Source organism: Halorussus rarus, assembly GCF_003369835.1.
Taxonomy (GTDB): Archaea; Halobacteriota; Halobacteria; order Halobacteriales; family Haladaptataceae; genus Halorussus; species Halorussus rarus.
Genome location: NZ_QPMJ01000001.1, coordinates 1396251 through 1452492, shown reverse-complemented (window position 1 = coordinate 1452492; position 56242 = coordinate 1396251). Strand labels below are relative to the sequence as shown.

General features: G+C 69.7%; 53 protein-coding genes (2 of these 53 only partly in view). 33 read left to right on the top strand and 20 right to left on the bottom strand.

What is annotated here, in order from left to right; all coding sequences use genetic code 11:
* Together DVR07_RS06965 and DVR07_RS06960 are read left to right on the top strand one after the other, a co-directional pair.
* Positions 1–171 carry the 3' portion of an RAD55 family ATPase gene (locus tag DVR07_RS06965; RefSeq protein ID WP_115796011.1) on the top strand. It extends 456 nt beyond the left edge of the window, so only the last 171 of its 627 coding nucleotides appear in the window; its start codon lies off the left edge, out of view; it ends in the stop codon at positions 169–171.
* A gap of 349 nt (positions 172–520) precedes the next feature.
* Entirely contained in the window at positions 521–1261 is a 741-nt protein-coding gene (locus DVR07_RS06960) for an HFX_2341 family transcriptional regulator domain-containing protein (protein ID WP_115796010.1), read from the top strand.
* A 532-nt stretch (positions 1262–1793) separates the two neighbouring features.
* On the opposite strand, the gene DVR07_RS06955 is transcribed toward DVR07_RS06960, so the two are convergent.
* Entirely contained in the window at positions 1794–2747 is a 954-nt protein-coding gene (locus DVR07_RS06955) for an FKBP-type peptidyl-prolyl cis-trans isomerase (RefSeq protein WP_115796009.1), read from the bottom strand.
* A 200-nt stretch (positions 2748–2947) separates the two neighbouring features.
* Between DVR07_RS06955 and DVR07_RS06950 the strand changes: the two genes are divergently transcribed.
* From DVR07_RS06950 to DVR07_RS06940, 3 genes are all read left to right on the top strand, one after another.
* Positions 2948–3127, top strand: a complete 180-nt coding sequence (locus DVR07_RS06950) for an HVO_2753 family zinc finger protein (RefSeq protein ID WP_115796008.1) — start codon at positions 2948–2950, stop codon at positions 3125–3127.
* 2 nt (positions 3128–3129) lie between these two features.
* Positions 3130–3396 carry an elongation factor 1-beta gene (locus tag DVR07_RS06945; protein ID WP_115796007.1) on the top strand — a complete coding sequence of 89 codons (267 nt, stop codon included), beginning with the start codon at positions 3130–3132 and terminating at the stop codon, positions 3394–3396.
* 274 nt (positions 3397–3670) lie between these two features.
* Positions 3671–4303, top strand: coding sequence for a hypothetical protein (locus tag DVR07_RS06940; RefSeq protein WP_115796006.1), 633 nt, complete (start codon positions 3671–3673; stop codon positions 4301–4303).
* A gap of 40 nt (positions 4304–4343) precedes the next feature.
* Here the strand turns inward: DVR07_RS06940 and DVR07_RS06935 are convergent, their stop codons facing one another.
* From DVR07_RS06935 to DVR07_RS06925, 3 genes are all read right to left on the bottom strand, one after another.
* Positions 4344–4970, bottom strand: a complete 627-nt coding sequence (locus DVR07_RS06935) for a VOC family protein (RefSeq protein WP_115796324.1) — start codon at positions 4968–4970, stop codon at positions 4344–4346.
* A 104-nt stretch (positions 4971–5074) separates the two neighbouring features.
* Positions 5075–6241 carry a cystathionine gamma-synthase gene (locus tag DVR07_RS06930; RefSeq protein WP_115796005.1) on the bottom strand — a complete coding sequence of 389 codons (1167 nt, stop codon included), beginning with the start codon at positions 6239–6241 and terminating at the stop codon, positions 5075–5077.
* Between the two features lie 96 nt (positions 6242–6337).
* The gene (locus DVR07_RS06925) at positions 6338–6901 is read right to left on the bottom strand and encodes a metal-dependent hydrolase (protein WP_115796004.1); all 564 of its coding nucleotides are present in this window, start codon (positions 6899–6901) and stop codon (positions 6338–6340) included.
* Between the two features lie 211 nt (positions 6902–7112).
* Between DVR07_RS06925 and DVR07_RS06920 the strand changes: the two genes are divergently transcribed.
* From DVR07_RS06920 to DVR07_RS06895, 6 genes are all read left to right on the top strand, one after another.
* Positions 7113–7403, top strand: a complete 291-nt coding sequence (locus DVR07_RS06920) for a 50S ribosomal protein L21e (protein WP_115796003.1) — start codon at positions 7113–7115, stop codon at positions 7401–7403.
* A gap of 1 nt (position 7404) precedes the next feature.
* Positions 7405–7761 carry an RNA polymerase Rpb4 family protein gene (locus DVR07_RS06915; protein ID WP_115796002.1) on the top strand — a complete coding sequence of 119 codons (357 nt, stop codon included), beginning with the start codon at positions 7405–7407 and terminating at the stop codon, positions 7759–7761.
* Positions 7762–7805: 44 nt separating this feature from the next.
* Complete coding sequence (locus DVR07_RS06910; RefSeq protein ID WP_115796001.1) at positions 7806–8387, top strand: DUF655 domain-containing protein; 582 nt, start codon at positions 7806–7808, stop codon at positions 8385–8387.
* 108 nt (positions 8388–8495) lie between these two features.
* Positions 8496–9389 carry a 16S ribosomal RNA methyltransferase A gene (locus DVR07_RS06905; protein ID WP_115796000.1) on the top strand — a complete coding sequence of 298 codons (894 nt, stop codon included), beginning with the start codon at positions 8496–8498 and terminating at the stop codon, positions 9387–9389.
* On the top strand, positions 9386–10573 hold the full coding sequence (locus tag DVR07_RS06900) for a mechanosensitive ion channel family protein (protein ID WP_240318858.1): 1188 nt from the start codon (positions 9386–9388) through the stop codon (positions 10571–10573). The genes DVR07_RS06905 and DVR07_RS06900 overlap by 4 nt, the downstream gene beginning before the upstream one ends.
* Positions 10570–11151: a HemK2/MTQ2 family protein methyltransferase gene (locus DVR07_RS06895; protein WP_115795999.1), complete on the top strand. Its 582-nt coding sequence runs from the start codon at positions 10570–10572 to the stop codon at positions 11149–11151. Before DVR07_RS06900 ends, DVR07_RS06895 begins: the two co-directional genes overlap by 4 nt.
* Here the strand turns inward: DVR07_RS06895 and DVR07_RS06890 are convergent.
* A complete protein-coding gene (locus DVR07_RS06890; RefSeq protein ID WP_162829466.1) occupies positions 11148–11693 on the bottom strand; it encodes a hypothetical protein in 546 nt (181 codons plus the stop codon). The genes DVR07_RS06895 and DVR07_RS06890 overlap by 4 nt on opposite strands.
* Positions 11694–11831: 138 nt before the next feature.
* On the opposite strand from DVR07_RS06890, the gene DVR07_RS06885 reads away from it, so the two are divergent.
* Both DVR07_RS06885 and DVR07_RS06880 read left to right on the top strand, forming a co-directional pair.
* The gene (locus DVR07_RS06885) at positions 11832–12839 is read left to right on the top strand and encodes a 5-methyltetrahydropteroyltriglutamate--homocysteine methyltransferase (RefSeq protein WP_115795997.1); all 1008 of its coding nucleotides are present in this window, start codon (positions 11832–11834) and stop codon (positions 12837–12839) included.
* Positions 12836–13948: a methionine synthase gene (locus DVR07_RS06880; protein WP_115795996.1), complete on the top strand. Its 1113-nt coding sequence runs from the start codon at positions 12836–12838 to the stop codon at positions 13946–13948. Before DVR07_RS06885 ends, DVR07_RS06880 begins: the two co-directional genes overlap by 4 nt.
* A gap of 203 nt (positions 13949–14151) precedes the next feature.
* Here the strand turns inward: DVR07_RS06880 and DVR07_RS06875 are convergent, their stop codons facing one another.
* Positions 14152–14481, bottom strand: a complete 330-nt coding sequence (locus DVR07_RS06875; RefSeq protein WP_115795995.1) for a hypothetical protein — start codon at positions 14479–14481, stop codon at positions 14152–14154.
* A 170-nt stretch (positions 14482–14651) separates the two neighbouring features.
* On the opposite strand from DVR07_RS06875, the gene DVR07_RS06870 reads away from it, so the two are divergent.
* The 4 genes from DVR07_RS06870 to DVR07_RS06855 all read left to right on the top strand — a co-directional run bounded on the left by DVR07_RS06870 (position 14652) and on the right by DVR07_RS06855 (position 18200).
* On the top strand, positions 14652–15710 hold the full coding sequence (locus DVR07_RS06870; protein ID WP_162829465.1) for a phosphotransferase family protein: 1059 nt from the start codon (positions 14652–14654) through the stop codon (positions 15708–15710).
* 94 nt (positions 15711–15804) lie between these two features.
* The gene (locus DVR07_RS06865) at positions 15805–16530 is read left to right on the top strand and encodes a metallophosphoesterase family protein (protein WP_162829464.1); all 726 of its coding nucleotides are present in this window, start codon (positions 15805–15807) and stop codon (positions 16528–16530) included.
* A gap of 102 nt (positions 16531–16632) precedes the next feature.
* Entirely contained in the window at positions 16633–17796 is a 1164-nt protein-coding gene (locus tag DVR07_RS06860; protein ID WP_115795992.1) for a thiolase C-terminal domain-containing protein, read from the top strand.
* Positions 17793–18200: a Zn-ribbon domain-containing OB-fold protein gene (locus tag DVR07_RS06855; RefSeq protein WP_115795991.1), complete on the top strand. Its 408-nt coding sequence runs from the start codon at positions 17793–17795 to the stop codon at positions 18198–18200. Before DVR07_RS06860 ends, DVR07_RS06855 begins: the two co-directional genes overlap by 4 nt.
* Positions 18201–18245: 45 nt before the next feature.
* Here DVR07_RS06855 and DVR07_RS06850 read toward each other — a convergent pair whose 3' ends face one another.
* Positions 18246–19205: an alpha/beta fold hydrolase gene (locus DVR07_RS06850; RefSeq protein ID WP_115795990.1), complete on the bottom strand. Its 960-nt coding sequence runs from the start codon at positions 19203–19205 to the stop codon at positions 18246–18248.
* A 51-nt stretch (positions 19206–19256) separates the two neighbouring features.
* Positions 19257–21287, bottom strand: a complete 2031-nt coding sequence (locus DVR07_RS06845) for a prolyl oligopeptidase family serine peptidase (protein ID WP_115795989.1) — start codon at positions 21285–21287, stop codon at positions 19257–19259.
* A gap of 129 nt (positions 21288–21416) precedes the next feature.
* Here DVR07_RS06845 and mvk point away from each other — a divergent pair, with 129 nt between their 5' ends.
* The 4 genes from mvk to idsA3 all read left to right on the top strand — a co-directional run bounded on the left by mvk (position 21417) and on the right by idsA3 (position 26171).
* The gene (gene mvk, locus DVR07_RS06840; protein WP_115795988.1) at positions 21417–22406 is read left to right on the top strand and encodes a mevalonate kinase; all 990 of its coding nucleotides are present in this window, start codon (positions 21417–21419) and stop codon (positions 22404–22406) included.
* On the top strand, positions 22407–23165 hold the full coding sequence (locus DVR07_RS06835; RefSeq protein ID WP_115795987.1) for an isopentenyl phosphate kinase: 759 nt from the start codon (positions 22407–22409) through the stop codon (positions 23163–23165). It abuts the gene before it with no gap.
* A 590-nt stretch (positions 23166–23755) separates the two neighbouring features.
* Positions 23756–25108, top strand: a complete 1353-nt coding sequence (locus DVR07_RS06830) for a ribonuclease J (RefSeq protein WP_115795986.1) — start codon at positions 23756–23758, stop codon at positions 25106–25108.
* Position 25109: 1 nt separating this feature from the next.
* Positions 25110–26171, top strand: a complete 1062-nt coding sequence (gene idsA3, locus DVR07_RS06825) for a geranylfarnesyl diphosphate synthase (protein ID WP_115795985.1) — start codon at positions 25110–25112, stop codon at positions 26169–26171.
* Positions 26172–26361: 190 nt separating this feature from the next.
* Here the strand turns inward: idsA3 and DVR07_RS06820 are convergent, their stop codons facing one another.
* Positions 26362–26763, bottom strand: a complete 402-nt coding sequence (locus DVR07_RS06820; RefSeq protein WP_193570021.1) for a DUF7344 domain-containing protein — start codon at positions 26761–26763, stop codon at positions 26362–26364.
* 165 nt (positions 26764–26928) lie between these two features.
* A complete protein-coding gene (locus DVR07_RS06815; RefSeq protein WP_115795984.1) occupies positions 26929–28956 on the bottom strand; it encodes a bacterio-opsin activator domain-containing protein in 2028 nt (675 codons plus the stop codon).
* Positions 28957–29091: 135 nt separating this feature from the next.
* Between DVR07_RS06815 and DVR07_RS06810 the strand changes: the two genes are divergently transcribed.
* Positions 29092–30816, top strand: a complete 1725-nt coding sequence (locus DVR07_RS06810) for a glutamate--tRNA ligase (protein ID WP_115795983.1) — start codon at positions 29092–29094, stop codon at positions 30814–30816.
* Between the two features lie 34 nt (positions 30817–30850).
* Here DVR07_RS06810 and pabB read toward each other — a convergent pair whose 3' ends face one another.
* From pabB to DVR07_RS06795, 3 genes are all read right to left on the bottom strand, one after another.
* Positions 30851–32329, bottom strand: a complete 1479-nt coding sequence (gene pabB / locus DVR07_RS06805) for an aminodeoxychorismate synthase, component I (RefSeq protein ID WP_115795982.1) — start codon at positions 32327–32329, stop codon at positions 30851–30853.
* Positions 32330–32482: 153 nt separating this feature from the next.
* Positions 32483–32968, bottom strand: coding sequence for a type IV pilin (locus tag DVR07_RS06800; RefSeq protein ID WP_115795981.1), 486 nt, complete (start codon positions 32966–32968; stop codon positions 32483–32485).
* A 2-nt stretch (positions 32969–32970) separates the two neighbouring features.
* Complete coding sequence (locus tag DVR07_RS06795; RefSeq protein ID WP_115796321.1) at positions 32971–33456, bottom strand: type IV pilin; 486 nt, start codon at positions 33454–33456, stop codon at positions 32971–32973.
* A 307-nt stretch (positions 33457–33763) separates the two neighbouring features.
* Here DVR07_RS06795 and DVR07_RS06790 point away from each other — a divergent pair, with 307 nt between their 5' ends.
* Positions 33764–34327, top strand: coding sequence for a homing endonuclease associated repeat-containing protein (locus DVR07_RS06790; RefSeq protein WP_115795980.1), 564 nt, complete (start codon positions 33764–33766; stop codon positions 34325–34327).
* A 21-nt stretch (positions 34328–34348) separates the two neighbouring features.
* Here DVR07_RS06790 and DVR07_RS06785 read toward each other — a convergent pair whose 3' ends face one another.
* The gene (locus DVR07_RS06785; RefSeq protein WP_115795979.1) at positions 34349–34951 is read right to left on the bottom strand and encodes a plastocyanin/azurin family copper-binding protein; all 603 of its coding nucleotides are present in this window, start codon (positions 34949–34951) and stop codon (positions 34349–34351) included.
* Positions 34952–35079: 128 nt separating this feature from the next.
* On the opposite strand from DVR07_RS06785, the gene DVR07_RS06780 reads away from it, so the two are divergent.
* Positions 35080–36102 carry a hypothetical protein gene (locus tag DVR07_RS06780; protein WP_115795978.1) on the top strand — a complete coding sequence of 341 codons (1023 nt, stop codon included), beginning with the start codon at positions 35080–35082 and terminating at the stop codon, positions 36100–36102.
* Between the two features lie 54 nt (positions 36103–36156).
* Here the strand turns inward: DVR07_RS06780 and DVR07_RS06775 are convergent, their stop codons facing one another.
* Positions 36157–37107 (bottom strand): M48 family metallopeptidase, encoded by a 951-nt coding sequence (locus DVR07_RS06775; RefSeq protein WP_115795977.1) that lies wholly within the window; start codon positions 37105–37107, stop codon positions 36157–36159.
* A 168-nt stretch (positions 37108–37275) separates the two neighbouring features.
* On the opposite strand from DVR07_RS06775, the gene leuS reads away from it, so the two are divergent.
* The 4 genes from leuS to DVR07_RS06755 all read left to right on the top strand — a co-directional run bounded on the left by leuS (position 37276) and on the right by DVR07_RS06755 (position 42473).
* A complete protein-coding gene (gene leuS, locus DVR07_RS06770) occupies positions 37276–39987 on the top strand; it encodes a leucine--tRNA ligase (RefSeq protein ID WP_115795976.1) in 2712 nt (903 codons plus the stop codon).
* 357 nt (positions 39988–40344) lie between these two features.
* Positions 40345–41310 (top strand): AAA family ATPase, encoded by a 966-nt coding sequence (locus DVR07_RS06765; protein ID WP_115795975.1) that lies wholly within the window; start codon positions 40345–40347, stop codon positions 41308–41310.
* A gap of 197 nt (positions 41311–41507) precedes the next feature.
* A complete protein-coding gene (locus DVR07_RS06760) occupies positions 41508–42068 on the top strand; it encodes a hypothetical protein (RefSeq protein WP_115795974.1) in 561 nt (186 codons plus the stop codon).
* A 102-nt stretch (positions 42069–42170) separates the two neighbouring features.
* Entirely contained in the window at positions 42171–42473 is a 303-nt protein-coding gene (locus DVR07_RS06755) for an Htur_1727 family rSAM-partnered candidate RiPP (protein WP_115795973.1), read from the top strand.
* 268 nt (positions 42474–42741) lie between these two features.
* On the opposite strand, the gene DVR07_RS06750 is transcribed toward DVR07_RS06755, so the two are convergent.
* Genes DVR07_RS06750 through DVR07_RS06735 form a run of 4 tightly spaced genes read right to left on the bottom strand, consistent with a single transcriptional unit; the run spans position 42742 to position 49677 of the window.
* Positions 42742–44391 (bottom strand): DUF7519 family protein, encoded by a 1650-nt coding sequence (locus DVR07_RS06750; RefSeq protein ID WP_115795972.1) that lies wholly within the window; start codon positions 44389–44391, stop codon positions 42742–42744.
* Positions 44388–45818: a DUF58 domain-containing protein gene (locus tag DVR07_RS06745; protein WP_115795971.1), complete on the bottom strand. Its 1431-nt coding sequence runs from the start codon at positions 45816–45818 to the stop codon at positions 44388–44390. The genes DVR07_RS06750 and DVR07_RS06745 overlap by 4 nt, the downstream gene beginning before the upstream one ends.
* On the bottom strand, positions 45815–46483 hold the full coding sequence (locus DVR07_RS06740; RefSeq protein ID WP_115795970.1) for a DUF7269 family protein: 669 nt from the start codon (positions 46481–46483) through the stop codon (positions 45815–45817). The genes DVR07_RS06745 and DVR07_RS06740 overlap by 4 nt, the downstream gene beginning before the upstream one ends.
* A complete protein-coding gene (locus tag DVR07_RS06735) occupies positions 46483–49677 on the bottom strand; it encodes a transglutaminaseTgpA domain-containing protein (RefSeq protein ID WP_115795969.1) in 3195 nt (1064 codons plus the stop codon). Before DVR07_RS06735 ends, DVR07_RS06740 begins: the two co-directional genes overlap by 1 nt.
* Before the next feature lie 254 nt (positions 49678–49931).
* On the opposite strand from DVR07_RS06735, the gene DVR07_RS06730 reads away from it, so the two are divergent.
* Entirely contained in the window at positions 49932–50120 is a 189-nt protein-coding gene (locus DVR07_RS06730) for a hypothetical protein (protein ID WP_115795968.1), read from the top strand.
* A gap of 76 nt (positions 50121–50196) precedes the next feature.
* Positions 50197–51942 (top strand): thiamine pyrophosphate-binding protein, encoded by a 1746-nt coding sequence (locus DVR07_RS06725; RefSeq protein ID WP_115795967.1) that lies wholly within the window; start codon positions 50197–50199, stop codon positions 51940–51942.
* 31 nt (positions 51943–51973) lie between these two features.
* Here DVR07_RS06725 and glmU read toward each other — a convergent pair whose 3' ends face one another.
* A complete protein-coding gene (glmU, locus tag DVR07_RS06720; protein WP_115795966.1) occupies positions 51974–53155 on the bottom strand; it encodes a bifunctional sugar-1-phosphate nucleotidylyltransferase/acetyltransferase in 1182 nt (393 codons plus the stop codon).
* A gap of 274 nt (positions 53156–53429) precedes the next feature.
* Between glmU and DVR07_RS06715 the strand changes: the two genes are divergently transcribed.
* The 3 genes from DVR07_RS06715 to DVR07_RS06705 form a co-directional block, all read left to right on the top strand.
* The gene (locus DVR07_RS06715) at positions 53430–54530 is read left to right on the top strand and encodes a helix-turn-helix transcriptional regulator (RefSeq protein ID WP_115795965.1); all 1101 of its coding nucleotides are present in this window, start codon (positions 53430–53432) and stop codon (positions 54528–54530) included.
* Between the two features lie 97 nt (positions 54531–54627).
* Complete coding sequence (locus DVR07_RS06710; protein WP_240147447.1) at positions 54628–55236, top strand: HalX domain-containing protein; 609 nt, start codon at positions 54628–54630, stop codon at positions 55234–55236.
* Between the two features lie 466 nt (positions 55237–55702).
* Positions 55703–56242 carry the 5' portion of a DNA-directed RNA polymerase subunit epsilon gene (locus DVR07_RS06705; RefSeq protein ID WP_205254493.1) on the top strand. The gene runs 207 nt beyond the window's last position, so only the first 540 of its 747 coding nucleotides appear in the window; its start codon is at positions 55703–55705; the stop codon falls past the right edge of the window.

The window sequence follows — 56242 nt, the reverse complement described above, 5'->3', positions numbered from 1 at the left end:
ACCGAGCACGTCGCCGACGTGGTGTTCCAGCTCCACACCGAGTACTCCGGCGACACGGTCGAGACTCGGCTGGCGGTGCCGAAGTTCCGCGGCGGGCGGGCGCTCCCCGAGACCATCAAGCTCGAACTCGCCGAATCGGTCCGCATCGACACGAGCCGCGACATCGCGTGAGTGCGTGCGACGGTCGCTTTCCGTACTCGAAGACCGTCCGCAATCGTCGACGTAGTCCGACAGTCCAACGGCGATGCTCGGCACTACAGTCCAGGTTCGGGTGGATGAAAGGGGCCGACCGCTCGCGGGCCGGAGGCCCGTGGTCGTCTGACCGACCCCTATCCGGAGCGAACGCAGGGGGCGGAGGGTATGTCGGTCAGCGACCGCGAGCGGTCGGGGCTTTCTCAGTAGTTCCTTCTACTCGGACAGCCTCTGGTGCTACCTCGCAGTCGGTTAGTCGCATCCACATCGCGCCGAGCAGAGACTGAGAATTTAAGTCCTCTCGACGACCCATCGAAGACAGCCCGCCATGCAGACGATAGACGAGGTCCACATCGCCCCGCTCGGCTTCGAGCACGACCGCATCGTCGGTCCGGCCCGGAGGCACAACGTCGACGTGCTCTACCTCCTCGAACACGACGACCCCGGCGCCGGTCCCGACTTCCACGACGACCTCCGGTCGGACCTGGCCGATCTCCCTGTCGCGGTCCGGACCCGGAGCGTGGACGTCTTCGACATCTACGACGTGCTGGGGGTCGTGACCACGCTGACCGCCGACCACGCCGACGACATCGTCCGGGTGAACGTCTCGACCGGGTCGAAGCTCGCGGCGGTCGGTGCGGCCATCGCGTGCATGGCCACCGACGCGACCGCCTACTACGTCCACCCCGAGGAGTATCCCGACGACGACCGGCGCCACAGCACCGGCTACGAGGGCGACGAGGTGCTGCCGTCGTACCCCATCGAGTCGCCGACGACCGACCAGGTCGCGGTGATGGACTTCCTCGCCGACGCGAACTCGGCGGTCCGGACCGTCAAGAAGAAGGACATCATCGAGTACGCCGAGGAGGAGGACCTGGCGTTCGTCACCGACAACGAACCGGCCAACGACAAGGCGAAGTTCGCGCTCCTCAACGCCAACGTCGTCGACCCGCTGCTCGAGGACGGCTACATCGCGGTCGAGGACGTCGGCCGCCGCAAGCAGGTGACGCTCACCGACACCGGCGCGGACGCGCTCCGGGCGTTCCGCCACAAGCTGCGCGACCGCTGAGGTGTTCTCTCCGGAACCGACCGAACTCGCCGCCGGTACAGGCGGTTCCGATAGTATAGATAGTTCTGATACTATCTTTGGTAGATATAGTATAGACAGTAAGCTAATAGAGTTGAATACGGCCGACGGACCAGATGAAACTGGAGGTCGCGAGACCTCCACACCGCCGCCCGGTCCCCCGCGCCTTCCGCCCTCCCACCCAGTCAGGTCCGTCCTACGGTCCCCGCCGGGCCTCCCGCGGCCCGCGTTCGCCCTCCCTCGCGCGGCGTCCCGCGCCGCGTCCGTCGGCAGTCCCCGCTGACGCCGTCCGCTCCCGTTCGGCCCTCCCTCGCCGAACTACTCGCCCTTTCGAGCCGCCACCACCGGGTTTCCCACTCGTCGAATCTCGGTTTCGGGTGTCGCTCGCGCGCGAACCGTCGCTCGTTCAGCGCGAGCAGCCACGGCCGCCGCGCCACCGAGACAGCCTCCAGACCGTCGCACGACGTCCGGCCGCGGCGCTGGCCGGGAGAAAGAACGCAGGAACGAGTCGAGGTTACTCCTCGGTCGCTTCGGCTTCTTCGAGCTCTTCGACGATCTCGTCCTCGTCGACGTCGGCGTCTTCGAGCGCCTCCTCGAGGTCCGCGCCGCCCATGCCGCCGCCCATCATGCCGCCCATCGGGCCCATGCCGCCGCCCTCGATGGTCTCCTGGACGATGACGCGGTCCAGCCCGAGCTGGTCCATCACGTTCTGGGCGATCTGCTGCTTCTGGAACATCCACTGCTGGTTCATCGCCAGCTGGGGCGTGCTCTCGATGTAGAGCGTCTCCTTCTCGACGGTCTCGGTCTCCGTCTCGGGTTCGGCGTCCTCGTCGTCCTCGTCGGGTTCGACGACCGTCTCCTCCTCGACCTCGTCGGTCTGGATCCACATCTCGAGGTCGGCGTCGATGTACATCGAGATGAGCCCCTGGGCCTTCTCGACCTGGTCGTCGACCTCGCCGACGATCTCGTAGTCGTACTCGATGTCCTCGCCGGCGAGCGGGTGGTTGAAGTCGACGCGCGCGCGGCCGCCGATGATAGTCTCGACGTGGCCGTGCTGGCCGTCGACGTCGACGTGCGCGCCGGGGTAGCGCTCGTCTTCCGGAATCTTGTCGGCGCTGACGGTCCGGACCTCGTCGGCGTCGTACTCGCCGAACGCCTCCTCGGCGGGGATGGTCGTCTCGCCGGAGTGGCCGACCTCCTGGCCGACGATGTCGTCCTCGACGCTCTCGAAGATGTGGCCCTCGCCGAGCACGATGACGCGCGGCTCGAACTCTCGTTCCTCCTCGTCGAGACCCTCCTCCTCGGCGACCTCGGGGTCGGTCGTGTCGACGATGTTGCCGTCCTCGACGGTGCGGGCCGTGTAGTCGAGGCGGACGAAGTCCCCCTCCTGGAGTCCCTCGTTGGCCTCGTCTTCGACTTCTGCTTGCTCTTCGTCGTCGGCCGCTTCGGCCTCTTGTTCTTCACTCATACCCGAAACGTCGCTCGTTCGCCCCTTAAGAATCACGTTTCGTGTTTCTGACGGTGTTGGCCCGAATCCGGCGCCGGCGTCGGCTGACGGCCCGTAGTGCGTCAAGACGCACGCGCGGGCGGTTCGGCGGGCGTCCCGGTTCGATTCGGCGGACGGCTCCTTTCGAAATGGTTTAAAGTCGCGCACGGGAAAGACAGGGTATGAGTCAAGCCGAACAGACGCAGGCGCGACGATGCGTCTCCTGCGGGATCAACATCTCCGGGACCAACGCGGCGTCGTTCAAGTGCCCCGAGTGCGGCCAGCAGATCTACCGCTGCGCGAAGTGCCGCAAGCAGAGCAACCTCTACGAGTGCCCCGACTGCGGGTTCATGGGACCGTAACCATGGGGAAGGTAGCAGCCAAGATCAAGGTGATGCCGCAGAGCCCCGAAATCGACCTCGACGAGCTTCAGGACAAGCTCGAGGACTCCCTCCCCGAGGGCGCGAAGATAAACGGCTTCGAGCGCGACGACGTCGCGTTCGGGCTGGTCGCGCTGCTCCCCACCGTCATCGTCCCGGACGACACCGGCGGGACCGAGGCGGTCGAGGAGAACTTCTCGAACGTCGAGGGCGTCGAGAGCGTCGAAGTCGAGAACGTCGGCCGCATCTGACGCCGCCGATTCGGTTCGCGCCGATTCTCGCCGTTTTCGTCTCGGAACCTTATCGCGGAGACGGTGGTCCGTGTTCGCCGATGAACGCGGTTTCCCGCTCGATCTCGTTTTCATTCGGTTCGGCCGGACCGAGTCCTAACTGACGAATGTCCGACTGTCACGGAAGCAATTGCCGCCGCCACGAATCCCACAGACAGTCGTGAGCGAGCCCGATAGCGGCCGTTTCGGATTCTTATCCGAAAGTGAGGAAAGGGCCGCGTCCGTACCGCCGCGTATGAGCGCGACAGTCGGCGTGTCGGACTCGGCGTCGGGCGGCCGGGCCCTCGGTCCGCGGCTCTCGGCCGTCGCCCGCGCCGGAACCCTCGGATTCGGGGTGGCTCTGGTCCTCGTGACGGCCGGGCTGCTGACCGCCGCCCGGCCCGTGGGTTACCTGGAGTGGATACGGCTCCCGGCGACGCTGCCGGTCGACCAGCCCAGACTCGGCCACTACCCCGCGAGCACGACCGTCGGGCTGTGGCTCTGGGAGGTGACGTTCCCGCTCGCGGTGCTCGGGCTCTACGACCGCACGGCCGGCGGTCCGGTCCTGCGGCGGCGACTGCTCGTCGGGCTCCCGGCGGCGTACATGCTCGGGTTCGCCGCGTACTGCCGGTTCGTCTACCTGCCACGGGTCCAGCCGACGCCGGTAGAGCCGGCAGTCACCGCGGTCTGCTACGCCTTCTGCACCACCGGGGTCGGCCTGTTCGGTGCCGCGACCATCGCGGTCGGGTTCCTGGGCGTCCTCTCGTGGCTCGGCCTCCGGCGCAGCAGCGGTCGCGGCTCGGCACTCGCGACGCTCGCGTTCGGCGTCCTGTCGCTGCCGCTCGGCGCGCCCGCGGTCTACGCGGGCTATCGCGCGCTCCGGAACTGAGAGGCCGGCGAGAAATCTCGGCCGGACCGCGCTGTTCCCCTCAGACGCCCGACCCGGCCGGCGCGTCCGGCAGGTCGTACTTCTCGACGTCCATGCCGAGTTCGTCGAGCGCGGTCTCGATGTGGCGCTCCTCGGCGAAGTCGGCGCCGTCCTCCTCCCGGATGCGCTGGGCGACCGCCAGCACCTCGCCCCGGCGGTCGTCGGGGATGGCCCACTTGTCGGTCGAGAGCTCGATGACCAGGCCGTTGTGGTCCTGGGTGTACAGCGAGTGGAAGATTCCCCGGTCGAACTCGTTGTAGCCGCGCCACTCCTCCTCTAAGGTCTCGCGGATCTCGACGAACTCATCGGGGTCGATGCTGAAGCAGAGGTGGTGGACCCCGCCGACGCCCGTGCGCTGGGGCCGGGGGTCCGAGTCGCGGTCGTCGTTCACGAAGAACGTGACGATGCGGCCGTCGCCCGAGTCGAAGAACAGGTGGGTCTGGGACGGGTCGTCGAGGTTCGGCTGGCGGAGCACGAGCGGCATCCCCAGGATGTCGCGGTAGAACTCGATGGTCTCCTCGGCGTTGCTCCCGATGAGCGTGACGTGGTCGGTTCCGGTGGTGTGCATCGGGCTGTCGGGCAGGTCGGACGTGACCTCGAAGTCGTCCGCGGGTCGTCGGTTCGCCATGACCGAGGGTAGTCGGTCGGCGACCATAGGTCTCAGGTTACACTCGTGCCACCGGGTTACGCTGGCGTGCGAAGAGAACGGAGTTCCGGGACTACTCCGGACCGCTATTCGAGCGCCGCCTCGAACGCCGTTTCCAGGTCGCGCTTCAGGTCCGCGACGTTCTCGATGCCGACGCTCGCCCGGATCAGCCCGTCGGTGAGCCCCGCGGCTTCACGCTCCTCGCGCGGGATGGCGGCGTGGGTCATCGTCGCGGGCTGCTCGATGAGGCTCTCGACCCCGCCCAGGCTCTCGGCCAGGGTGAACACCTCCGTCTCGCTCACCGCGTCGGCGGCTTCTTCGAGGCTCGCGTCGAGTTCGAAGCTGACCATCCCGCCGAAGTCGTCCATCTGCTCGGCCGCGAGGTCGTGGTCAGGGTGCGATTCGAGCCCGGGGTAGTAGACGCGGTCGACGTCCTCGTGGTCCTGCAGCCACGTCGCCAGTGCGCGGGCGTTCTCGCAGTGGCGGTCCATCCGGACCGGCAGGGTCTTTGTCCCCCGGAGGACGAGGAAGCACTCGTGTGGGCCGGGCGTCGCGCCGACGCTGTTCTGGTAGAAGCCGAACCGGTCGTCGAGCTCCTCGTCGCTCGTCACGAGCGCGCCGCCGACCACGTCGGAGTGGCCGCCCATGTACTTCGTGAGCGAGTGGGCCACGAGGTCCGCGCCGAGCGAGAGGGGACGCTGAAGGTACGGCGTCGCGAAGGTGTTGTCCACCGCGCAGAGCGCGTCGACCTCGTGAGCGATGTCGGCGGTGGCCTCGATGTCGACGACGTTCAGGAGCGGGTTGGTCGGCGTCTCGACCCAGACGAGTTCGGTGTCCGCGTCTACGGCGGCCCGGGTCTCGTCGAGGTCGGTCATGTCGACGAAGTCGAACTCGAGGTCGTACTGCTCGTAGACCTGGGTGAAGATGCGGTGGGTCCCGCCGTAGACGTCCTCGCTGGCGACGACGTGGTCGCCCGACTCCAGCAGGTTCAGCACCGTGTTTATCGCGCCCATCCCGCTGGAGAACGCCCGGCCGTACTCCCCGCCCTCGAGGCTGGCGACGTTGGCCTCCAGGTCGGTCCGCGTGGGGTTGCCCGTCCGGGAGTACTCGTACCCCCGGTGGTCGCCCGGCGCGTCCTGCTCGTACGTCGAGTTGGCGTGGATCGGGGTCATGAGCGCCCCGGTCTCCTCGTCGGGCTCCTGGCCGGCGTGTATCGAGCGCGTCTCGAAGCGGAACTGCTCGTCGTCGGTCATGTGAGAAGCGACGGACGGGCGGCAGGTTACTCTTGCCCTTCGGGCGCGACCCGCCGAGGCCTCCTGAAAACGAGTCTCCTCGCCTCCCTCACCGCGTCACTCGGAGGCGGCGACGGTCCCGCGCGACTCCTGGCTCTCGCCCTTCCAGTACCACGCCGCGACGTTGATCGCGACGCCGAGGATGAGCAGCCCCCAGGTCGCCCACCACGACTGGTACCAGAGCACGTCCATGTAGACGATGGGGCCCTTGACCAGGGGCCAGAGCGGTTCGATCCGGGTCGACGCGTCGGGGGCCGACAGCATGTCGGCGAAGATGTGGGCGAGGCCCGACACCCAGACCGCGATGAAGCCCATCGCGTAGGCGTGGCGCTCGGCCTCCGGCGAGAACCAGTCGTCACCGCTCCCTGCCTCCTTCAGCACCCAGCCGAGTATCGGGCCGATGATGGCCGCCATGATGGTGACCAGCAGTACGGTGTGGAACACCCCGTGGTGGTGAATGCCCGCGAACCACTTCGAGAGGTAGAGGTCCACGTCCGGTAACATCCCGAACCAGAAGCCGGCCCCCACGAACGCGGCGGCCGTCTTCCGGCGGTCGATGAAGTACCACGCCGGTGCGAGCCATATCAGCGCCATTCCGAGGTGTCCGAGTACGTCGACCATGTGTGTACGATTCAGTGCCGGCGCGTGCATAGACCTGATGGCAGCGGGCGGTTCTAGCATCGGCTTAACGCCGCCGGAGTCGCCCGGTCGGGACGGGAGCCCCTTCGGGGTCGGTCCCCGCCTGCGCCGAAGTCGGGCCGCAGGGGTCGAGCGCCCGGAATCTCGGAACGTGCCTTTTATAACGGAGAGCGGACAAGAGGGACGTACGACTATGCCGAGTTCGAACGGACCCTACCACAGCACTCGCGACAAACTCTCGAACAACCCCCGAGAGCGCGGCACCTCTCCGCCCCAGCGCGCCGTCCAGGAGTACGAGGAGGGCCAGAAGGTCCACCTCAAGATCGACCCGAGCGTCGAGAAGGGCCGGTTCCACCCCCGCTTCGGCGGCCAGACCGGCGAGGTCGTCGGCGAGCAGGGCGCCGCCTACAAGGTCAGCATCAACGACCGCGGCAAGCAGAAGACCCTCATCGTCACCCCCGCCCACCTGAAGGCGCAGGAATAGCATGACCATATTCAAGGAGAAGGTCGAGGAGGAGTACCTGACCACGGCGGAGGCCAAGGAACTGCTCGCTGACGTCGAGGAGGAGCGCGCCCTCGACGAGGACCGCGAGATGCGCTACGAGCTGGCCCGCGCCATCGAGCACGTCAACCGGTTCGCCTCGCTCGACGCCGAGGAGTCCCGCGAACTCGTCGAGGAACTGCTCGCCCTCGACAAGGTCGACGAGCCGACGGCGTACAAGATCGCGGACATCCTGCCGAAGGACCGCGACGAACTCCGTGCGGTGTACGCCCAGGAACGGTACACCCTCTCGGGCGACGAGCTCGACGACATCCTCAACGTCGTCGCCAAGTACGACTGAGCGCCACCAACTCTTTAAGTATCTCGTCGGCGTAATCCGTGACAATGAGCGAACAGCAAAGCGGCGAACAGCAGGTGCCGGCGGTCGTGCTGGACTACCTCCCGCACGGCCGGGCCGACGACGAACGGCCACAGCACCAGAAACCGGCGCTGGCCTACGCGCTGGGCATCGAGGACTTCCGGCTGTTCGAGGTCACGCTCGAGGAGGACGTGAGCCTGACCATCACCGACCGGGTGGACGCCGACCGGTCCAACGACCTCGTCGCCAGCGTGCGCGAGATCGAGTACGGCGACCTCTCCGGGGCGGGCCAGTCGGAGCTCGAACACGCCATCCGGGACGTGGTGGAGTCTGACCAGGAGCGGTTCGTCGACTTCTACACCGACGCCCAGCCCATCACCCTGCGACTCCACCAGCTGAACCTGCTGCCCGGCATCGGCAAGAAGCTCCGGAACAACATCCTGGAGCAGCGCAAGCGCAAGCCGTTCGAGAGCTTCGAGGACCTCGAGGAGCGGGTGTCGGGACTCCACAACCCCAAGGAGGTGCTGGTCGAGCGCATCCTCGAGGAGCTCCGGGAGGACGACCTGAAGTACCGGACGTTCGTGCGCGTCGACGAACAGCAGCAGTAGCGCAACTCGGGTAACCGAACCGCCTCCTCTCCGCCAACCCTCTCTGTTTCGACACGTTCTCGCTGACTCGGTGGCTTTACCCGCCTTCGGTCGCTATCCGAGGATAACATGACCGACGCACGCGACCCCGCGGCTTCCTCGCGGGACCCCGACGCCCTGCTCCGGCGGGCGGGCGTCCGCGGCAACCCCGACCGCGACCAGCACTTCCTGGTCGACGACCGCGTCCTCGACCGACTCCCCGAGTACGCGACTGAGGCCGGCTTCGACCTGTCGCACGTCCTCGAGATCGGGCCGGGGACCGGCGCGCTGACCGACCGACTGCTCGCGGTCGCAGACGAGGTGACCGCGGTCGAGCGCGACCCCGACCTCGCGGCCTTCCTCCGCGAGGAGTTCGCCGACGAGATTGCCGCCGGCCGTCTGACCGTGGTCGCGGGCGACGCGCTCGAAGTCGACCTGCCCGAGTTCACCGCATCTATCTCGAATCTCCCGTACGGCGTCTCCAGCGAGATCGCCTTCCGCCTCCTCCCTCGCGGCCGGCCGACCGTGCTGATGTTCCAGAAGGAGTTCGCCGAGCGCATGGCGGCCGCGGCGGGCACCGACGACTACGGCCGGCTGTCGGTGAGCGCCCAGCACTACGCCGACGTCGAGGTGGTCGAGCCGGTGCCGAAGGAGGCGTTCTCGCCGCCGCCGGACGTCGAGAGCGCGGTCGTCCGGACGACGCCCCGGGAGCCCGACTACGAGGTCGACGACGAGGCGTTCTTCCTGGGGTTCGTCAAGGCCGTGTTCACCCAGCGCCGCAAGACCCTCCGGAACGCCATCCGGAACACGGCCCACATCTCGGGGCTCGACGACGCCGACGCCGTGGTGGCGGCCATCGCCGACGGTGAGACCGGACTGGACCCGGACGTGCTGAGCAAGCGCGCCGGGAAGGTCCCGCCCGCCACGTTCGCGGCGCTGGCGGCGGTGGCCGACGAGCACGGCCGGGGAGGTGATGCAGGGTGAGCGGCGGAATCGCCGGGCTCGTCTCGTTCATCGACCGGCTGGCGCGGTTCTCGACCACCGAGTGGCGACTCGCCGTCTCGGCGCTCATCCTGGTGGTCGTGATCGCGGGCGGGGTCGCGGCGACCTACCTTCGGGGGAAGGCCCACGAGCGGTTCCACAGCCACGTCGCCGACGTGATGCTCGCCGGGTCGGTCGGCGCCGTGCTCGTCGGCGCGGCGGTCGCGCTCCTCGTCCTCTGGGGGGTTGCGACCGACGTCGCTACCGCGTGGGAGCAGATCGGCGGCACCCTCGGCGCGGGGTTCCGTTTCCTCCTCGCGCTGGTCGTGCTGGCGAGCGCGTACGTCGTCAACGGCTTCGCCCAGCGCGCCATCGACCGGTTCACCGAGGGTCACGAGACCATCACCGAGCACCAGAGCGAGATCGTCTACCGGGTCTCCCAGCTCACGGTGTGGGTCGCCGCTATCTCGGTCATCCTCGGGATGTGGGAGGTCGACCTCAGCGGCCTCATCGTCGGCGCCGGCTTCCTCGGCATCGTCGTCGGTATGGCCGCCCGCCAGACGCTGGGCGCCCTGCTCGCGGGGTTCGTGCTGATGTTCTCCCGACCGTTCGAGATCGGCGACTGGGTCGAGATCGACGACGAGGAGGGCATCGTGACCGACATCTCGATCGTCAACACCCGCATCCAGACGTTCGCAGGCGAGTACGTGATGATCCCCAACGACATCGTGAGCGGCGAGAAGATCGTCAACAAGAGCCGGAAGGGCCGGCTCCGCAACGAGGTCGAGGTTGGCGTCGACTACGAGGCCGACGTCGAGCGGGCCGCCGGCCTCGCCGAGGAGGCGATGAAGGACTTAGACGAGGTGCTGACGGTGCCGACGCCCCAGGTCGTGCTCAAGGAGTTCGGCGACTCCGCGATCACGCTGGTCCTGCGCTTCTGGATCGACAAGCCGAGCGCCCGCCGGCAGTGGCGGGCCCGCACCGCGGTCATCGAGTCTGTCAAGCGGACGTTCGACCGCGAGGGCGTCAAGATCCCGTTCCCCCAGCGCGAACTCACCGGCCGCGAGGAGTCGGGCGGGTTCCGGCTGTCCGGCGAGTCGCCCGCCCCGGAGCCGACTGCCGACGGCGGCGTGACCGACGAGACGGAGACGGCGGACCGCAGAGCCGGCGAGGTGGACGGCGAGTGACCGACCTGGCCGACCGCCGGGACGTCGAGACGGAGGTGTACCAGCCCGCGGAGGACTCGCGCCTGCTGGCGGAGACCGCGGTCGAGGACCTCCGTGACGACACGCCCGGACTCGCGCTGGAGGTCGGCACCGGGTCGGGGTACGTCGCCGAGCGCGTCGCCGACGAGACCGGCGCGCGGGTCGTGGGGTCCGACGTGAATCCACACGCCTGCGCGCAGGCCCGTGAGCGCGACGTCGAGGCGGTCCGGGCCGACCTGGTCGCGCCGTTCCGGTCGGGGGCCTTCGACGCGGTCCTGTTCAACGCGCCGTACCTGCCGACCGACCCGGACGCGGAGCGCGACGACTGGATGGAGGTCGCGCTCTCCGGCGGCGAGGACGGCCGTGCGGTCGTCGAGCCGTTCCTCGAAACGGTGGGTCGCGTGCTCGCGCCGGACGGCGCGGTCTACCTTTTGGTCAGCAGCCTGACCGGCGTCGCCGAGGTGGTCGCGATGGCCGAGACCGAGGGCTTCTCGGCGGTGGCGCTCCGCGACGAGTCGTTCCCCTTCGAGACGCTGACCGTGCTGAAGCTCGTGCGCTAACTGCTGGTGGCGTTTGTCGGGTTCGGGAGCCGGTGGAGGTCCGCGACCGTGCCGTCGTACTCGACGGTCACGAGCGGGCGTCCGTTCACCGCGACCGCGAACTCCTCGTAGTCGGTCGGCAGACTCGTGCCGAGACTGAGGTCGGTTGCGGCGCAGTCCGTTGTCGATTCGGCCGAGGCGTTCGCTTTCCTCCGGGCGGCCCCGGCACTGTCTGCCGGGACCGTCCGGAGGTCGATCAGGAAACGGCCCGGCGAGACGCGGCTGACGTTCGCCGTTACGGTCCGGTTCCAGTCGTGGACGACAGTAGTTTCCAGCGTCACCGCGAACGATTCGCCGACCGCCACGTCGTGGACCCATCCCGGCTCCGAGTCGACATCGTCGCAAGCACCCACCGACTTCGACAGTGAGAGCCCGGGCGAGTCGAACTCGCGAGCGTCGTCGCTTTCGTCGAGACCGAAACCGACGCCGCCGACCGGCCCGACAATAGCGCCGAGGACAAACGCGACCACGAGGGCGAGCACAGCGGGGACTGGGCGGCTCATGCATCAACTGTCGAACAGAACCGAAAAATACCTTTCTACAATCGATGGGGCCATGTTGTGTGGCACCACACGCCTATGACCGACAGTTATCTCCCAAGAGGAAAATATTAAGCGTCGGCATTCCGTAGACCGGAGCACATGACAGAGCGCGTCGCGACCACACCGGGAGTGTTCCCGCTTCCGGACTGGGCGAAGGCGGACCTGGCGGACCTGAAAGGTCACCAGAAGCACGACCTCATCGACGGCACCGAGGGCGAGGAGATCACCGCGGTCTACGACGAGGCCCGCGAGGAGGTCGTCGACCGGCAGCAAGGCGCGGGGCTCGACCGCGTCGTCGAAGGCCAACTCCGGTGGGACGACATGCTCGCCCATCCGCTCGCGGTCCACGATTCGGTCGAGACCCGCGGCATCGTCCGGTACTACGACAACAACAACTTCTACCGCGACCCTGTCGTGACCGACGAACTCGGGTTCGACGGCGACATCGCGAACGAACTGGAGGCCGTAAACGAGTCCGTGGACGCCGACGAGTTCCAGGCGGTGGTCCCCGGCCCCTACTCGCTGGCCGACCTCGCCACCGACGAGTACTACGGCGACGACGCCGAGTTCCTCGCCGCCGTCGCGGAGTTCCTCGCCGGCGAGGTCGAGGCGTTCCCCGAGGTCGAGACGCTGTTCGTCCTCGAACCGTCGCTGGTCGAGAACCCGCCGGAGGGCGACGAGGGCGAGCGCGCCAGCGAGGCGGTCGACGCCGTCACCACCGCTGCTCCGGCCGACACCGACGTCGTGGTCCAGACCTACTGGGGCGCGCTCGACGAGAAGGTCCACGCCCACCTGCTCGACGCCGACTTCGACGCGCTCGGCTACGACTTCGTGGCGAACCACGAGGACAACCTCTACAACATCAACGAGTACGGCACCAAGGACTCCATCGCGGCCGGCGTCGTCGACGGCCAGAACACGCTGGTCGAGGACCCCGAGCAGATCGCCGAGCGGGCCGACTGGCTCGAGGAGAACACGCCGGCGGCCGACTTCGAGACCGTCTACCTGACGCCGAACACCGAGCTGTTCTACCTGCCGTACTCGACGTTCCGGGAGAAGCTCGCCGCCCTCGGGGAGGCCACCGAGGTCGCGGAGGTGAAAGCATGACCGACACCAGAGATCAGTTCCGACCGACGAACCACCCGGCAGACCACTTCCTGCTGACGACCGTCGTCGGCAGCTACCCAAAGCCCAAGTGGCTCGACCGGGCGCGCGACCTCCACGAAGAGAGCGAGGCGCGAAGCGCCTCGAACGCGAGCGGTGACGAACCGCGAGCGACTGCCGACTTCGACGACGCCGCCTGGCAGGAGGCCACGGACGACGCCGCGCGACTCATCACCGGCGAGCACGAGCGGGCCGGCCTCGACGTCGTCGTCGATGGCGAGATGCGGCGCAACGAGATGGTCGAGTACTTCGCCCACCGCATCGACGGCTACGAGTTCAACGGGCCCGTGAAGGTGTGGGGCCACAACACCTTCGACAAGCCCTCGGTCGTCTCGGACGTCGAGTACGACGAGACGTGGCTCGTCGACGAGTACGAGTTCACCGCGAGCGTCTCCGAGCGCCCGGTCAAGGTGCCCATCACGGGCCCGTACACGCTGGCCAACTGGAGCTTCAACGAGGCCTACGACGACACCGAGTCGCTGGCCAACGATCTGGCGGACCTCGTCAACGAGGAGGTCGAGAAGCTGGTCGAGGCGGGCGCCCGCTACGTCCAGATCGACGAGCCCGCGCTCGCGACCACGCCCGACGACCACGCCATCGTCGGCGACTGCCTCGAGCGCATCGTCGACGGGATCCCGGACGACGTGCGGGTCGGCCTCCACGTCTGCTACGGCGACTACTCCCGCATCTATCCGGAGATCCTGGAGTTCCCGGTCGACGAGTTCGACCTCGAACTCGCCAACGGCGACTACGAGCAGCTCGACGTGTTCAAGGACCCCGCGTTCACCAAGGACCTCGCGCTCGGCGTCGTGGACGCCCACGTCGCGGAGGTCGAGTCGGTCCCCGAGATCAAGGAGAACATCCGGAAGGGCCTGGAGGTCGTCCCGCCCGAGCAGTTGACCGTCAGCCCGGACTGCGGCCTGAAACTGCTCCCGCGCGAGGTGGCCTACGAGAAGATGGCGAACCTCGTCACCGCCGCCCGCGAGGTCGAGCAGGAACTCGACGACGGAGAGATCGACGTCGAGCGGTCGGCCGTGACCGCCGACGACTGACCGATAGGCTTCCCGACGTTGTAGCTGACTGGCGGCGCGCGTCGGCCGTCGCCCGGAACGCCGCGCGCCGCGCTATCGCGGATGCGTCCCGGCCCGGTTCAGCTCACGGAGGGGGTTCGGCCCGTCCTCGCACTTGAATTCTCGCCCGGACCGGGGAGTCACCGTGAACTGACGGAGAACGCGGTTTTCCGGCTCGACGAGCGTCAGAGCGGCAGTGCCGCCCGGACTCGTTCGATGACGCCCGGCGTCCGGGAGTTGCGGTACCGCTCGAACACGGGGTGGAGCGCGTTCAGGAACTCGCGCTTGTTCTCGAAGTGGTCGCGCTCGACCGCGGAGACTGCCTCCGAGAGAGCCACGGTGTGCCCGTCCGCGTCGTACTTGATGCGGGGGTTCGAGAGCGACTCGACGACCTCCGTGCCGGTCGACGGAAAGGAGACGTCCCCGTCGTCGAGGACGGCCGCCACTTCGGCGATGCCGAACTCGATGACGTCGGGACCGTCGTCCGAGTCCGACGGCGGTGGCCTCATGCCCATGGTGGAGGGTTCTGCCTCCCGCAATGAAAAACTCACTACTCGGAATTCCAAGGAGTCGGCCGACGGTCCATCGGATTCCGTGCGAGGACGGGAGAGATAGATACAGGCTTGACGCCGTTCGGACGACGGCCAGAACGCAGACTACCCCCGACGGCATTCCACCGATAGCGATGACCGAGTTCGCCGAACGGGAGACGCCAGACGAGGGCGGCGCGGACCCGATGGACCTCGCACTGGACGTCCCCCACATGGTCGCCGAGATCGCGCCCGACTGGTCGGTCCAGCGAATTCGGCCGACTGAGGAGGGGTCCGACTCGGTCTTCCTCCTGACCGTCGCGACGCCCCGGGGGCGACGGGAGGTCGTTCTGAAGGCGTTCGCGGGCGAGGCCGTCTCCCCGTCCGTGGCCCGCTCCGAACCCCGCGTGCTGGAACTGCTGGCGGCCGAGACCGAGATTCCCGTCCCGGAGGTGATCGGCTCCGTCGACGACCATCCCGACCTCCCTGCGCCATTCTTCGTCGCCGAGCGCCTCCCGGGCGAGAACGGGTCCGGTCGATTCCAGGACTTCTCGACCGACGCGCTGGCCCGCGTCCTCGGCGAGGCCGGCGAGCACCTCGCGCAGCTCCACGAGGTCCGGACGTTCGACCGGTTCGGCCGCATCGGCGTCGAGGACGGCGACCTGGCCGTGGTCGGCGACCAGTTCGCACCGAAGGACGACTGGACCGACTGGCTGCTCGCGGACGTCGAGGACACGCTCGACGGCATCGCCGGCGGTCGGTTCGACGACCTCGTGGGCCCGCTCTGGGAGTACGTCCGGGAGGCGGTTCCGGCGCTCGACGCGCCCGACGAGGGCGTGTTCGTCCACTGGGACTACCGCCTCGGAAATCTACTGCTCGACCCCGAGACGGGTGAGGAGACGGGCGTGCTCGACTGGGCGGGCCTCGTCGCCGGCGACCCTGTGTACAACCTCGCCACGGTCGAGGACCACAATATCAACTGGCAGACCCGCGACGTCGTGCTCCGGCGGCGGCTCCGCGAGCGGTTCCGCGCGGCGTACGACGCGAGTCGCTCGGGCGACCGGCTCGCGGACTTCCGGAAGCGCAAGCGCGTCTACCACCTTTGCAATCGGCTGAACGCGATGGCCTGCCTGCCCGACTGGTACTCCGACGGGGCGCTCCGGGACGAGCGGGCGGCCGAACACAGGATGTTCGTCCGCGACTACATCGACTGACGGGCCGGTCGACCGGAGATGCGACGACCGATCGACGCCCTCCGGACTGGGTCGAAGGGACAGGCCTATAACGGACCTTCACCTTCCCCCGCCCGTGTCCCGGACGCTCATTATCTCGGACGTCCACGCGAACGCGACCGCTCTCGAAGCCGTCCTCGCCGCCGAACCCGACCGCGACGCCGTCGTCTTCCTGGGCGACGCCGTCGACAACGGTCCGCACCCGAACGCGGTCTGCTCCACCCTCCGGGACCTCGACCCCGCCGCGAGCGTGCACGGCAACCACGACCGGACCGTGCTCGCGGCCGAACCGCCCGCCGCGACCAGCGACGACCCCTTCGCGGCGTGGCAGGCCTGGAGCCGCCGCCGGCTCCCGCCGGACGACCGTTCGTTCCTGGAGGCGCTACCCCGCACGGCGACGGTCTCGCTCGCCGGTCGCCGGCTCCGCCTCCACCACGGCGACTTCCCGCGGCCGGAGGCCTACGACGGGTCGTGGCGAACCCGCGCGACGCCGGAGGACGACCCGGCGCTGTTCGAGCGCGTCGCGGCCCGGTACGACGAAGACGTCGTGGTCCACGGCCATTCGCACTTCCCGTTCGTGGATTCGGTGTCGGGGACGACGTTCGTGAACCCTGGAAGCGTGGGGCTCCAGCGCGAGGGCTGGCCGGCGGACCGCGCGCGCTACGCGGTGCTGGACGACGGGGCGTTCGACCTCCGGTCGGTCCGGTACGACGCGGGCGCGGTGGCGACCGATTCGCGGGCGCTCGACAGCCCGTTCGCCGACATCTGGGGCCGGGCTGCTCCCGGCGCCCGGAGCGACTGACCGGGTCGCTCGGCCGAACTGTTCCGGTCGCTCGGCGTGGTGACCTGACACGCGTCCGAGGGACCGATGCCTTTCTTAACTGTCCATCACCTACTAGTAGGCATGACAGGCGTACGAGTCGCAGGGGTCGGCCTCACGCACTTCGGCCAGCATCCCGAGCGGACGGGGCGGGACCTGTTCGCGGACGCGAGCGCGCGGGCGTTCGCCGACGCGGGCGTGCCCCGCGAGGACGTGGCGCAGCTGAACTACGGCAACTTCATGGGCGAGATCGGCGAGCACCAGGGCCACCAGGGCCCGCTGATGGCCGAGGCGGCCGGCCTGAACGCCCCCGCAACGCGCTACGAGAGCGCGTGCGCGTCCTCGGGCGTCGCGCTCCGCGAGGCGGTCAAGGACGTCCGGAACGGCGAGGCCGACGCGGTGCTCGTCGGCGGCGCCGAGCGCATGACCAACCTCGGCACCGCGGGCACGACCGAGGCGCTCGCCATCGCGGCCGACGACCTCTACGAGGTCCGGGCTGGCATGACCTTCCCCGCGGCCTACGCCCTGATGGCCCGGGCGTACTTCGACCGGTACGGCGGCGGCAAGGAGGACCTGGCCGCCATCGCGGTCAAGAACCACGACAACGCGCTCGACAACGAGTTCGCCCAGTTCCAGAAGGCCATCACTGTCGAGGACGCGCTCGACGCCCAGATGATCGCCGAACCCCTCGGGCTCTACGACGCCTGCCCCATCACCGACGGGGCGAGCGCCGCAGTCCTCGTCAGCGACGAGTACGCAGAGGAGCACGGCCTCGATGCGCCGGTCTCTATCACCGGCATGGGCCAGGGCGGCGACAAGATGGCGCTCCAGGACCGCCAGTACCTCGCGCGGACGCCAGCGGCCGAGCGCGCCGCCGAGGAGGCCTACGCCGACGCCGGCGTCGGCCCGGCGGACGTCGCGGTCGCCGAGGTCCACGACTGCTTCACCATCGCGGAGGTGCTCGCGCTGGAGGCGCTGGACTTCTACGCGCCCGGCGAGGGAATCGGCGCGGCGGCCCGCGGCGAGACGACCCGTGACGGCGACCGGCCGGTCAACCTCTCGGGCGGCCTGAAGGCCAAGGGTCACCCGGTCGGCGCGACCGGGACCAGCCAGGTCGTCGAGATGACCCGCCTGCTCCGGGGCGACCACCCCAACAGCGACGCCGTGCCGGGCGACGTCGGCGTCACGCACAACGCGGGCGGCACTGTCGCGAGCACCACGGTTCACGTGCTGGAGGTGGAAGAATGAACGACGAAACCGGCGGCGGGGCCGAACGCGTCCGCGACGAGGGGTACGACGACTTCCTCGACGCCGTCGAGTCGGGCGAGGGGTTCTACCTGGAGTGCCCCGAGGGTCACGGGTCGCTCCCGCCCCGGCGGGTCTGCCCGCACTGCGGCGCGACCGACCTCGAAGAGGTCCCGCTACCCGAGACCGGCGAGATCGAGACCCACACCACGGTCCACGTCGCCGCGCCCTCGTTCGCCGAGGACGCGCCCTACGTCACGGCGGTCGCGGACTTCGGCGGCGTCCGACTGACCGGCCAGGTCCGCGGTGTCGACCCCGAGGACGTCGCAGTCGGCACCGAGGTCACCGCCGAGGTCGCCGAGACCGAGACTTCGGGCGAGCGCGTGCTGGTCCTGCGGACCTGCTGAGCCCTCGCCGAAACTCTCGTAAGGAGTCCGCTACCGCCCGGCCTCTCAGGTCTCCGCGCCGGGTTCGGTCTCCATCTCCTCCTCGGTCAGTTCGTCGAGCAGCACGTCGAGGAACGGCCCCGGGTGCTCGGCGTGTGGGAGCAGTTTGGCGTCGTCGAACACCACCAGCTTGGTGTCCGCCTTCTCGGCCAGTTCCTCGCCATCCTCCAGCGGCGAGACCGTCGCGTCCCGTCCCCAGACGATGGTGACCGGGACGTCGGTTCGGGCCAGTTCGTCCCCGAGGTCCACGTCGGGATCGAGGTACCCCGAGACGAACGAGGCGGGCGCGAACCGCGCGCCGGGCTGGTGGCTGGTCTGCCACTGGTAGTCGACGTCCCGCTCGGTGTAGGATGCCTCGGTCGAGTACGCCTCGCGGTTGTCGAAGAAGTGGAGCGACCGCTTGCTGGTCAGGAGGTTGAACAGCGCCTGGCCGACCACGGGCGACCGGAACAGCGACCGGAGCCAGGTCCGGCGCGGGCCGGTGTCGGCGGTCGGCGCGACGAGGACCAGCCGCGAGAACGCGTGGGACTGCTGCTGGGCCAGCGCGGCGTACGCGCCCGACAGCGACGTCGCCACGCAGGCGGCGTCCTCGGTCAGGTCCTCGGCGAAGTCGGTGACGAAGGCGGTGTAAAGCGCCGCCGAGTAGGTCAGCGGCGGCCGGTCCGACCGCCCGAACCCGGGCAGGTCGGGCGCGATCACGTGGTATGTCTTCGCGAGCTGGTCGAATATCTGGTCGAACTCCTTGCTCGACGCGGCGGCGTGGACCCCGTGCAGCAGGAGCACGTCCGGGTCGTCCGGGTCGCCCGCCTCGGTGTAGGCCACGTCGAACCCTCGCCAGCGGTAGGTCCGCTGGTCGCCCTCCAGCGCGGACTGGAGGTCGTTCGCCTTCCACGACAGCAGTCGGTTCCCGAGTACTGCGGCTCCCAGTCCGCCCGCCGCGCCGGCCAACACTCTGCGTAGCTTCATACCTGAATACTCACCGTCAGGTAAGTTAGCCGTTGTGCCGGCGAGGCAGCTCTACTCCTCGAGCACGCCGAGTTGCTCGTACAGGAACGCCCACCGGTCGAGTCGCTCCCGGACCGCCATCGAGGTCGGCTTGCCCGTCCCGTGGCCCGTCTCGGTCTCGGTCCGGAGAAGGATCGGCTCGTCGCCGGCGTTCGTGGCCTGCAGCCGGGCGGTCATCTTCCGGGCGTGGGCCGGGTGAACGCGGGTGTCGCCTTCGGCGGTCTTGAACAGCACCGCCGGATACTCGCGCTCGGCGACGTTGTGGTACGGCGAGTACGCCCGGAGGTACTCGAACGCCTCTGGGTCCTCCGGAGACCCGTACTCGCCGGTCCACGACTCGCCGAGCAGGAACTCGTGGAACCGCAGCATGTCGAGCAGCGGGACCGCGCAGAACGCCGCGCCGAACAGGTCCGGACGCTGAGTGATGGCCGCGCCGACCAGCAGGCCGCCGTTCGACCCGCCTGCCGCGGCGAGTCGCTCCGGCCGGGTGTAGTCGGCCTCGACCAGCCCCTCGGCGACCGCGTGGAAGTCGTCGAAGACGTTCTGCTTGTTCTTGCGCATCCCCGCCCGGTGCCACTCCTCGCCGTACTCCGACCCGCCCCGGAGGTTGGCCTGGACGAAGACGCCGCCGTCCTCCAGGAAGGCGGTCCGGAACCGGTCGTACCCGGGCGTGAGACTGACCCTGAAGCCGCCGTAGCCGTAGAGGACGGTCGGATTTTCGCCGTCGCGGTCGAGCCCCTCGCGGTGGACGACGAACGCCGGCACCTCGGTCCCGTCGGCCGACTCGAAGAACCGCTGGTCGACGACGAGGTCGACGTCGGTGTCGGGCTCGCGTTCGTGCACGACGGTCGTCTCCCCGGTCGTCGCGTCGCCGCGCGCGACCCACGGCGGTCGGTCGAACGTCTGGGCGCGGGCGAAGAACTCCGCTGCGTCGGGGTGACCGGTCAGGCCTCCGACGGCGGCGTACTCCGGGAGGGCGACCTCGTGGCGGTGGCTCCCGTCGCGGTCGCGGATCGAGAGCGTCGAGTGGGCGTCGCGCTGGCGGTGGACGACCAGCGCGTCGCCCGCGACCGCGAAGTCCGCGAGGGTCGCCTCGGACTCGGGGACTACCTCGCGGAGGTCGTCGGGGTCGACCTCGGTGGCGTTCGGCTCGACGGCGACGATGCGGGAGTTGGGCGCGTCGTAGTCCGTCGTCAGGTAGACCGTACCGTCGTCGACCTCGGGCCGGAACGAGGCGTCGACGTCGGCCACGAGGCGGACGAGTTCGCCGTCGGCGGGGTCGGCCCCCGCGAACTCCCACCGGAACACGTCGGAGTGGGTCCACCCCTGGTGGTAGGCGACCACGAGGGTCTCGCCGGCGAGTTCGAGCTGGGGCCAGACGTGCTCGCCCACGTCGTCGGTCAGCACGGGGTCGGCCGACGCCTCGCGCTCGCCCGCGCCGAGGTCGTGGTACCGTATCGCCTTGTCGAGCTGGGTGCCCTCGTCCGCGGATCCGGTGGTGACGTAGTAGAATCCGGCGTCGGTCCACGCCATCCCTCGCGGGCCGGCCCGACCGCAGTTCCGGACCGCGTCGACGGTCTCCCCGGTCTCGGCGTCGAGGACGGTCACGTCGTAGTTCTCCTCGCCGCCCTCCGCGACGCCGTAGGCGACCAGCGACCCGTCGGGCGACGGGTGGTACCAGTCAAGAGACTCGCCCCTGTCCCACTCGTTGGGGTCGGCGAGGACGGTCGGCGCACCGTCGAGGTCGGTCCGGACGACGAGTCGCGCCCGGTCGACTTCGGCCTCCCGGACGCGCTGGAAGTACCGGTCGCCGCGGGCCGTCACGACGCCGTAGTCCGGCACCTCCGCGCGCGCCTCGAATCGGGGTTCGAGGTCGTCGCGGGCGCCGTCGTGGAGGAACCGGTCTGCGTACTCGTTCTGGCGGTCGACCCACTCCCGGACCTCATCGGTGTCGTCCTCCAGCCAGCGGTAGGGGTCGCGTAGCTCCTCGCCGTGCAGTTCCTCGACGACTTCGCGGCGCTCGGTGGCGGGCGGCTCCGGCATACCGCCGTCTTGTCAGGCAGACGTACTCAACCTTCCGGGACCGACCCGCACGCTGTCGGGGCTCGCGACCGGTACTCCCGCGCAGTCGGCTTCGCAAACGAATTAACCCCCGGTCCGGAATCCTCCTGCATGGTCGTTTCGAGCGCTCCGGGCAAGGTCTACCTGTTCGGGGAACACGCGGTCGTCTACGGCGAACCGGCGGTGCCCTGCGCCATCGAGCGCCGGGCGCGGGTCACCGTCGAGGAGCGCGACGACGACCGCATCCGGGTCCACGCCGAGGACCTGAGCATCAACGGGTTCACGGTCGAGTACGGCGACGGCGCCGACGACGCGCCCGACGTGGACGTCGCGGAGTCGCTGGTCCAGGCGGGCATCGGCTACATCGACGCGGCGGTCGAGCAGGCCCGCGACGCCGCCGACGCATCCGACGCTGGCTTCGACGTCACTGTCGAGAGCGCGATTCCGCTGGGCGCGGGACTGGGTTCGTCCGCGGCGGTGACGGTGGCCGGCATCGACGCCGGAACCCGCGAACTGGGCGTCGAACTCCCAGTCGAGGAGATCGCCGACCGGGCCTACCGGGCCGAACTGGAGGTGCAGAACGGCGAGGCCTCGCGGGCCGACACCTTCTGCTCGGCGACGGGCGGCGCGGTCCGGGTCGAGGGCGACGACTGTCGAGCCATCGAGGCTCCGGAACTCCCCTTCGTCATCGGCTTCGACGGCGGCGCGGGCGACACGGGTCAGCTCGTCGCGGGCGTCCGGGCGCTCCGCGAGGAGTACGACTTCGCGGCCGACACCGTCGAGAGCATCGGCGACATCGTCCGCTACGGCGAGGAGGTGCTCGCCGAGGGGGACCTGGCCGGACTCGGCGAACTCATGAACTTCAACCACGGGCTGCTCGAAGCCCTCGGCGTCTCCTCGCGGTCGCTGGACCAGATGGTCTGGGCGGCCCGCGACGCGGGTGCGCTCGGCGCCAAGCTCACCGGCGCGGGCGGCGGCGGCTGCATCGTCGCGCTCGACCCGACCGACGCGACCGAGACCGCGCTGGAGTACACCCAGGGATGCGAGACCGCGTTCCGTGCCGGGCTCGACACCGACGGCGTGCGCGTGGAGGCCGAGTAGATGAGCGAGACCACCGTCCTCAAGCTCGGCGGGAGCGTCATCACCGACAAGGACCGCGCCGAGGCGCTGGACGGGCCGGCGCTCGACCGGGCCGCCGACGCCGTCGCCGACGCGCTCGCCGGGGGTGACATCTCGGAGCTCGTCGTCGTCCACGGCGGCGGGAGCTTCGGCCACCACCGCGCCAGCGAGCACGGCGTCTCGAAGACCGACGGCTCGGACGACGCCGCGGCGGCGGTCGAGATTCACGGCGCGATGAAGACGCTCAACGACTTCGTACTCGCGCGCCTCCACGACCGCGACGTCCCAGCGGTGCCGGTCCACCCCTTCTCGGCGGCCCGCCGGGACCGCGACGCGAACCTGACGCTCACGACCGAACAGGTCGAGACGATGCTCGGCGAGGGGTTCGTCCCGGTGCTCCACGGCGACGTGGTGGCCCACGAAAGCGAGGGCGTGACCATCCTCAGCGGCGACGAGGTTGTCACGGCCGTCGCCGACGGCATCGACGCCGACCGCGTGGGGTTCTGCTCGACGGTCCCAGGGGTACTCGACGACGACGAGGACGTGATTCCGGAGATCCGGTCGTTCGACGAGGTGGCCGAGTACCTCGGCGGGAGCGACGCGACCGACGTGACCGGCGGGATGGCCGGAAAGGTCCGGGCGCTGCTGTCGCTCGGCGCGCCCGCGACCGTCTTCGGGCCCGCCGACCTCGAAGCGTTCCTCGCGGGCGAAAATCCGGGGACGCGAATCGACGGGCGATAGGTTCGGTTCGGCGGTTGCTCCCCGTTTACGGTGTTCTGGCGCAGCCCTCTCGGGGTAGCCGGACTGGCGGTCCCCGGCCCCGGCGCCGGGCGACCGCGCGGAGCGTCCGTGGCGAGTTCGTCCCGGTTTCGTATTTAAACGTTGGCCTACGGCGGTCCCGAATGGCCTAGCGGCCGAGACGGTCCCGTTTCGGCCGAGCGGAACACCGGTATCAGGCCGTTTGATTCCCGTTCTCTGTGTGCTGTATCGGAGATCTGGTCGCGGCAGTCGACGCACCCCGTCGGCCAAAACATTCATCTTGCGCTCGAACCGGGCCAATCCCGGCAGTTTTTATTACCGGGGAGTCTAAACGCCTCATAGACCCGTAGCTCGGGAAACGTGGCCGGACGCCACCGGGTTGTCCCGTCGACGGCTGCAAGACGCCGCGGACCAGGGACCGCTCGCCCGAGCAGGTTTACGTGCGTACGGACGCCACGTTGCGCGGCTTCGCCGCGAAACACCGTGGCGCTGCCGCGGCGCGATCCGGTTCCGTCGCGGAGCCGGCGCGGCTCGGCCGCGACGACGTGGCTTTGCGTACATAAGGTGAAACTATGGAAATCGAAATTGCAACCATCGGCGGTTACGAGGAAGTCGGACGGCAGTGCACCGCCGTCCGCGCGGGCGACGACGTTGTCATCTTCGACATGGGGCTGAACCTCTCGAAGGTGCTGCTCCACGACAACGTCGAGACGGAGAAACTGCACAGTCTCGACCTCATCGACATGGGAGCGATACCGGACGACCGCGTGATGTCGGACCTCGAAGGTGACGTCCAGGCCATCGTGCCGACGCACGGTCACCTCGACCACATCGGCGCCATCAGCAAGCTGGCCCACCGGTACAGCGCGCCGGTCGTGGCCTCGCCCTACACCATCGAACTGGTCAAGCAGCAGATCCAGGGCGAGCAGAAGTTCGGCGTCGAGAACGATCTCGTGAAGATGGAGGCGGGCGAGACGATGTCCATCGGCGACTCCGGGCAGGTCGAACTGGAGTTCGTCAACGTGACCCACTCCATCATCGACGCCATCAACCCGGTGCTCCACACGCCCGAGGGCGCGGTCGTCTACGGCCTCGACAAGCGGATGGACCACACGCCGGTGCTCGGCGACCCCATCGACATGAAGCGGTTCCGCGAAATCGGTCGCGAGGGCGAGGGCGTGCTGGCGTACATCGAGGACTGCACCAACGCGGGCCGGAAGGGTCGGACGCCGAGCGAGGCGGTCGCCCGTCGGCACCTCAAGGACGTCATGACCTCCATCGAGGACTACGACGGCGGCATCGTGGCGACGACGTTCTCAAGCCACATCGCCCGCGTCAAGAGTCTCGTGGAGTTCGCTCACGACATCGGCCGCGAACCCGTGCTGCTCGGCCGGTCGATGGAGAAGTACTCGGGTACCGCGGAGCGGCTCGACTTCGTCGACTTCCCCGAGGACATGGGGATGTTCGGGCACCGCAAGTCGGTCGACCGCACCTTCAAGCGGATCATGAAGGAGGGCAAGGAGAACTACCTCCCCATCGTCACGGGCCACCAGGGCGAGCCCCGCGCGATGCTCACCCGGATGGGCCGGGGCGAGACGCCCTACGAACTGGAGAACGGCGACAAGGTCATCTTCTCGGCCCGCGTGATTCCGGAGCCGACCAACGAGGGCCAGCGCTACCAGTCCGAGCGCCTCCTGAAGATGCAGGGCGCTCGCATCTACGACGACATCCACGTCTCGGGCCACCTCCGCGAGGAGGGTCACTACCAGATGATCGACGCGCTCCAGCCGCAGAACATCATCCCGGCCCACCAGGACATGAAGGGGTTCGCGCCGTACGTGAGCCTCGCCGAGAGCCAGGGCTACGAACTGGGTCGGGACCTCCACGTGACGAGCAACGGCAACCTCATCCAGCTCGTCGAGTAACATGACGGACGCGAGCGCCGGGACACTGGAAGAGCAGGTGCTTGGGGCGGTCGAACAGCGGCGGGAGATCGTCAACGCGGCCATCGACGAGGACCTGCCGGTCGCAGAGCCCGAGCGCCTCTACGAGGCGGTCCGGTACCTGCTCGACGCGGGCGGCAAACGCCTGCGGCCGACCGTGCTGCTGCTCGTCGCGGAGGCGCTCGCCGACGTCGACGCCGATCCGGCGGAGACCGACTACCGGAACTTCCCGGACCTGACCGGCGGCGCCGTCGACCTGATGGCGGCCGCGGTAAGCATCGAGGTCATCCAGTCGTTCACGCTCATCCACGACGACATCATGGACGACGACGACCTGCGCCGGGGCGTACCCGCGGTCCACCGGGAGTACGACACCGAGACCGCCATCCTGGCGGGCGACACCCTCTACTCGAAGGCGTTCGAGATCCTCGTGGAGGCCGACGCCGACCCCGAGCGGGTCGTGGAGGCAACCGACGTGCTGGCGACGACGTGTACCAACATCTGCGAGGGCCAGGCCCGCGACATCGCCTTCGAGGAGCGCGCGGACGTGCTCCCCGACGAGTACCTCGAGATGATCAAGGACAAGACCGCGGTGCTGTACGGCGCCGCGGCGACCATCCCGGCCATCCTGCTCGGTGCGGACGACGAGACCGTCGAGGAGCTGTACCGGTACGGCATCGACGTGGGTCGGGCGTTCCAGATCCAGGACGACGTGCTCGACCTGACGGTGCCCAGCGAGAAGCTCGGCAAGCAGCGCGGCAGCGACCTCGTGGAGAACAAGCAGACGATCATCACGCTCCACGCCCGCGAGCAGGGCGTCGACGTCGACGCGCTGGTCGAGACCGACGACGTGGACTCGGTCACCGAGGCAGAGATCGACGAGGCGGTCGCACGGCTCGAGGACGCAGGCAGCATCGACTACGCGACGGAGAAGGCCCAGGAGCTGGTCACCCGCGGCAAGGACAGGCTCGCGGTCCTCCCGGACAACGAGTCGAAGGAACTGCTCGAGGGCATCGCCGACTACCTCATCGAGCGGGGCTACTGACCCAGTCCGATTTTCAGACGCCGAAGCTCTCGGGCCCCGGCGCTCGGGGGCGTCCGTCACACTCCGCAGTGGCGACTGCTCCCTCGTCGGGATGGCACGTCAGCGACAGTAGCGGGCGTCTGGAGAGGCGAGAAAAAACGGGGGACGGCGCCGAAGCGTCAACGGGGAGCGAGCGACCGGTCTCGCGACCTCACTCGCTCGGGAACTCCTTGTAGTGGGTGTGTTCGAGGTACTCTTCGAGGGTGGGCTGTCGCCAGTAGCGGACCACGTCGCTGCGCGGGTCGAACTCTACGATGTCGTCCTCGGCCAGACGCGGGAGGTGGGTCTGGCGGAGTTCGACCGCGATCTCCTGCCGGAGTGAATCGGTGATCGTCTCCTCGCCGTTCCGGGCCTCCCACACCGCGACTTCGTCGGCGAGGTCCTCGACGTCGGCGAGGCCGTCGTCGGTGCCGACGAGGGTGTAGAGCGCGTACCGGCGGCGACGCTCCGCGAGGAGGTCGAAGAGCGTGTCGAACGAGGGCGTCGTGACTGCGCGACCGTTCTGGAGGGCGTGGTCGCTTGCGTTTCCCGACCGTATCGAGTCGTTGTTCATGGCGGCTGACCTCCACCCGAATCGTTCGCCAGAAGGGGATAACAAACCCATGCCTCAACAGTGAGGTACAGCCGCGAGAGAGTGTCAAACGCCGAATATCAACCGTCTTAGAGGTGGACTGAACGTTCACTCAGCCAACTGGAACCCCCTGGACCGAACGTTCGTTCACCAGTCGAGGAACGTCCCCACGAGTTTGCGCTGTGCGGCCCGGAGGTGCTGGTGGAGCGTGGGCGAGGAGATGTCGAGCGAGTCGGCCACCTCCTCGCCCGTGCTCTCGCGGGGGTACTCGTAGTAGCCCCCGAAGTACGCGGCCTGGAGCGCGGTGCGCTGTTTTTCGGTCAGGTCCTCGCGGAGCGTCTGGCGGAACTCCTGGGCGGTGTCGACCGGTCGGTCGACCTCCTGCTTGCTCACGAGTTCGGCGTCGGGGTACGTCGTCCGGAAGCTGTCGACGACGTCCCGAACGTTCACGTCCGAGGACGCCTCCGCGACGTACCTGACGGCGCCGTCCTCGGCCACCGCAGACTTGACCACGGTGCCGGCCTTCACGAGTTGGTCGACGCCGGACCACGCGAGGTCGAGCTCCAGCAGGCACTCCTCTCCGTCGTCGGTCACGATCCGACTCCCCTCGACGACGTCGAGGTCCGCCAGCCCGTCGAGCACGGTCGACGCCGGCGCGCCCTCGACCGCGACGTACTCCAGCAGCTTGTCCTCCCGGATCGGGACGACGCCCTCGAGCGAGAACCGGGCGTCGAGCTCGGCCGAGAGCCGGCAGAACCCCGACTTCGGGCTCTCGACCGCGAACTCCAGTTCGACCGCGGTGTTCGAGAGCAGCAGCTTCCGGTTCTTGACCGCGTTGATGGCGAAGGCGACGATCTCGCCCAGCGTCTCGAGCGCGGTCAGCTCCCGGTCGGCGTACGCGCCGGTGCACGCCCCGCTGATGCCCAGCACGCCGTAGTTGGTGTTGCCGTACGTCAGCGGCACGAGGACCGCCGAGGACATTCCCAGTTCGGTCATGATCTCGCGCTCGCGGTCGGAGATGGCGTCGGACCGGGAGATGTCCGAGACCACGGCCGACTCGTTCTCGCGGACGACCCGGGCGAGCGCGTTCTCGTCCGCGGCCTGCGACTGGGTCGCCTCGACGAGCCGCTCGACGTCCGCCCGGTCGACGCCGACGATGGTCTCGGGATGCATCTTCTGGTCCTTGACCCACGGGCCGCCGATCCAGGCGAACTCGTAGAACTCCGAGTTGGCCAGCTCCTCGCAGACGGTTCGCTCGATCTCCCCGCGGGTCGCCGAACCGACGAGCGACTGGACGATGTGGTGGATCAGCCCGTTGATGCGGCTCAGACGGGTCAGCGCGTCCCGGCTCTCGGCGAGTCGGCGCTCGCTCTCCCGGCGGTCGGTCACGTCGCGGGCCACCCAGACCACCGCGTCCCGCCCGTCGATGGTGTCGCCCAGCGGCGCGGTCCGGCCCTCGAACCATCGCGTGCCGGCCGAGGTCTCGGCGTCGTACTCTATCGTCTCGACCCCGCCGGTCTCGAGGGTGGTCCGGACGAGGTCGAGGAACCGGTCGGCCTGCTCGTCCGGGAAGGCGTCGTGGAGGCGCTTGCCGACCAGCCGCTCCTGGTCGACGGTTCGGAGGTCGGCGGTGCCCGGTCCGGACAGCACCTCCAGGTACTGACCGTTCTCGTCGAGGACGAAGGCCACGTCCGGAAATGCGTTGGTCAGTTCGCGGAGCCGGTCGCCCGAGACGCCCGAGCCGGTCTCGACGCTGGCCGCGGCCACGGCCCGACTCACGCGCTCGCGGAGTTGGTCGCCGCCGTCGGCCTTCCGGAGGTAGTCGGTCGCGCCCATCCCGACGGCCTCGCTGGCGACCGCCTCGCTGCCTGACTCCGTGTACAGCACGAACGGCAGGTTCGGATGGTCGTGGCGGACGGCCTCGAGAAGGGCCAGACCGTCGCTCTCGGCCAGGGCGTACTCGCTGACGACGCAGTCGACGTCGCCCTCGACTGCGAGGTAGTCGCGGGCGGCCGCCGCCGTCGAGACTGTCGCGACCGATACGTCGTCGCCGCCCGAGAGCGCGGTCGGCGGGTCGTCCTCGTCGACGTAGAGGATCTGGATCGTCTTCGTCCCGGGGGTGCCTGCGGTCCGGTCGGGCGCCTCCCGTTCGACGCGCTGGCGTTCGGAGGTCACGTTCTGCCGGGTGGTACGCGGGCGCGAACCTAAGGACCTTGGTTAGCGATCTGATACCTCTCGGGAGCGACTCCGAACCGGCGGGCGGAATCGAATCCGGACGAGTTTTCCCGCAGACGCCCCAACGACCCGGTAATGAACGACGAACTCCGCGATCGCATCGAGACGGAGGCCGAGAAGCACGCCCTCGTCAACGCGGTCAAGCACGGCAGCGAGGCCGACGTCGGCGCGGTGATGGGCCCGCTGATGGGCGAGAACCCCGACTTCCGCCAGCACGGCGACGAGATTCCGGGCGTCATCGGCCCGGTGGTCTCGCGGGTCAACGACCTCTCGACCGACGAGCGCCGCGACCGGCTGGCCGACCTCGCGCCCGACTGGCTGGAGGAGATCGAGAGCGAGGACGAGGGCGAGGACCACCCGCTGCCGGACCTCCCGGACGCCGAGGAGTACGACGAGATCCGGATGCGCTGTGCCCCGAACCCGAACGGCCCGTGGCACCTCGGCCACGCCCGGATGCCCGCGGTCATCGGCACCTACGCCGAGCGGTACGACGGCGAGTTCGTCGTCCGGTTCGACGACACCGACCCCGAGACCAAGCGCCCGCTGCTGTGGGCCTACGACGAGATCCTGGAGGAGGTCGACTACCTGGGATTCGAACCGGCCGAGGTCCTCCGGGCGAGCGACCGCCTCGACGTCTACTACGACCACGCCCGCGACCTCATCGAGAAGGGCGGAGCCTACACCTGCTCGTGCTCCGGCGAGGAGTTCTCGGACCTGAAGAACTCGGGCGAGCCGTGTCCCCACCGCGACAAGGACCCCGAGACTACGATGGAGGAGTTCGAGGCCATGGTCGACGGCGAGTACGAGTCGGGCGAGATGGTCCTCCGGGTCAGGACCGACATCGAGCACAAAAATCCCGCGCTGCGCGACTGGGTCGGCTTCCGCATCATCGACACGCCCCACCCGCGCGAGGAGGCCGAGGACTACCGATGCTGGCCGATGCTCGACTTCCAGTCGGGCGTCGACGACCACCTCACGGGCGTCACCCACATCATCCGGGGCATCGACCTCCAGGACTCGGCGAAGCGCCAGCGGTTCGTCTACGACTACTTCGACTGGGAGTATCCCGAGGTGGTCCACTGGGGTCACGTCCAGGTCGACGCCTACGACGTGAAGATGTCGACCTCGACCATCCGCGAACTCATCGAGGCCGGCGAACTCGACGGCTGGGACGACCCGCGCGCGCCGACCCTGCCGAGCGTCGAGCGCCGGGGCATTCGCGGCGAGGCAATCGTCGACGCGATGATCGAGCTCGGCACCTCCACGAGTAACGTCGACCTCGCGATGAGCTCGGTGTACGCCAACAACCGCGATATCATCGACGACGGGGCCGACCGGTACTTCTTCGTCCGGGAGGACCACGCCGACTTCACGCTGACGGGCGATTACCCAGAGACCGCTCACCCGCCGGTCCACCCCAACCACGACGAGCGGGGCACACGCGACATCGACGTCGGCACCCGCGTCCGCGTCGAAGAGCCCGACGTCCCGGCCGACGGCGAGCGCATCTGGCTCAAGGGGTTCGGCTGCTTCCGTCGCGACGGCGACGAATTCGAATATGCCGGCGACGACATCGCCGCGGTCCGCGAGGAGGGCGTCGACGTCATCCACTGGGTGCCGGCCGACACCACGGTCCTGACCCGGATGCGGACTCCCGACGGCGGCGTCGTGGGCTACGCCGAACCGGGCTTCCGCGACACCCAGGTTGACGAGATGGTCCAGTTCGAGCGCGTCGGGTTCGCCCGCGTCGACGACCACGAGGACAGCGACGAATCCGTGGCGTACTTCGCCCACGAGTAGTCGCCATCGAAATTCCCGGCAGGGCCCGTGACAGCTACTCTTCGACCCGTAACTTCCGCTCGTCGTCGAGCGCGTCGTCCATCGCCCGGACCAGCGCCCGGCCCTTGTCGAGCGTCTCCTCGTACTCGGCGTACGGGTCCGAATCGTGGACGATGCCCGCGCCGACCCGAAGATAGTACCGGTCGCCGGCCCGCACCAGCGTCCGGATGGTCATGTTCAAGGTCGCGCGCTCGTCGAAGCCGACGACACCGATCGCGCCGGTGTACGGCCCGCGGCGGGTCGATTCGAGTTCGTCGATGATCGCCATCGTCCGGGGCTTGGGCGCGCCGGTGATGGTCCCTCCGGGGAACACCGCGGCGATCGCGTCGGCCACCGAGGCGTCGTCGCGACGTCGCCCGACCACCTTCGAGACGGTGTGCATCACCTCGGAGTAGCGGTCGACCCGGCGATACTCCTCGACCTCGACCGACCCATACGCCGAGACTTTCCCGAGGTCGTTCCGCTCTAAGTCGACCAGCATCGCGTGCTCGGCGTGCTCCTTCTCGCTGTCGAGCAGTTCGCGTTCGAGTGCGCGGTCCTCGTCGGGGGTGTCACCCCGCGGGCGCGTCCCGGCGATGGGTTCGGTCACGAGCCGGTCGCCCTCACAGTCGAGCAGGAGTTCGGGACTCGCGCTTACCAGGTCCACGCCGGGGAACTCCACCAGCGCCGAGTACGGCGCGGGGTTGACCCGACGGAGCGCGGCGTACGCGGCGACCGGGTGGACCGCGGCGGGCGCGTCGAGCCGCTGGGAGACGTTCGCCTGGAACGTCTCGCCGTCCCGGACGTACTCCCGGACCCGGCGGACGCGCTCGGCGTACGCCTCGCGACCGACCTCGTTGCGGAACGTCGCGACCGCGGCGTCGGCGGACGGCGGTTCGGTGGTCGGGTCGCCCTCGTGCGCGAGCCGGGCGAGGTCCCGCGCGCGCTCGACGGCGCGGTCGTAAACTGCGGTGGCGTCGTCATCAGGGTCTACTCGCGGACAGCACGTGATTCGGAGTTCGGTCGTTCCTTCGCCGCGGGGCTCGCGCCACGCAGCCACGCGGTCGTAGACGCCCAGCTGGAGCCGCGGGAGTCCCCTGTCGTCGTCGGTCGTCTCGGGCAGGTCCTCCAGTTCGCGGGCGAGGTCGTAGGAGAGCCACCCGAACGCGCCGCAGGGGTACGGCACCTCGCAGTCGCCTCGTACGAGTCGCTCGGACGCGAGGAGGTCGTCGAGCGCGTCGAATCCCTCGGGAGTGTCCGGAGTGGCGTCGGTCGTCACCCACTGCTTGGGGTCGGTCGCGAAGTAGCCCCAGCCGTCCTGCCCGCCACTCGTTTCGAAGTAGACGCTCGCTTCCGGTTCGCGCGCTCGTCGGTAGGCGTCGTACGGGTCGCCGACCTCTGTTCGGAGTTCGACCGGGATGCGGGCCGGGGAGTCGAGGTCGGACGTGAGTTGGTGAAATTGGTTTCGGGACGTGACGTTGCTAGGGTCGCTCACGGTCGTAGATAAGGAACTGGGCGCTATCTGTAAATCGGTCTCAGTCTCGACGGATTTAGACGTTCCGGGTATCTTCAGAGTGTGCGAGTCTCATGAGTAGCTGTCGCTATCGGTCTCGGAACTACTCCGAAGAAATCAAAAGGTGTGTGGCAATTACAGGTCTACTTCAGATTCGCCGATGACTGCCGTCTTGTCACTGCCGGAAGCTGTCCAGATGATTTTCACAGTGTCGCCATCGTTGATGTACGAGCCATCAGTATCCTCCAGCGAGAGACTACTTCCGGCGGTGATTTTGCCATCCCAGTCATCGTTTACTGTAATACCGGATGTCGACCAATCGTCCTGGCCGCCCCAGACATCAGACCCTCCGACGGTAACGTTCAACTGGTCAGACTCCACACCAGCACCACCATCGTGGGTGATGTCCACAGCATTATTGTTCCCAGCAGTGTAATCGAACTCGAAATTCGCGTTCGGACTCGCCTGACTCACGCGATCGCCGAGCCCGAGCACGAACGTTCCGATGACGGCAGCGAGGATCACTGTAATCGCGACCATCAAGATGACCCCGATGACGGGACTGACCGCTCGCTCCTCGTCACCACCGGCGAACGATGCTATCACTCTTTTCAGGTCCATCGCTATAGTGAAACCTCGGATTCGCCGATGACGGCTGTCTTATCACTGCCAGATGCACTCCAGATGACCTTGACCTTCAGTCCGTCACTGATTTTCGAATCTCCGGAAGTGTCCTCCAACTCAATAGTGTCACCGGCAGTTAATTTACCACTCCACTTTTGGTTATTGGAGCTATCAATATCAGAGTCGTATCCGTCTGAGGCGCTCCAAAGTTCGTTATCACCGACGTTCACTGCTAGCTGGCTAGACTCAACTCCCTCTCCACCGTCGTGAGTAATGTTCAACCAGTTATTGCCGTTACCTTCAGCATCTGTCGCATATTCGAATGTAAACTGTGCGTTGGGACTCGCCTGACTAACCCGATCGCCGAGACCGAGGACGAACGTTCCAATCACAGCCGCCAGGATCACCGTAATCGCGACCATCAGGATGACCCCGATGACCGGCGAGACCGCGCCGTCGTCTTCGAAGAGTGCTTTGAGTTTCATGTGTTGGTATTTCTCCGTTTTCCGGCACGTTATCATCCGTGAGAAGCGGCCGCACCCTTTATCTACGCCGGCGAACTACGACCATTCGTCGGCGGGGGACCGCCAAAGCCGCCCCGGCCCGGCACTTCTCGTCAGATGACACGTGCTTGATTGCCCCGTTCACAGCCGCCCTATAAAAATACTTCCTTACCTGAAAATAGGATTATAGAATTTGATACGCTCAATGAGTTATAATGACAGGTCGTAATAATTCCCACGACACTAGAAAGGTTCAAATTTATGCCCTGCCGGCGCGATTCAGAAACCGATGAGCCAGCAGGTATCGCCGGAGACGCTCCGGTCGGCGCTGCAGTCGCTGGCCGCCCGCCTCGGCAAGACCCCGACCGTGGTCGACATGCACGAGAAGGGCGACTTCTCGCCGGAGCAGTACCAAGAGGTCTTCGGCGGGTGGAACGAGGCGCTGGAGGCCGCCGGCCTCGACCCCGAGGAGATGGGGAGCAAGCGCATCCCCGACCGGGAACTGCTGGCCGAGCTCCAGCGACTCTACACCGAACTCGGCAAGCCGCCCACCCAGCGGGACATGACCGAGCGCGGCGAGTACTCCAACCGGACCTACCGGGTCCGGTTCGGCAGCTGGTCGGCCGCCCTCCAGGAGGCGATGCTCGACACCAACGACGGCATCTCGGAGGCCGAACTCCTCCGGGAGATCGAACGCCTGGCCGACGACCTCGGGCGCGCGCCCAAGGCCGCCGAGATGGACGAGCGCGGTGCGTACGCGCCCGTGACCTACCACCGACGGTTCGGGTCCTGGCGGCAGGCCTTAGCGGAGGCCGACCTCGACGGCACCGAAAGCGGTCCGCACCGCCGCTGAACCGGAAGCTATCCGCTGTTCCTACCCGCTGTTGCCGAACTCCTCGTACGAGATGCTGCCCTGCTGGACGATGGCCTGCTCGGACGGCACGGTGCCGTCCGGCGGGTCGCCCTCCACGTCGCCGGGCTCGCCGCAGACGATCCGTGCGATCATCCCGAGCGTCTTGTGCGGGATGCAGAAGTAGTCGTACGTCCCCGCGACGTCGAAGGTGTAGCTGAACGACGACCCCTGACCGGTGAGTATCCCGCTGTCCCACGGCTCGGCGTCCTGGGGGATCCGGGTCACGCTCGCACTGGAGTTGCTCTCGGCGTACGCCGTCGAGGAGTGGGCCCCCGACTCGATGACCCACTCGACCGTGGTTCCGGGCTCGACGAACAGCCCGATGGGGTCGAAGTAGTACTCGCTGCCCTCGGTGACCATCTGGACCTCGACCGGGCCGCCGCCCTGGGTCCCGGCCGCGGTGGTCGTCTGCTCGGCCGCGGCGGTCGTCCCGCCTCCCGTTGTCGTCCCAGTCGTCGCCCCGCCACCCGCCGTCTCCGTGCCGCCGCCCGTCGGAGCGTTGCAACCCGCGAGTCCGCCCACCCCGATGGCGCCAACCGCACTCAGGAACCTGCGCCGTCTCATGGCTCGACGTAGGGCGTCGAGCCGGAATAACGGTACGGCCGACGCCGGGCCGCGAGCGTCGATTCGGCCCGGAATCGACCGCGCTCGCCGCCAAACAGCTTTTCGGAGTTGCGGACGTACCGGACGACGTGTCGGAGCAGACCAGTCGTGAAGCCACGGCGACGGAATCGGGCTCCGAGAGCGGGAGCCGTCGACGGACGGGGGCGGGTCACGCCGTCACCAACTGGCTCCTCGTCGAGGGGAACCGGCTCGTCATCGCCGGCGGCGTCCTCGGGGGCGTCCTCGCGGCCCTGCTCGCGGTCGAGTGGGCGTACGGGTTCGTCACCGTCCGCGCGGCGAGTCCGATCTACTTCCTGTTCAGCTCGCTGCTCACGGGCGACCTGACGCTCGTGACCGTCGTCCTGTCCATCAACCAGCTCGTCCTCTCCCGGGAGCTCGGCGCGCCGGGCACCCTGAGCGAGCGCCTCCAGGGCGCGGTCGACTACCGCGACGAGGTGGCGGAGTCGACCGGCGCATCGGTGACGCCGAAGACGCCCGCGCGATTCCTCCGCTACCTCCACGGCGAGGTCGAGTCCCGGACCCACCGCGTCGAGGAGGCGGCGGCCGACGTCACCGACGACTCGCTCCGGGAGCGTCTCGACGAGCTCACGGCCTCGCTGTTCGACGACGTGGCGCTCGTGAACCGGACCCTCGAAGCCGACGAGGGGATCTTCACCGTCGTCTCGGCGACCATCGCGACCAACCACGCCGACCAGCTCCGAACTATCGCCGGCGTCCGGGCCGACTGCGCCGACTCGCTGTCCGAGGACCTCGACGACCTGCTCGAGGGACTCGAGACCCAACTGCTCCAGATCGACGTCGCCCGGAACTACTTCAAGACCGTGTACGTCCAGAAGGAGCTCGCGTACCTCTCGCGGGTCCTGCTGTACGTCGGCGTCCCGGCCATCGTCGCCAGCGGCCTCGCGCTGGTGTTCTACAACGCGGTGGGGCCCGCCTCGGTCCCGTCGGCCGTGGTCTACGCCGTGGTCGCGGTGACGTTCACACTCGGCTTCGCGCCGCTGGCCGTCCTGTTCGCGTTCGTCCTCCGGCTGGCGTGGGTCGCCCAGCGGACCGCGAGCGTCGCGCCGTTCGCCTCCGAGCGGTACCCGTAGCCGGGGACGCCACCCGTCGCGGCCTCACCGCGCCGACGGCCGCGGAGCGTCGTCTCACCGGATCTCGACCCGCACCGCGCCCCGCTCGCGGTCGGCTCGCTCGACCAGGCGGTCGATGCGGTCGTCCATCGCGGGATGGGTCGACAGCAGGCGGGTCATCGCGCCCTCCTCGTCGCCGCGGACGTAGAGCGGCGACCGCATCTCCCACCGGGGCTTCGTCGCGCGCTCGATCTTCCGGAGCGCGCGGGCCAGCGCGAGCGGGTCGCCGGTGACCGTCGCCGCCCGGTCGTCGGCCGCGAACTCCCGACGGCGCGAGTGAGCCAGCAGCAGGAGCGTGAGCGCGACGAACCCGACCATCACGACCTGCCCGACCCGCCGGCGGAGCGCGGTCGCCGGCGCGAGCGCGTCGGCCGGCGGCCGCCCGCGGAGCCAGTCGAACGCCCGGCGCAGGCCCGCTCCGACGACGACGAACGGGAGCGCGAGCGCGACGACGACCCAGACCGCCGACTGGCCGGCGCTGTAGCCCACCGTCTGGACGAGGCTGTCCCGGCTCTCCAGGTGGGCGAGCTCGTGGGCCAGCAGCCCCTCGATCTCGTCGGCGCTCAGCAGGTGGAACAGCGACCGGTCGAGCACGACGGCGCCGCCCCGGACGCCGCCGAGCGCCATCGCGTTCGGCGCGCCGATGCGCGCGACGTACAGCCGGGGTCGGTCGACGCCCATCCGTTCGGCGAGGTCGTCCAGGCGGGCGTGGACCCCGGGCGCGCGCCGGCGCGGGAGATCCGCCGCGCCGACCTGCGAGAGCAGCTGGATAGTGCCGAACCGGTAGCTGAGGTAGCCGAGCGCGACGGTCAGCCCCGCGGTCCAGAGCGCGACCTCCAGCAGGTCGCCCCGGGCCAGCCAGACCGCGGCCAGCAGCCGGTAGCCGAGGTAGGCGGCCCCGGCGTAGACCGCGAGCAGGGCGACTCCGACGAACGCCATCAGGACGCGGAGGCCGACGCGGCGCATGCCTGAGCGTTGGCGCGGGGCCGGCAAGGAGATGACGGTCTCGGCGAACGCGACGCCGGAGGCGGATTCCGCCGGGTCGCATCGCGACAGACGTCCGGCCGCGCTACCGGCCGACGGCGCCTGACAGAAGGAAAAGCTATTGTATCGTCGTGGCCCGAAATTCGTATAATGACTACTGGCTCCGGCGAGCAGCGCGAGCGAGGGTTCGACCACGCCGAGGTCGAGCCGAAGTGGCAGCGCGAGTGGGAGGACGCCGACGTGTTCCGCATCCCCGACAGCGCCGAGGACCCCGAGTACGTCCTGGCGATGTTCCCCTACACCTCGGGCAGCCTCCACATGGGTCACGTCCGGAACTACACCATCACCGACGCGTACGCCCGGTTCGAGCGACTGCGCGGCGAGAACGTCCTCCACCCGATGGGGTGGGACTCGTTCGGTCTGCCCGCCGAGAACGCCGCCGAGGAGCGCGACACCAACCCCCGCGACTGGACGATGGAGTGCATCGACTCGATGACCGAGCAGATGAAGGCGATGGGCTTCGGCTACGACTGGGACCGGGAGGTCACCACCTGCGACCCCGACTACTACCGGTGGAACCAGTGGCTGTTCAAGCGGTTCCGCGAGGAAGGGCTCGTCGAGCGCCAGAGCGCCGAACTCAACTGGTGTCCCTCCTGCGAGACCGTGCTGGCCGACGAGCAGGTCGAGGGCGAGGACGAACTGTGCTGGCGCTGTGACACCCCCATCGAGCAGCGCGAGATGGACCAGTGGTTCTTCACCATCACCGACTACGCCGACGAACTGCTGGAGTCGCTCGACGACATGGACGACTGGCCCGCCAACGTCCGGGAGATGCAGCGCAACTGGATCGGCCGCCAGGAGGGCGCGTCGGTCGCGTTCGAGATCCCGGGCTACGGCGACGTCGACATCTTCACGACCCGACTCGACACCATCCACGGCGCGACGTTCTTCTCGCTGGCGCCCGGTCACCCCGTCGCCCAGGAGATCGCCGAGGAGAACGACGAGGTCGCCGACTACATCCACGAGGCCGAGCACGCCGACGAGGACGACCTCGACGTTACCTCGGGCGTGTTCACCGGCGAGCACGCGGTCAACCCCGCGACCGGCGAGGAGATTCCGGTGTTCGTCGCCGACTACGTCCTGACCGACGTCGGCACCGGCGCGCTCTACGCGGTCCCGGCCCACGACGACCGCGACCACGAGTTCGCCGAGGCCCACGACGTCCCCATCGAGCAGGTCGTCGAGCCCGCGCCCGAGGCCGACGTCGACCCCGACGAGATCGACGTCCAGGAGGCGGCGTACACTCCCGACGGCGTCCTGGTGAACAGCGGCGAGTACGACGGCCTGACGAGCGAGGAGGCCCGCGAGCGCTTCGTCGAGGAGTTCGACGGCGAGCACCGCACCGAGTACAACCTGCGGGACTGGGGCATCTCGCGCCAGCGCTACTGGGGGACGCCCATCCCGATGATACACTGCGGGGACTGCGGCTACGTCCCGGTGCCCGACGAGGACCTGCCGGTCGAACTGCCGGAGTTCGTCCACACCACGGGGAACCCGCTGGATGCCGCCGAGGAGTGGAAGCACGTGGAGTGTCCCGAGTGCGGCGGCGACGCGGTCCGGGAGACCGACACGATGGACACGTTCGTCGACTCGTCGTGGTACTTCCTGCGGTTCGTCTCGCCCGACCTCGACGACGCCCCGTTCGACGCCGAGCGGGCGACCGACTGGATGCCGGTCGACCAGTACGTCGGGGGCATCGAGCACGCCGTGATGCACCTGCTGTACGCCCGGTTCTTCACTAAGGTGCTCGACGACATCGACCTGCTGGAGGGCGTCCGCGAGCCGTTCACCGACCTGACCAACCAGGGGATGGTGCTGGGCGCCGACGGCAACAAGATGTCCAAGTCCAAGGGCAACGGCGTCTCGCCCCAGCGCATCATCGACGAGTACGGCGCCGACACGGCCCGACTGTTCATCATGGAGGCCGCCCAGCCCGAGAAGGAGTTCGCCTGGAGCGCCGAGGGCGTCCAGTCGGCCCACCGGTTCCTCCAGAACCTGTACGGGCTGGCCGAGGAGTTCGCCGAGGGCGAGGTCACGGCCGGGGGCTCGACGTCCGCCGAGTCCGCGAGCGGCGAAACCGCGGCCGCGGTCTCCGAGTACGTCGCCCGCGAGATCGACGCCACGGTCGCGTCCGCCACAGCGGAGTTCGAGGCGTTCCGGTTCAACCACGCGCTCCAGGCCGTCCGCGAGATGGTCTCGCTGCTGCGGCGCTACCGCGAGCACACTGTCCCCGACGAGGACACCTTCGAGCGGGGGCTGACGACCGCGGTGAAGCTGGTGTCGCCGGTCGCGCCCCACGTCGGCGAGGAGATCTGGAGCCTGCTGGGCCGCGACGGGCTGCTGGCGCAGGCCGACTGGCCCGACGCCGACGCGCCCGAGGACTACGACATCGAGCGCCGCCTGGTCGAGAACACCCGCGAGGACGTCCGGGACATCGTCGAGACGGTCGGCATCGAGGACCCCGAGACCGTCACGCTCGCGGTCGCCCCCGACTGGAAGCACCGCGCCCACGAGATCGCGATGAACGCCGACGGCAACGTCGTGGGCACGGTCATGGGCGACGACCAACTGCGCGAGCAGGGCGAGGACGCCGCCGACTTCGCGAAGGACCTGGCCGCCGAGGCCGAGGCGCTCGACGAGCAGCTCTCACCCGAGCGCGAGCGAGCGGCGCTGGAGCGGGGCGCCTGGCTGCTCGAACGCGAGTTCGGCGCGGAGGTCGTCGTGCAGAGCGCCGGCGAGGCCGACCCGGACCTGGCCGGCAAGGCCGAGCCCGGCCGGCCCGCCATCGACATCGCGGAGTAATCGGCCGGTTGTCGCTCTTCTTCTCGCGTTGAGGCGTCTTCCGTTTCTGCCGGTAGTTGAAGTCCCACAGAGCGATTGCAGGCTGTCTCGTCTTCAGGCGCTCACCGTCACGTCCACCGTGGGCGGGACGAAAGGGGCTGCCCGCTCGCGCCCGAAGGCTGGTCGTCTCAGCGACCCCTATCCGAGGCGAGCGAAGCGAGCCGAGGATATGTCGCCGAGAGACCGCGAGCGGGCAGAGGGTTTCGAGGCAATCGGGGCCAGCGATTCGGCAGTCACTCCGAGAGAGTAGTCCTCTCCGAGACAACACTCATTCCCTCAGGCCGAACCCTTTTTGCCTCGCCCTCCGACGTCGCCCCCATGGACCAACCCACGGCGACGAACCGCTGCCGGCGGGTGCTCGACGCCGTCAGTTCCGCGGTCATCGCCGACGAGGCGTTCCTCGAGACCGTGTTGACCGGAGTGCTGGCCCGGGGTCACGTCCTGCTGGAGGACGTGCCGGGCACCGGCAAAACCCTGACCGCCCGGAGCTTCGCCGACGCGCTCGGCCTGTCGTTCTCGCGCATCCAGTTCACGCCCGACCTGCTGCCCGCCGACATCACCGGCTCGAACGTCTACAACGAGGGCACCGGCGAGTTCGAGTTCTCGTCTGGCCCGGTGTTCGCCAACGTCGTCCTCGCGGACGAGATAAATCGCGCGCCGCCCAAGACCCAGGCCGCGCTGCTCGAAGCGATGGGCGAGGGGCAGGTCACGGTCGACGGGACGACCCACGATCTGCCGACGCCGTTCTTCGTCCTGGCGACCCAGAACCCCGTCGAACAGGAGGGCACCTTCGGCCTGCCGGAGGCCCAGCGCGACCGCTTCATCGTCAAGACGGCGATGGGCTACCCCGACTTCGGCGGCGAGCGCGAACTGGTCGACCGGCGGGCCGACCGGACCGCCAAGGCGCCGAGCGTCGACCCGGTGCTGGAGGGCCGGGAGGTCGCGGCCATCCAGCGCGTCCTGGAGGACGTCCGCGTCGACGACAAGCTCCGGGACTACGTGGTCGCGCTCGGCCGGGCCACCCGCCAGGACGACCGGGTCGACGTCGGTGTCTCGCCGCGGGGCATCCAGCGGCTGTTCGAGGCCGCCCGAGCCCGGGCCGTGGTGGCGGGCCGCGACTACGTCGCCCCCGACGACGTCAAGCGCGTCTCCGGACCCACCTTCGCCCACCGGCTCGTGCTGACCGACGAAGCGCGGGTCCGCGGTGCCGACCGCGGCGACGTCGTCGCCGACGTGCTCGACCGGGTCGAAGTGCCCGCGGTGACGTCGTCCGCGTCCGCGTAGCGTCGGCGGTACGAACGGAGGCGGTCGTGGCTCGTCGAGTGGTTCCCGAGAGGCGCCGAAACGGAGGTCTCGGCAGGTCTGTCGGACCATCCTCCGACGAGCGCAAGCGTGTCTCAGTACCTAGTACGACCGGTTAGCAATAGTTAGATGGCACACTTTTGAGCGGCGTCACCGGAGTCCCTCCGGGGGACGTGGTAATGACCAACGACTCTTCGCGAGGGGGAATCGACCACTCGAAACGCACTGCACTGAAGCTACTCGGCGCGGGCACGGCCGTCGCGGCACTCGGAGCAGGAGGCGGGGCCGCCGACGACGGGCGCGGCCTGCAGGCCGGCGACAGCTTCGAATCGCCGCTGGTGGGCGTCAGCCGACCGTTCACCGGGGACGAGAACCCGGTCAGGGGGCTCGACGGCGGCGGACTGCCCTGGGTCGTCGACGAGGGCGACGTCGAACTCGAACCGGACGGCTCGCTGGAGGTCGAGGTGGAGGGGCTGGTCATCGACCCGGACGACGACGAGGCCGAGGACGAGGGGCTCGCCGGCCAGAACCCGCTCTCCGAGTTCAAGGCCATCGTGAGCTGCCTCACCGTCGAGGACGGCGAGGCCGACGTGGTCAACGTGTCGACGGAGACTGTCTCCGCGAGTGAGGACGGCGAGGCCGAGGTCGAAGCCTACCTCGACCTCCCGGACCCGTGCTTCGCGCCGGTGGTGTTCGTGACCAGCGGGGGCGGGAGCTGGCTCGCCGTGACGGGGTTCTGACCGCCGCTCCCCCCTTCACTCGGCTCCCGAACGTCATCGGCCCCGTTCTCGCGGCTCGAAAATCGCCCGAGCGGCCTTTCCCGCTCGACGCCAACCCCGGCCATGGTCGAGAAGGCGCGACGCGCGGCGGTCGAGGAGTCGCGGCCGGACGCCGACCCCGAGTGGGAGGTGCTGGCCCGCGAGGAGCCGGCGAGTCCGCCCCGCTACGTGGGCACGGTCCGGGCCCGCGACGCCGAGGAGGCCCACGAGGAGGCGACCCGGCTGTTCTGCTGGTACGACCACGAGGTGTGGGTGTGTCCCGCGACGGCGATTCGGCGGTTCTCGGCCGAGGCGGGTGCCGAGGTCGGGGAGGAGGAGCTGGCGACGCCGGAGTCCGGGGCGGAGGGACGGACGCACGAACTGTAGAAAGGAACTGGCTCTAGGACTGGAGTCGAGACCAGTTCAGACGAAGGCGGTTTTGTTTCCGAGCGACGGTAGCCGGTCGTGGCTGTTGAACCGAGCTAGCTACTGCCGTCACAAGTGAATACCGCACCGCAACCGCCCCGCGACAGCCTCACGCCTCCCCAACCTCCTCGCTGCGCTCGCTCGTCCCTCGCACGCACTGGCGGACCACGAGGGTCCGCCAGCGCGCGCCGATTTGAATATCAGAATCTGCGATGCTGAGGGAATTGTCTCACCGCAGCGCCATCACCAGCAGGACCGCGCCCGCGACCGCCGCGAACAGCGCGACCGAGAGGTCGCCCAGGCCGACGGCGCTCGGCCCCGCAGGGACGATCCGCGCCAGCGCGCCCGCAGCCAGCGCCGCGACGCCGCCGACCGACAGCGCGGCCAGCGCGTGGAGTAGTTCGACCCGCCGGGTCTCGGCGCGCCGCCCGACCTCCGAGCCGAGCGCCGCGGCGAACTCCCCGGCGTCCCAGACGACCAGCGCGGCGACGAGCCCGCCGAGCACGACCCATAGCGGCGCGGCGACCGTCCCGGCGAACCCGGCCGCGAGGAACAGGCCGCCGCCCGCCAGCGCGGGGCCGGCCGCGTCAGCGGGGACGAACCCGAGTCCGAACGCCACCGAGAGCGCGAGGACCGCGCCGGCGGCCAGGACCAGCACGCCCGCCGCCAGTCCCAGGACGACCGTCTCCGGGCCGTAGAACGTTACGGCCGAGTCCGAGAGGTCGCGGAACTGGCCGGTCAGCGGGGGTTCGAGCCGCCCGGCGACGAACCCGACCAGCGCGTCGAGCACCGGTCGGTGGACCGCGGCCGCGCCGGCGACGACCGCCAGCCCCGCGGCGAACGGCGCGTAGCCGACCAGCAGCTCCCGGGTTGAGGTCCGCGACGAGCGCCGGACGAGCGCCGCGATCGCCGCGAGCCCGCCGGCGCCGATGGCGGTCCACCAGAGCAGCGCGCGCAGTCCCGGCGCGGCCGTGACGGCCACGAGGGAGTCGTAGACGCCGGCGGGCAGTGTCTCCCGCAGCACCCCGGTCGAGCCCGCGACCTCGAAGAGGAACGCGGGCGGGACCGCGAGCAGGGCGACCGTCGCGACCCGGCCCAGCCCGCGCCGGAGCGCGGCCAGCGCGTCGGCGACCCCCACGTCGCCGACCGCCGCATCTCCCGCGAGCTCCCGGGTCGGCAGTTCGCGCAGCGCCCGGTGGGCGGCGTAGCCGGCGGCCGCGAGCAGCAGCGAGAAGGCCAGCAAGTGGAGTCGGCCGGGCGCCGGCGCGAGCAACCAGCCGGTCGCCGCCGCGACCAGGTCACCGAGCGCGCCCGCGACGCCGAGGTCGAGGTTCGTGACCGCCGCGTGGCCGGCGAGCGCGGCGAACAGCGCCGCCGGGAGCAGCGCGACCCGGACGGCGACGCCGAGACACCGAGACACCGCCCGGCGGGTGACGACGCCGCGGACCGACGCGACCGCGCCGAACGCGGCCGTCGTACAGCCCGCGAGGACCGCCAGCACCCCGGCGATGCGGAGCATCTCCCCCACCACGCGGGTCGGCGACGCCGCCGGGAACGACGCCGCGACCGCCACCAGCGACTCGTAGCCGACGCCGACCGCCAGCCCCGCGCCGGCTGGCACGAGCAGCAGACTCGCCGCGAACGTCGCCGGCGCGCGCCACCGCTCGACCGTCAGCAGGCCGAGCGCGCCCGCGAGACAGACCGCGCCCGCTCCGGCCGCGACCGTCCCCCTCGGGACGCCCGCCGCGGTCGCCAGCGCCGCCGCGCCGGCCGCGGTACCGAGGAGGACGATTGCGGTGCTCGCCCGGGTCGGCGCCCAGTCGGGTTCGGTCGGGTCGTGCGAGACGTCGGTCTCGGCGTGCGCGGGGTCGTCGATCATGGTCGGAGCAGGGTCCGCAGCGAGCGTTCGAGTGCGATGCCGAGCGGGTCGTCGACGTTCCAGTCGACGGTCGTCGCGCCCGCGGTCCGGAGGTCCCGGAGCCGAATCGAGCGCAGGGTCGCGGCCACGGTCCGGCCGGCCGAGTCGTCGGCCGCACCGGCGTCGAGCGAGGCGCCGGTCGCGTCGGGGCTCAGCACGGCGAGGTCGTGACCCCGGACCGGGAGCGCCCGGGCCAGCGTCGTCGGCCAGTCGTCGGTCACCGGCGAGACCAGCACGACCTGGGCCTCGGCGGGCAGTCTGGCGAGCAGGCGCCGGACGGTCTGGTCGGTGGTACTGCCGCCGTCCGGCGTCGCCGAGTGCGAGGCGCCGACGCTCCCGTCCTCGGCGGCAGCGGCCCGGGCCGAATCCTCGTCGCGCCCCGTGGCCGTCCCGTCGGTCCGCACGCGTTCGGGCGCGTCGCAGTCGGCCGCGCGCGCCGCGGCCTCGAAGACCAGTCGGGCTCGCGCAGAATCCTCGTCGGCGTTCACCCACGGCACGTCGCCGGCCCGGAGGCCGTCGGGCGGGTCGGCGTCGCCCGCGCCGAGCGCGGCGACGTCGGTCGCGACATTGGCCGCGGTCAGGGCGTCGTAGAGTCGCTCGCCCGCGTACGCCGCGAGCGCCGCACCGTTGGGGTAGCCCGCGGCCGGCGTCGTTCGGGCGACAGGCCGGGCGTCGACCACGAGGACGGTCCGGGCCGCCCGCTCTTCCCGGAAGTTGACCGTGGTGAGATCGCCGGTCCTGGCCAGGCGCCGCCAGTCGATGCGGCTGATGGGGTCGCCCGACCGGTACTCCCGGGTGGAGTGGAACACCAGGCCCTCGCCGCCGGAGTCGGTCGGGTGGGTGCCGACGCGGCGGGGCGAGGCCCGACCGAACGGCGGGTCGGCGACCGACCGCGAACAGGAGAGCGTCGTCTCGCCGTCGGCCGGCACGGCGGTCGTCACCCGGTCGGTCGCGCTCGCGGTCCGGACCCGGACCGCCGGGTCCTCGAACGAGTAGTTGCCGCGCTTGGCCACCACCGAGTACGAGGCGGTCGCGGCCTCGCCGGACCGGAGCGCGACCGCTGCGCGGGGCGCCCCCGAGACCACCGCGAGTTCGTCTGGGACGCCGTCGACGACCCGGACGTCGGCCAGCGCCGACTCGCCGGCGTTCTCGACGCGCAGGGTGACCTCGACCTCGGCGCCCGGCGCCGGGTTCGCGGGGTCGAAGCTGCGTTCGATGCGGGGTTCGGTCGCCCCCGACAGCGACGAGAGCGCGCCGACCGCCACGTACGCCAGCGGGACCGCGGCGGCCGCGAACAGCCCCGGCTCGGCGTACAGCAGGCCCAGCGTCGTCAGCAGCAGCGTCCCGGCCAGCGCGCCCCGGAACCGGGGGACGCGGTCGCGGTTCACGCGTCACCTCCGTCCGCGGCCGCGGTCGCTCCGTCGCCCGGGACGACCCGGTCGTCGGCCTCCTCGTCGAGCACCCGGTTCGCGGCGTCGACGGTCCGGTCGATGCGCCGACGGCGCTCCGCGGCGGGGTCGAGCCACGCCCGGAGGCGGGCCGGCAGCGGGAAGTCCGGCCCGGACTCGCCGGCGAGGAACGCGGCGGCGATCCGGTCGTCGGTCCACGCGCCGGACTCGACCGCCCGGCGCGCTCGCTCCGGCGAGACGTCGTCGGCTCTCGCCACCGCGTCGGCGGCGGTGTCGGCCAGCGCGACCCGGACCGCCCGGAACGCCCGCTCGTCGCCCTCGCAGGCCCGGGCGACCCGGTCGTCGAACGACTCGCCGGTTCGGGTGCGGTCGACCGCGGTCACCGACTCGGGCCGGGGACCGAGGTCGGAGAACCTGGCCGCGGCGGCGTCGGTCGGCGGCCTGTCAGGCCGACCCGCGCGGGCCGCCCACGCGGCGTACGCCCCGACGACCGACCCGAGGACCAGCAGCACTCGCTCGGGGTCCCGGGATTCGAGGAAGCCGACCGCCGCGGACGCCCGGTCGGCCAGCGCCGGCGAGACGACGACGGCGGCCGCCGCGAGCGTCAGGAGCGCGCCGAGGCCGCCGAGCACGCGGGTCCGCATCAGTCGTCGCCTCCCGGCGTCGGCGCGTCGTCGTCCGGTGTCTCGGTATCGTCTTCTTCCGGCCGAATCGCGCGCTCGATGGCGGCGACGGCCGCCTCGACCTGCGGGAGCCGGTCGTCCGGCGAGCGCGCGCCGTACTCCACGTCCCGGAAGGCGTCCCGGAGCGTGGCGACCGGGCCGGCCGGCAGGTCGTCCTCGCGGACCGCGTGGTCGGCGAGTTCGCCGGGGGTCGAAGCCGCGGGCTGCCGGACCGAGACCGCCCGGAGGAAGGTCTCCCACGCCTCCCGGAGCGTCCGGTAGGAGTCGGCGTCGGGATCGTCCGGCGACGCCGCGTCCGGAGCCGGGTCGTCGCCGAGCGCGCCAGGCGACCAGCCCTTGGTCGCGGATCGCCGGGCTGCTCGGAATCGTTCCCCGAGCCACGCCCGGAATCTGGCGAGGAGTTCCCGCACCGTGGTCTCGCCCGCGCGGAGTTCCGCGAGCGCGTCCAGCGCGGTCTCGACCGCCCGCGAGAGCCGGTCGGCCGCGCCGAACAGCAGGGAGACCGCCAGGTCGGGAATCGCGCGGAGCGCCCCGAGCAGCGCCGCGGCGAGCGAACGCGGCGAGACACCCCGGCGGTGAGCCGCGTACCCCAGTCCGCTGAGCGCGAGAGCGAGACCGCCGAGAATCCCCGCGAGGTTGGCGTACAGGCTCGAGACGGTCGTCCGCCGGGTCTGGCCCTTCGCCGCGACGACCACCTCCGCGCTCCCCCGGAACGGGAGGGAGGCGGTCGCCGTGCCGTTGATGTCGGTGGTTCGAGTCGCGCCGCCGACCCGGACGCTCGCGTTCGCGAGGGGGCCATCGCCGTAGGTCGTCCGCACGTCGACGGGGGCCCAGGGGAGCGCAAGCGGGAGCGCCGGGTCGACCGAGACCGCCAGCCGGGGTATCGTGAGGGTGCGCTGGCCGGCGACCGGTCCGCGGGCGACCGCGAGGGTGATGTTGCCGGGCGAGTCGTGAAGTTTGGCCCGGATTCGACCGCGTCGGTCGGTGGTGCCGACCGATTCGTTGCCGAGGGTCACCCGGGCGTTGCGAATCGGCACGCCCCGGACCGTCGCGATTACCACGACCTCGCTGCCGGTCGCCACCTCGCCCGAGACGGTGAGGGTGGCGTTCGTCGCCAGCGGGTACTCGGTCCCGTTGGTCTCGTTGCCGGGTGCGCCCGCCTCGGTCGAGCGAGAGCGCTGTCGGTCGGTTTCGGCGAGAATCGGCGGCGGCCCGCCCGCCAGCGCCATCGGCGCGTCGAAGTTCGCTGGCGGCGTGCCTGCGGGCCGAGCACCCGAGTCGGGCGCGGCGAGCGACTCGGCGTCGTCACCCGCCCCGCCGAGGGTGATTCTGAGTCGCTCGGCGTAGGGGACCTGCCCGGTCACGGCGCCCGACTCGTCGGTGACCCCGACGCGCTCGCCGTTGAAGGAGACCGGAACGCCGGAGGCGACGCTCCCGTCGCGGGTGACAGTCACTTCGACCGTCGCACCCGGCACCGGGGTCCGGTTGAGTTCGACGGCGTAGGGACTATTCGCCGGCGCGTCCGCAGAGGTGGTCGTCGTAGTCGTCTCGCCTGCGTTCTCGCCGTCCCCGCTCCGGCCGGTGGTCGTTCCGTCGCTTCCGCCGGTGGTACCGCCGTCTGCTCCCGTCGTTCCGCCGGTCCCGTCGGTCGTCCCGTCGCTTCCGCCGGCACTCTCGCTGTCGCCTTGGCCGGTCGCGGTTCCGGTTTCGGAGTCGGCATTTCCGGTTCCGGAACCGGACTCGGTCCCCGACCCCGTCGCGGTGCCGGAGCCGTCGCCCGTTCCGCCGCCGGGCGTCCCAGCGGTGCCGGAGTCGGGCGACGTGCCCGCTCCGGACTCGCCCTGCGTACCCGGGGTTCCCCCGGCGCTCGTTCCGGTTCCCGTCGCGCCCCCTCCGCTCGCGGCGGTTCCGGAGCCACTTCCGCCGCCGGTCGTGGCGCTGTCGGCCGACCCGTTCGGAGTGAACTGCTCGCCGGGGCTGCCCGACTCGTTCGGCGAGTAGCGGCCGGGGTCGGCACCGGTCTGATTCGCAAAGGCTCGCTGTTCGGCCTCCAGGCGGGCGCTGCCGGGCGTCGGGTCGAACCGGACCCACCCCACGTCGGGGAAGTACGCCTCGACCCAGGCGTGGGCGTTCATCGCCCGAACGCGGTAGGTGTTCGCGCCGACCGACTGGCCGGTGGAGTAGCCGACGACGTACCGGGCGGGCACGCCCTGGGTCCGGAGCATCGCGGTCATCGCCGTGGCGAAGTACTCGCAGTAGCCCCGCTCCATCTCGAAGACGAACTGCGAAGCGACGTCATCGCCGGCGGGCTCCGAGACGTTGAGCGAGTAGGTCTTGTTCGACTCCAGCCACGACTCTATCCGGCCGGCGGTCTCGTAGGGGTTGTCGGCGTCGGCGGTGAGTTCGTCGGTGAAGTCGCTCAGGCGGGGGTCTGTCGACGCCGGGAGCTCGGTGTAGCGGCGCTCGATCTCGGCGGGGTAGTCCCGGCCCGCGGTCCGGAGGAGCGCGGGGTCGCGCGGCGGGCGGTGGCTGACCCCCGAGTAGGTCGTCCCGGCGGGCACCGGCCGCTCGGCGACGAACGCGCGCTGGTCTGTGACCGAGAGCGAGTCGGTCCCGGTTCGGGAGACGGACTCGGGTCGCCAGACGCTCGGCAGCGCGGTGGCCGACCGTCGGAGGGTCACGCTGTACTGGACTTCCCGGCCCTGGATTCCGCCGCTCCGGTCAGAACCGGTGTAGGGGCTGCTGTCGCCCGACCGCTTCCAGCCCGACCCGGTGTAGGTGTCGTACGCGCCGGTCCGCCAGTAGCTGGCGGCCTTGCTCCGAACGGTGAAGTGGGTCTCGGCGTTCTGCGAGCGGAACGCGCTCGTATCGCTCCCGAGCGACCCGCCGACGGCGGTCCGGCTCCCGGGGTTGAGCGCGCCCAGTCCGCCGCCCGCCGAGCCACCGCCGCTGCCGCCTGAACCCCCGTAGGGGTCGACGCCGGGCTGGGGGACGACCGACCCGAGCGGGGTCTGCCCCAGGCCCGCTCCGGAGACGGCGGGGACGACGACGCCCGCGACGACGACCGCGAGCGCGCACGCGAGCGCCAGCGCGGCTCGGAGTCTGTCGCGGGCCGGTTCGTCGTCGGGCAGGAGCGCGGACGGCTTCTCGGACATGTGGTGAGTGGTGCGGCTGGAGACCGCCGACCGGGCGCGCGGCCGTCCGGTCGGCGACGAGTTCGGATGGAACGTGGGCGCAGACTGGTAAAAAGACTGGTGGAAGTTCGGGGCGACCGCCGCCGCTCGGTGGCGACTCGGCCAGTCGAACGAGCGGACGCCGGGCCCGAATCGGGGAGTTCCGGGAGCAGGACGCGACCGACCAAGACGCGGAGATGGAAATAGTTATCTGGTGGACACCTATTGTCTCTCGCATGAGTTCCCCGCTCGAAAAACCGGTCGTCCGATACGGCATGGGCCTCAGTAGCGCCGCGATTCTCACCTTCGTCGCGTTCGCCTTCCTCGAAGGAACGACTCGCTGGCTCGTGCTCGGAATGGCCGTCCTCGAAGTCGCGGTCGTGCCGCAGTTCCTGAAGTGGGCCGCGGCGCAGGAGTCGGCCTGAGCGAGGCCGCCCGCGACCGCAAGTCCGTCGGGGGAGAGACCAACATCTTTCACGCGGGCTTGCGAATACCCCCCACATGACCGACGAGTACACCGGCGCCGACCTGTTCGTCGACGCGCTGGAGCGGTACGGCGTCTCGCGGGTGTTCGGCAACCCAGGCACCACGGAACTGCCGGTGATGGAGGCCATCGGCGACAGCGACCTGGAGTACGTCCTCGGCCTCCACGAGGACGTCGCGGTCGGGATGGCCGCGGGCTACGCCTCCACCCGGCGGTACCACGCCGACCGCGCGGAGCGCGCCGGTCGCGCAGACGGCGACGAGCCGGAGGAGCAGTCCGGCGGTGAGGCCCCAGTCAACCCCGTCGGCGTCGTGAACCTCCACGTCGCGCCCGGACTGGCCCACGGCCTGGGCAACCTCTACGGCGCGGCCGTGGCGGGCGCGCCACTGGTCGTGACCGCCGGCAACCACAGCACCGACTTCCGCCACGAGGAGCCCATCCTCTCGGGCGACCTGGCATCGATGGCCAGCGAGTTCGCCAAGTGGAGCGACGAGGTCCGGGACGTCTCGGCGCTGCCGGCGATGCTCCGGCGGGCGTTCCGGGTCGCGCTCACGCCGCCGACCGGCCCGGTGTTCCTCGCGCTCCCGCTCGACGCGATGATGACGCCGACTGACGCCGACCCCGAGCGGCTGGGCGAGATTCCGGACGCCGGCCGGGGCGACCCGACCCAGATCGAGCGGGCGGCCGACCTGCTGGCCGACCCCGACGAGGACGTGGCGCTTGTCGTCGGCGACGGCGTGGCGCGCTCGGGCGTCGACGCGGTCGAGGCTGCGGTCGAGTTCGCGGAGGCCGCGGGCGCCCGGGTCCATGGCGAGATCCTGGCCTGCGAGATCGACTTCCCGACCGACCACGACCAGTGGGTGTCGTACATCCCGCCGGACGAGGACCTCGCGGCCACCCTGCTCGGCGCCGACAACCTCGTCTTCGCGGGCTGTTCGACCAACACCACGCTGACCCGCCACGACCGGGACCTCGTCGCCGACGACACCACGTGCGTCCACGTCAGCGACGACGCCTGGCAGGTCGGGAAGAACCAGCCCGCCGACGCCGCGGTCGTGGGCGACCCCGGCCGCGTGCTCGGCGAGCTCGCCGGCCTCGTCCGCAAGCGACTGACAGGGGTCGGCCGCGACGAGCGCCTCGACCGGGTCGAGATGGTCAAGCAGATGGCCGAGAGCCGGATGGCCGCGATGGGTGAGGACGAGGCAGACGACCCCCGCGCCTCGAAGGCCGAACTCGTCGACGCGATGGAGCGGGTCGCCGGCGACGCCTACGTCGTCGACGAGGGGGTCACCGCCAAGTACGCCATGCTGACCCGGTGGGACTTCGCGCCAGAGCAGTACGTCTCGAACAAGGGCGGCGGGCTCGGCTACGGCCTCCCGGCGGCCGTCGGGGCGGCCATCGCCGAGGGCGAAACCGACGACCCCCGCGACGTGGTCGGGTTCGTCGGCGACGGGTCGTACCTCTACTACCCACAGACGCTCTACTCGGCCGCCCGCTACGACGCCGACCTGACGGTCGTCATCCCGGACAACCGTAACTACCGCATCCTGAAGGACAACACGCTCGATCTGTTCGGCGGCGAGGAGGACGACTACGAGTTCGTCGGCATGGACTTCGAGCCGCCGGTCGACATCCCCGCCAACGCCGAGAGCCACGGCGCCCGCGGGCGGCTGATCGAGGACCCCGACGAGATCGAGTCCGCGCTGGCGGCCGCGCTGGAGCGCGACGGCCCGGACGTGCTGGACGTGCTCGTCCACGACTGAGGTCGGTGACGGGACAAGCGCCTTCGAAAACCTACCGGTCTCGCGTCACGACCTCGCCGGGCGTGGTCGCCGCGCCCGCCGAGAGCGTCACGCCGGCGTTCAGGCTGGTGTTGATGCCCGTCTTCGCCTCATCGCCGACGACCACGCCGAACTTCCGGCGACCGGTCGACACGCGCTCGCCTTTGACCGTCAGTTGTACCGGCCGGTCGTCGTGGCGGAGGTTCGCGACGTTGGTGCCCGCGCCGAAGTTGACGTCCCGACCGAGCACACTGTCCCCGAGGTAGCTCAGGTGCGCGACGTGCGTCCCGCGGCCGACCACGCTGTTCTTGACCTCGACGCTGTGGCCGATCTCGGCGTCCTCGCTCACGAGAGTCGCACCGCGAATGTAGGCGTTCGGTCCCACGCCCGCCCCGGCCCGGACGAGCGCCGGCCCCTCGATGACCACGCCCGCGTCGACCGTCGCGCCCTCCTCGACCACGACGTCGCCGCGGAGGTCGGCGTCCGCGTGGACGTCGCCACGGACGTCGCGGTCGAGTTCGCCGAGTTTCCACTCGTTGGCCGCCAGCAGTTCCCACGGCCGGCCGACGTCCAGCCACCGGTTCACGACGGCGTAGCTCACGTCGAACTTCTCGATGGTGCGGGCGAGCACGTCCGTGATCTCGCGCTCGCCGCGCTCGCTCTCGGGGACGTCGAGCCACTCGCGGGCCGCCGCGGGGAAGACGTACGCGCCGGCGTTGGCGAGGTCGGTCGGCGGGTCGGCCGGCTTCTCGACCACGTCGGTGACCCGGTCGCCGTCGGTCGACAGCACCCCGTAGTTCGACGGGTCGTCGACGCGGACCGCCGCGACAGCCGGGCCAGCGGCGAACAGGTCGGCGACCGCCGCGTCGTCGTAGAGGTTGTCGCCGTTGAGGACGGCGAAGGGTCCGTCGATGTACTCGCGGGCGGCCCGGACCGCGTCGGCGGTGCCGGCCTGGGACTCCTGGACCGCGTATCTGACCGGGACTCCGGCGTACTCGTCACCGAAGTACCCCCGGACCGCGTCGGCTTCGTAGCCGACGACCAGCACGAGTTCGTCGGCGCCCGCGCGCACGGCGGCGTCGGCGGTGTGAGCCGCGAGCGGCCGGTCGGCGACGGGCAGCATCGGCTTGGGGAGCGAGTCGGAGAGGGGCCGGATGCGGGTTCCCTCGCCGGCGGCGAGGACGACTGCTTGCATGACCGATACTTCTGCGCGACCCCGTTTCAGTCTCCCGAAGTCGCGCGGGGTCCGGTCGCTACTTAAATACCATGATGAGTACTGCCGGATGCTTTTACCTTCGGCGTATCTCTTCAGAGTACGACCCGAAATCAGGACTCGTCGGCGGTCGAACCCCCGAAGAACCCCGATGGCAATGACTTAATAACCATCGGGCCGTCATCGGTTACTACTTGGACCCGCTCCGGACCATCTTCAGATCGAGGAAACAGATACGAAATATGATGGAATACGAATGAACATCGATACATCCGACAGGCGGCAGCTGGAGGAGTCATCGAACGTTCTCCTGTTGGCACCGTTGACCCCCACCGGCAACAGGGCGTGTCTCGAACTGCTCGCCGCCACGACGCCCCCGGCGGACGCGAACATCGCGGCGGTGACGTACACGCCGCCGCCGGAGACGTGGATCTCCGACTGGCGAACCCACATCGAGGAACTGCCGGCGGAGTTGGCGTTCATCCACGCTAACACCGTGGAGACGTCGGGAGAGGAGGACACGGAGATGCCGTCGAGCGTGTCGGTCGCCCGGGTGGACCCGAACCAGCCGATGGACATCATCGCGCCGCTGAGCGAGCAGCTGACACGCTGGAAGGACAACGGCAACCAGACGCTCGTGTCGGTCCAGACGCTGACCATCCTGCTGGAGTACGTCGACTTCGACACCGCGTTCCGGTACCTCCACATCCTCACGCACCGAGTCCAGGCGGCCGACGCCATCGGCTTCTACCACATGGACCCGGACATCCACGACGAGGAGACCATCAACACGCTGAAGCCGCTGTTCGACGCGGTGGTCGAGGTGTCCGACGACGGCGGGCAGTGGTCGGTCACCGAGACGTACGGCGACCGGACCGCGACCAGCGACCACGTCCAGACCCACGACACCGACGTCTCCATCCCCGACTCGGAGGGCGGCCTGTTCGCGTCGATACGCGACTCGCTGTCGGGCGTGTTCTCCGACCAGGCCGGCCGGGAGCCGACCGACCCCGCGTCATCGGCGGGCGGACAGTCCGAGGGCGTCGGCGAGACCCGGTCGACCGGGCCGGCGAGGGAGTCGAGCCGCGACTCCGGCGTCGACGACCTCCCGGAGGAGGCGATGCTGACCGACGAGGACCGCATCCGGGAGCTGCTGACCCAGTACGGCGGCCGGATGAAGCAGGCCGACGTGACCGAGGAGACCGACTGGTCGAAGTCGACGGTCAGCCGCAAACTCTCGAAGATGGAGGAGAAGGGACTCATCACCCGGGTTCAGGTCGGAAGAGGGAACCTCGTCTTCCTCAGCGGCTACGAACCCGAGACGGCCAAATCGCCCTTCGAACAGGAGACCGACTGACAGATGACGAACGCAACCCCCGAACGACTGACCGTGCGCCGCCGGGAGTCGCGCCGGCCCGCGTCGCCGAGACACGGCAGTTTAAGTTCTCCCGAATATGAGTGAATCACTAGAGAGCGCAAGCGAGACCGGAACCATGCCCAACGACGCTACAGTGCTGATTGTCGACGACGAGAAGCCGATCACGGACGCCTACGCCCAGTGGCTGAAGGACGACTACCAGGTCCGCACGGCCTACAGCGGCTCCGAGGCCCTCGAAAAACTCGACGGCGACGTCGACGTCGTCCTGCTGGACCGCCGGATGCCCGATCTCTCGGGCGAGGACGTGCTGAACGAGATCCACGAGCAGGAGCTGACCTGCCGGGTCGCACTCGTCTCGGCGGTCGAACCCGACTTCGACATCCTCGAGCTCGGGTTCGACGCCTACCTCGAGAAGCCCGTCTCGGAGGCCGACGAGCTGCTCGAGACCGTCGAGACCCTGCTCCGACGCTCGACGTACGACGTCCAGATGCGGCGGTTCCTCTCGCTGGCCAACAAGAAGGCCGCGCTGGAGACCAAGAAGAGCCCCGAGGAGCTCGACGCCAATCCCGAGTACGAAGAGCTCACCGAGGAGCTCGCCGAGCTGCGCTCCCAGCTCTCGGACACGGCCACGACGCTCGACGACGAGGACCTCCGCGCGGAGTTCTACGAGACCGACGGTCAGTGATTCTGCTTCCCGACGAACCGGACGAGGCGCGGGGCGGGCTTTCGGGTTGACCGAGCGTTCGGTAAACACTCGCACACCAGCGGGCGGCAGGTCCGACCGGCTTCGAAGTCGACGTAGCGCGGGCTTCCGGCGGACGAGAATCGCGCGCGGACGGATTAATCGCGCGAATGGGCAAAGCGCTCCCGACGAGACGCACCGAGAAGACTCCTTCGTATCTACCCGTTATCGCCAGAAACACTTAAGGGGAAATTCCGTCGGCGCTGACTCCGATCGGCGCGACGTTTCCGCATGCCCGGGGAAACACGCCCGACCTCGGTTTAAGTAGGTCTGGCGACAAGGAGAAGCTACGACGGACGAGCGACCTCGTTCTGCGCCGATCGCCGCCCGCTGTCGCGGACTCGTGGCGAACACGTCACGTTCCCGAGAGGCGCATGTTTAAACTATCCCGACCGAGTACGGCCACCTGATGACCGAGGGGTGGACCGACGAGCAGGTGCCGACGTGGCAGTCCGAACCGGTCGGCGACGAGGGCGACGCGCAGCGACCGTTCAGCCAGCGGCCCGGCGACGGCGCGGTCGGCCGGGCGGACCTCCAGCGCGACCGGACGGTCCGGAAGTGGGGCCCGGTGACGCCGAGCGCGACCCAGATCGGCCGGGCGGAGTCGCCCGAGGCCGACCTCTCGGAGAGCGTCCGGCGGCTCCACGAGGAGCGCCACTCGGCGATGGCGGGCCACAGCGCGCGGATGCACCGGCTCGACAAGCTCCGCATCGCCCACGCGCTCTGCAACGATCTCTCGCTGACCCCGTGGCAGCGCGACCGGGTCGTCGGCATCATGTCGGACCTCGACCTGACGGCGTTCGGGAGCCAGCGCGCCATCCCGAAGGTCGCGCTGGTCGTCATCCGCCACGTCGTCGACCGCGAGCGCGAGCACTACCTCGGGCTCCACGACCAGGACTGGATCCGGGACCTGCCGCCGGACCGCCTCGACGACCTCTACGACCAGTTC

Bases quoted from the DNA above. Each gene is read 5' to 3' on its own strand.
- DVR07_RS06960 (WP_115796010.1), top strand. From the start codon at position 521: ATGCAGACGATAGACGAGGTCCACATCGCCCCGCTCGGCTTCGAGCAC.
- DVR07_RS06955 (WP_115796009.1), bottom strand. From the start codon at position 2,747: ATGAGTGAAGAACAAGAGGCCGAAGCGGCCGACGACGAAGAGCAAGCA.
- DVR07_RS06950 (WP_115796008.1), top strand. From the start codon at position 2,948: ATGAGTCAAGCCGAACAGACGCAGGCGCGACGATGCGTCTCCTGCGGG.
- DVR07_RS06945 (WP_115796007.1), top strand. From the start codon at position 3,130: ATGGGGAAGGTAGCAGCCAAGATCAAGGTGATGCCGCAGAGCCCCGAA.
- DVR07_RS06940 (WP_115796006.1), top strand. From the start codon at position 3,671: ATGAGCGCGACAGTCGGCGTGTCGGACTCGGCGTCGGGCGGCCGGGCC.
- DVR07_RS06935 (WP_115796324.1), bottom strand. From the start codon at position 4,970: ATGGCGAACCGACGACCCGCGGACGACTTCGAGGTCACGTCCGACCTG.
- DVR07_RS06930 (WP_115796005.1), bottom strand. From the start codon at position 6,241: ATGACCGACGACGAGCAGTTCCGCTTCGAGACGCGCTCGATACACGCC.
- DVR07_RS06925 (WP_115796004.1), bottom strand. From the start codon at position 6,901: ATGGTCGACGTACTCGGACACCTCGGAATGGCGCTGATATGGCTCGCA.
- DVR07_RS06920 (WP_115796003.1), top strand. From the start codon at position 7,113: ATGCCGAGTTCGAACGGACCCTACCACAGCACTCGCGACAAACTCTCG.
- DVR07_RS06915 (WP_115796002.1), top strand. From the start codon at position 7,405: ATGACCATATTCAAGGAGAAGGTCGAGGAGGAGTACCTGACCACGGCG.
- DVR07_RS06910 (WP_115796001.1), top strand. From the start codon at position 7,806: ATGAGCGAACAGCAAAGCGGCGAACAGCAGGTGCCGGCGGTCGTGCTG.
- DVR07_RS06905 (WP_115796000.1), top strand. From the start codon at position 8,496: ATGACCGACGCACGCGACCCCGCGGCTTCCTCGCGGGACCCCGACGCC.
- DVR07_RS06890 (WP_162829466.1), bottom strand. From the start codon at position 11,693: ATGAGCCGCCCAGTCCCCGCTGTGCTCGCCCTCGTGGTCGCGTTTGTC.
- DVR07_RS06885 (WP_115795997.1), top strand. From the start codon at position 11,832: ATGACAGAGCGCGTCGCGACCACACCGGGAGTGTTCCCGCTTCCGGAC.
- DVR07_RS06880 (WP_115795996.1), top strand. From the start codon at position 12,836: ATGACCGACACCAGAGATCAGTTCCGACCGACGAACCACCCGGCAGAC.
- DVR07_RS06875 (WP_115795995.1), bottom strand. From the start codon at position 14,481: ATGGGCATGAGGCCACCGCCGTCGGACTCGGACGACGGTCCCGACGTC.
- DVR07_RS06870 (WP_162829465.1), top strand. From the start codon at position 14,652: ATGACCGAGTTCGCCGAACGGGAGACGCCAGACGAGGGCGGCGCGGAC.
- DVR07_RS06860 (WP_115795992.1), top strand. From the start codon at position 16,633: ATGACAGGCGTACGAGTCGCAGGGGTCGGCCTCACGCACTTCGGCCAG.
- DVR07_RS06855 (WP_115795991.1), top strand. From the start codon at position 17,793: ATGAACGACGAAACCGGCGGCGGGGCCGAACGCGTCCGCGACGAGGGG.
- DVR07_RS06850 (WP_115795990.1), bottom strand. From the start codon at position 19,205: ATGAAGCTACGCAGAGTGTTGGCCGGCGCGGCGGGCGGACTGGGAGCC.
- DVR07_RS06845 (WP_115795989.1), bottom strand. From the start codon at position 21,287: ATGCCGGAGCCGCCCGCCACCGAGCGCCGCGAAGTCGTCGAGGAACTG.
- mvk (WP_115795988.1), top strand. From the start codon at position 21,417: ATGGTCGTTTCGAGCGCTCCGGGCAAGGTCTACCTGTTCGGGGAACAC.
- DVR07_RS06835 (WP_115795987.1), top strand. From the start codon at position 22,407: ATGAGCGAGACCACCGTCCTCAAGCTCGGCGGGAGCGTCATCACCGAC.
- DVR07_RS06830 (WP_115795986.1), top strand. From the start codon at position 23,756: ATGGAAATCGAAATTGCAACCATCGGCGGTTACGAGGAAGTCGGACGG.
- idsA3 (WP_115795985.1), top strand. From the start codon at position 25,110: ATGACGGACGCGAGCGCCGGGACACTGGAAGAGCAGGTGCTTGGGGCG.
- DVR07_RS06820 (WP_193570021.1), bottom strand. From the start codon at position 26,763: ATGAACAACGACTCGATACGGTCGGGAAACGCAAGCGACCACGCCCTC.
- DVR07_RS06810 (WP_115795983.1), top strand. From the start codon at position 29,092: ATGAACGACGAACTCCGCGATCGCATCGAGACGGAGGCCGAGAAGCAC.
- DVR07_RS06800 (WP_115795981.1), bottom strand. From the start codon at position 32,968: ATGGACCTGAAAAGAGTGATAGCATCGTTCGCCGGTGGTGACGAGGAG.
- DVR07_RS06795 (WP_115796321.1), bottom strand. From the start codon at position 33,456: ATGAAACTCAAAGCACTCTTCGAAGACGACGGCGCGGTCTCGCCGGTC.
- DVR07_RS06790 (WP_115795980.1), top strand. From the start codon at position 33,764: ATGAGCCAGCAGGTATCGCCGGAGACGCTCCGGTCGGCGCTGCAGTCG.
- DVR07_RS06785 (WP_115795979.1), bottom strand. From the start codon at position 34,951: ATGAGACGGCGCAGGTTCCTGAGTGCGGTTGGCGCCATCGGGGTGGGC.
- DVR07_RS06775 (WP_115795977.1), bottom strand. From the start codon at position 37,107: ATGCGCCGCGTCGGCCTCCGCGTCCTGATGGCGTTCGTCGGAGTCGCC.
- leuS (WP_115795976.1), top strand. From the start codon at position 37,276: ATGACTACTGGCTCCGGCGAGCAGCGCGAGCGAGGGTTCGACCACGCC.
- DVR07_RS06765 (WP_115795975.1), top strand. From the start codon at position 40,345: ATGGACCAACCCACGGCGACGAACCGCTGCCGGCGGGTGCTCGACGCC.
- DVR07_RS06760 (WP_115795974.1), top strand. From the start codon at position 41,508: ATGACCAACGACTCTTCGCGAGGGGGAATCGACCACTCGAAACGCACT.
- DVR07_RS06755 (WP_115795973.1), top strand. From the start codon at position 42,171: ATGGTCGAGAAGGCGCGACGCGCGGCGGTCGAGGAGTCGCGGCCGGAC.
- DVR07_RS06750 (WP_115795972.1), bottom strand. From the start codon at position 44,391: ATGATCGACGACCCCGCGCACGCCGAGACCGACGTCTCGCACGACCCG.
- DVR07_RS06740 (WP_115795970.1), bottom strand. From the start codon at position 46,483: ATGCGGACCCGCGTGCTCGGCGGCCTCGGCGCGCTCCTGACGCTCGCG.
- DVR07_RS06735 (WP_115795969.1), bottom strand. From the start codon at position 49,677: ATGTCCGAGAAGCCGTCCGCGCTCCTGCCCGACGACGAACCGGCCCGC.
- DVR07_RS06730 (WP_115795968.1), top strand. From the start codon at position 49,932: ATGAGTTCCCCGCTCGAAAAACCGGTCGTCCGATACGGCATGGGCCTC.
- DVR07_RS06725 (WP_115795967.1), top strand. From the start codon at position 50,197: ATGACCGACGAGTACACCGGCGCCGACCTGTTCGTCGACGCGCTGGAG.
- glmU (WP_115795966.1), bottom strand. From the start codon at position 53,155: ATGCAAGCAGTCGTCCTCGCCGCCGGCGAGGGAACCCGCATCCGGCCC.
- DVR07_RS06715 (WP_115795965.1), top strand. From the start codon at position 53,430: ATGAACATCGATACATCCGACAGGCGGCAGCTGGAGGAGTCATCGAAC.
- DVR07_RS06710 (WP_240147447.1), top strand. From the start codon at position 54,628: ATGAGTGAATCACTAGAGAGCGCAAGCGAGACCGGAACCATGCCCAAC.